General features: G+C 62.5%; 57 protein-coding genes, 5 tRNA genes and 1 pseudogene. 42 read left to right on the plus strand and 21 right to left on the minus strand.

Annotated elements, in window-relative coordinates; genetic code table 11:
- The 3 genes from SB772_RS25610 to fdxA form a co-directional block, all read right to left on the minus strand.
- Positions 1–73 (minus strand) — tRNA-Asn (locus tag SB772_RS25610).
- A gap of 62 nt (positions 74–135) precedes the next feature.
- Positions 136–211: transfer RNA gene (locus SB772_RS25615), tRNA-Asn, on the minus strand.
- A gap of 114 nt (positions 212–325) precedes the next feature.
- On the minus strand, positions 326–649 hold the full coding sequence (gene fdxA, locus SB772_RS25620; RefSeq protein WP_020069367.1) for a ferredoxin FdxA: 324 nt from the start codon (positions 647–649) through the stop codon (positions 326–328).
- 268 nt (positions 650–917) lie between these two features.
- Here fdxA and pncB point away from each other — a divergent pair, with 268 nt between their 5' ends.
- The 5 genes from pncB (at position 918) to SB772_RS25645 (ending at position 6,900) form a co-directional block, all read left to right on the plus strand.
- Complete coding sequence (gene pncB, locus SB772_RS25625) at positions 918–2,114, plus strand: nicotinate phosphoribosyltransferase (RefSeq protein WP_410835996.1); 1,197 nt, start codon at positions 918–920, stop codon at positions 2,112–2,114.
- A 127-nt stretch (positions 2,115–2,241) separates the two neighbouring features.
- Entirely contained in the window at positions 2,242–2,904 is a 663-nt protein-coding gene (locus tag SB772_RS25630; RefSeq protein WP_410835997.1) for a LutC/YkgG family protein, read from the plus strand.
- Between the two features lie 76 nt (positions 2,905–2,980).
- Complete coding sequence (locus SB772_RS25635) at positions 2,981–4,411, plus strand: sodium:proton antiporter (protein ID WP_410835998.1); 1,431 nt, start codon at positions 2,981–2,983, stop codon at positions 4,409–4,411.
- 54 nt (positions 4,412–4,465) lie between these two features.
- The gene (locus SB772_RS25640) at positions 4,466–5,455 is read left to right on the plus strand and encodes a 2-hydroxyacid dehydrogenase (protein ID WP_410835999.1); all 990 of its coding nucleotides are present in this window, start codon (positions 4,466–4,468) and stop codon (positions 5,453–5,455) included.
- A complete protein-coding gene (locus SB772_RS25645; RefSeq protein ID WP_410836000.1) occupies positions 5,452–6,900 on the plus strand; it encodes a DNA recombination protein RmuC in 1,449 nt (482 codons plus the stop codon). Before SB772_RS25640 ends, SB772_RS25645 begins: the two co-directional genes overlap by 4 nt.
- A gap of 43 nt (positions 6,901–6,943) precedes the next feature.
- Here the strand turns inward: SB772_RS25645 and SB772_RS25650 are convergent, their stop codons facing one another.
- From SB772_RS25650 to SB772_RS25675, 6 genes are all read right to left on the minus strand, one after another.
- On the minus strand, positions 6,944–7,453 hold the full coding sequence (locus tag SB772_RS25650; protein ID WP_410836001.1) for a GNAT family N-acetyltransferase: 510 nt from the start codon (positions 7,451–7,453) through the stop codon (positions 6,944–6,946).
- On the minus strand, positions 7,453–7,728 hold the full coding sequence (locus SB772_RS25655) for a hypothetical protein (RefSeq protein WP_341314713.1): 276 nt from the start codon (positions 7,726–7,728) through the stop codon (positions 7,453–7,455). Before SB772_RS25655 ends, SB772_RS25650 begins: the two co-directional genes overlap by 1 nt.
- A gap of 75 nt (positions 7,729–7,803) precedes the next feature.
- Positions 7,804–9,105, minus strand: coding sequence for a gephyrin-like molybdotransferase Glp (gene glp, locus SB772_RS25660; RefSeq protein WP_410836002.1), 1,302 nt, complete (start codon positions 9,103–9,105; stop codon positions 7,804–7,806).
- A 74-nt stretch (positions 9,106–9,179) separates the two neighbouring features.
- Positions 9,180–9,794 carry a molybdenum cofactor guanylyltransferase MobA gene (gene mobA / locus SB772_RS25665; RefSeq protein ID WP_410836003.1) on the minus strand — a complete coding sequence of 205 codons (615 nt, stop codon included), beginning with the start codon at positions 9,792–9,794 and terminating at the stop codon, positions 9,180–9,182.
- Between the two features lie 12 nt (positions 9,795–9,806).
- A complete protein-coding gene (gene moaA / locus SB772_RS25670; RefSeq protein WP_410836004.1) occupies positions 9,807–10,919 on the minus strand; it encodes a GTP 3',8-cyclase MoaA in 1,113 nt (370 codons plus the stop codon).
- A gap of 197 nt (positions 10,920–11,116) precedes the next feature.
- A complete protein-coding gene (locus SB772_RS25675; RefSeq protein ID WP_410836005.1) occupies positions 11,117–14,374 on the minus strand; it encodes an Rne/Rng family ribonuclease in 3,258 nt (1,085 codons plus the stop codon).
- A gap of 729 nt (positions 14,375–15,103) precedes the next feature.
- On the opposite strand from SB772_RS25675, the gene SB772_RS25680 reads away from it, so the two are divergent.
- The 4 genes from SB772_RS25680 to SB772_RS25695 are packed head-to-tail and all read left to right on the plus strand — an operon-like array spanning position 15,104 to position 18,242.
- Positions 15,104–16,129, plus strand: a complete 1,026-nt coding sequence (locus SB772_RS25680) for an RluA family pseudouridine synthase (protein WP_410836006.1) — start codon at positions 15,104–15,106, stop codon at positions 16,127–16,129.
- Complete coding sequence (locus SB772_RS25685; RefSeq protein WP_410836007.1) at positions 16,122–16,781, plus strand: HAD-IIIA family hydrolase; 660 nt, start codon at positions 16,122–16,124, stop codon at positions 16,779–16,781. The genes SB772_RS25680 and SB772_RS25685 overlap by 8 nt, the downstream gene beginning before the upstream one ends.
- Positions 16,782–16,789: 8 nt before the next feature.
- A complete protein-coding gene (locus SB772_RS25690) occupies positions 16,790–17,206 on the plus strand; it encodes a Rieske (2Fe-2S) protein (RefSeq protein WP_410836008.1) in 417 nt (138 codons plus the stop codon).
- A gap of 31 nt (positions 17,207–17,237) precedes the next feature.
- Complete coding sequence (locus SB772_RS25695; RefSeq protein ID WP_410836009.1) at positions 17,238–18,242, plus strand: S49 family peptidase; 1,005 nt, start codon at positions 17,238–17,240, stop codon at positions 18,240–18,242.
- A 69-nt stretch (positions 18,243–18,311) separates the two neighbouring features.
- On the opposite strand, the gene SB772_RS25700 is transcribed toward SB772_RS25695, so the two are convergent.
- Positions 18,312–19,031 (minus strand): SAM-dependent methyltransferase, encoded by a 720-nt coding sequence (locus SB772_RS25700; RefSeq protein WP_410836010.1) that lies wholly within the window; start codon positions 19,029–19,031, stop codon positions 18,312–18,314.
- The gene (locus SB772_RS25705) at positions 19,028–19,645 is read right to left on the minus strand and encodes a Maf-like protein (RefSeq protein WP_410836011.1); all 618 of its coding nucleotides are present in this window, start codon (positions 19,643–19,645) and stop codon (positions 19,028–19,030) included. The genes SB772_RS25700 and SB772_RS25705 overlap by 4 nt, the downstream gene beginning before the upstream one ends.
- A gap of 214 nt (positions 19,646–19,859) precedes the next feature.
- On the opposite strand from SB772_RS25705, the gene SB772_RS25710 reads away from it, so the two are divergent.
- The 22 genes from SB772_RS25710 to nagZ all read left to right on the plus strand — a co-directional run bounded on the left by SB772_RS25710 (position 19,860) and on the right by nagZ (position 40,101).
- A complete protein-coding gene (locus SB772_RS25710) occupies positions 19,860–20,504 on the plus strand; it encodes a DUF177 domain-containing protein (protein ID WP_410836012.1) in 645 nt (214 codons plus the stop codon).
- 101 nt (positions 20,505–20,605) lie between these two features.
- Entirely contained in the window at positions 20,606–20,785 is a 180-nt protein-coding gene (rpmF, locus tag SB772_RS25715; RefSeq protein ID WP_006051932.1) for a 50S ribosomal protein L32, read from the plus strand.
- Positions 20,786–20,957: 172 nt separating this feature from the next.
- Positions 20,958–22,064, plus strand: a complete 1,107-nt coding sequence (gene plsX, locus SB772_RS25720; protein ID WP_410836013.1) for a phosphate acyltransferase PlsX — start codon at positions 20,958–20,960, stop codon at positions 22,062–22,064.
- On the plus strand, positions 22,064–23,053 hold the full coding sequence (locus tag SB772_RS25725) for a beta-ketoacyl-ACP synthase III (protein WP_410836014.1): 990 nt from the start codon (positions 22,064–22,066) through the stop codon (positions 23,051–23,053). Before plsX ends, SB772_RS25725 begins: the two co-directional genes overlap by 1 nt.
- A 132-nt stretch (positions 23,054–23,185) precedes the next feature.
- On the plus strand, positions 23,186–24,121 hold the full coding sequence (fabD, locus tag SB772_RS25730) for an ACP S-malonyltransferase (protein WP_410836015.1): 936 nt from the start codon (positions 23,186–23,188) through the stop codon (positions 24,119–24,121).
- A gap of 109 nt (positions 24,122–24,230) precedes the next feature.
- Positions 24,231–24,980 carry a 3-oxoacyl-ACP reductase FabG gene (fabG, locus tag SB772_RS25735; protein WP_410836016.1) on the plus strand — a complete coding sequence of 250 codons (750 nt, stop codon included), beginning with the start codon at positions 24,231–24,233 and terminating at the stop codon, positions 24,978–24,980.
- A gap of 151 nt (positions 24,981–25,131) precedes the next feature.
- Positions 25,132–25,371, plus strand: coding sequence for an acyl carrier protein (gene acpP / locus SB772_RS25740; RefSeq protein ID WP_004197638.1), 240 nt, complete (start codon positions 25,132–25,134; stop codon positions 25,369–25,371).
- Between the two features lie 219 nt (positions 25,372–25,590).
- A complete protein-coding gene (gene fabF / locus SB772_RS25745) occupies positions 25,591–26,829 on the plus strand; it encodes a beta-ketoacyl-ACP synthase II (protein WP_410836017.1) in 1,239 nt (412 codons plus the stop codon).
- A gap of 15 nt (positions 26,830–26,844) precedes the next feature.
- Complete coding sequence (locus tag SB772_RS25750; protein WP_410836162.1) at positions 26,845–27,330, plus strand: protein YgfX; 486 nt, start codon at positions 26,845–26,847, stop codon at positions 27,328–27,330.
- A 101-nt stretch (positions 27,331–27,431) separates the two neighbouring features.
- Complete coding sequence (gene rpoE / locus SB772_RS25755; protein ID WP_006051939.1) at positions 27,432–28,031, plus strand: RNA polymerase sigma factor RpoE; 600 nt, start codon at positions 27,432–27,434, stop codon at positions 28,029–28,031.
- 84 nt (positions 28,032–28,115) lie between these two features.
- The gene (locus SB772_RS25760) at positions 28,116–28,742 is read left to right on the plus strand and encodes a sigma-E factor negative regulatory protein (RefSeq protein ID WP_410836018.1); all 627 of its coding nucleotides are present in this window, start codon (positions 28,116–28,118) and stop codon (positions 28,740–28,742) included.
- 4 nt (positions 28,743–28,746) lie between these two features.
- Positions 28,747–29,790, plus strand: a complete 1,044-nt coding sequence (locus tag SB772_RS25765) for a MucB/RseB C-terminal domain-containing protein (protein ID WP_410836163.1) — start codon at positions 28,747–28,749, stop codon at positions 29,788–29,790.
- 37 nt (positions 29,791–29,827) lie between these two features.
- Positions 29,828–31,357: a DegQ family serine endoprotease gene (locus tag SB772_RS25770; RefSeq protein ID WP_410836019.1), complete on the plus strand. Its 1,530-nt coding sequence runs from the start codon at positions 29,828–29,830 to the stop codon at positions 31,355–31,357.
- A gap of 2 nt (positions 31,358–31,359) precedes the next feature.
- The gene (locus SB772_RS25775; protein ID WP_410836020.1) at positions 31,360–31,626 is read left to right on the plus strand and encodes a glutaredoxin family protein; all 267 of its coding nucleotides are present in this window, start codon (positions 31,360–31,362) and stop codon (positions 31,624–31,626) included.
- A gap of 193 nt (positions 31,627–31,819) precedes the next feature.
- On the plus strand, positions 31,820–33,613 hold the full coding sequence (gene lepA, locus SB772_RS25780) for a translation elongation factor 4 (RefSeq protein WP_410836021.1): 1,794 nt from the start codon (positions 31,820–31,822) through the stop codon (positions 33,611–33,613).
- An 18-nt stretch (positions 33,614–33,631) separates the two neighbouring features.
- Complete coding sequence (gene lepB / locus SB772_RS25785; RefSeq protein WP_410836022.1) at positions 33,632–34,525, plus strand: signal peptidase I; 894 nt, start codon at positions 33,632–33,634, stop codon at positions 34,523–34,525.
- Between the two features lie 165 nt (positions 34,526–34,690).
- On the plus strand, positions 34,691–35,938 hold the full coding sequence (gene rnc, locus SB772_RS25790; RefSeq protein ID WP_410836023.1) for a ribonuclease III: 1,248 nt from the start codon (positions 34,691–34,693) through the stop codon (positions 35,936–35,938).
- A 54-nt stretch (positions 35,939–35,992) separates the two neighbouring features.
- On the plus strand, positions 35,993–36,892 hold the full coding sequence (gene era / locus SB772_RS25795; RefSeq protein WP_410836024.1) for a GTPase Era: 900 nt from the start codon (positions 35,993–35,995) through the stop codon (positions 36,890–36,892).
- The gene (gene recO, locus SB772_RS25800; protein WP_410836025.1) at positions 36,879–37,790 is read left to right on the plus strand and encodes a DNA repair protein RecO; all 912 of its coding nucleotides are present in this window, start codon (positions 36,879–36,881) and stop codon (positions 37,788–37,790) included. The genes era and recO overlap by 14 nt, the downstream gene beginning before the upstream one ends.
- Complete coding sequence (gene pdxJ, locus SB772_RS25805) at positions 37,787–38,551, plus strand: pyridoxine 5'-phosphate synthase (RefSeq protein WP_410836026.1); 765 nt, start codon at positions 37,787–37,789, stop codon at positions 38,549–38,551. Before recO ends, pdxJ begins: the two co-directional genes overlap by 4 nt.
- Before the next feature lie 16 nt (positions 38,552–38,567).
- Positions 38,568–39,005, plus strand: coding sequence for a holo-ACP synthase (gene acpS, locus SB772_RS25810; RefSeq protein ID WP_410836027.1), 438 nt, complete (start codon positions 38,568–38,570; stop codon positions 39,003–39,005).
- Between the two features lie 67 nt (positions 39,006–39,072).
- Positions 39,073–40,101, plus strand: a complete 1,029-nt coding sequence (gene nagZ, locus SB772_RS25815) for a beta-N-acetylhexosaminidase (RefSeq protein ID WP_410836028.1) — start codon at positions 39,073–39,075, stop codon at positions 40,099–40,101.
- Positions 40,102–40,229: 128 nt separating this feature from the next.
- Here nagZ and SB772_RS25820 read toward each other — a convergent pair whose 3' ends face one another.
- From SB772_RS25820 to earP, 4 genes are all read right to left on the minus strand, one after another.
- Positions 40,230–41,612 (minus strand): sigma-54-dependent transcriptional regulator, encoded by a 1,383-nt coding sequence (locus tag SB772_RS25820; protein WP_410836029.1) that lies wholly within the window; start codon positions 41,610–41,612, stop codon positions 40,230–40,232.
- Between the two features lie 14 nt (positions 41,613–41,626).
- Complete coding sequence (locus SB772_RS25825) at positions 41,627–41,821, minus strand: hypothetical protein (RefSeq protein ID WP_410836030.1); 195 nt, start codon at positions 41,819–41,821, stop codon at positions 41,627–41,629.
- Positions 41,822–42,228: 407 nt separating this feature from the next.
- Complete coding sequence (gene efp / locus SB772_RS25830) at positions 42,229–42,786, minus strand: elongation factor P (RefSeq protein ID WP_074764902.1); 558 nt, start codon at positions 42,784–42,786, stop codon at positions 42,229–42,231.
- A gap of 393 nt (positions 42,787–43,179) precedes the next feature.
- Positions 43,180–44,373, minus strand: coding sequence for an elongation factor P maturation arginine rhamnosyltransferase EarP (gene earP, locus SB772_RS25835; protein ID WP_410836164.1), 1,194 nt, complete (start codon positions 44,371–44,373; stop codon positions 43,180–43,182).
- Between the two features lie 265 nt (positions 44,374–44,638).
- Here earP and uvrC point away from each other — a divergent pair, with 265 nt between their 5' ends.
- From uvrC to SB772_RS25870, 7 genes are all read left to right on the plus strand, one after another.
- Positions 44,639–46,858 carry an excinuclease ABC subunit UvrC gene (gene uvrC, locus SB772_RS25840; protein WP_410836031.1) on the plus strand — a complete coding sequence of 740 codons (2,220 nt, stop codon included), beginning with the start codon at positions 44,639–44,641 and terminating at the stop codon, positions 46,856–46,858.
- Between the two features lie 144 nt (positions 46,859–47,002).
- Positions 47,003–47,593: a CDP-diacylglycerol--glycerol-3-phosphate 3-phosphatidyltransferase gene (pgsA, locus tag SB772_RS25845; protein ID WP_410836032.1), complete on the plus strand. Its 591-nt coding sequence runs from the start codon at positions 47,003–47,005 to the stop codon at positions 47,591–47,593.
- Positions 47,594–47,812: 219 nt separating this feature from the next.
- Positions 47,813–47,888 (plus strand) — tRNA-Gly (locus tag SB772_RS25850).
- A gap of 62 nt (positions 47,889–47,950) precedes the next feature.
- Positions 47,951–48,026: transfer RNA gene (locus SB772_RS25855), tRNA-Gly, on the plus strand.
- A 104-nt stretch (positions 48,027–48,130) separates the two neighbouring features.
- Positions 48,131–48,204 (plus strand) — tRNA-Cys (locus SB772_RS25860).
- A 293-nt stretch (positions 48,205–48,497) separates the two neighbouring features.
- Positions 48,498–49,379 (plus strand): tyrosine-type recombinase/integrase, encoded by an 882-nt coding sequence (locus SB772_RS25865; protein ID WP_410836033.1) that lies wholly within the window; start codon positions 48,498–48,500, stop codon positions 49,377–49,379.
- Complete coding sequence (locus SB772_RS25870) at positions 49,307–49,522, plus strand: tyrosine-type recombinase/integrase (protein ID WP_410836165.1); 216 nt, start codon at positions 49,307–49,309, stop codon at positions 49,520–49,522. The genes SB772_RS25865 and SB772_RS25870 overlap by 73 nt, the downstream gene beginning before the upstream one ends.
- Before the next feature lie 26 nt (positions 49,523–49,548).
- On the opposite strand, the gene SB772_RS25875 is transcribed toward SB772_RS25870, so the two are convergent.
- From SB772_RS25875 to SB772_RS25895, 5 genes are all read right to left on the minus strand, one after another.
- Positions 49,549–50,133 carry a phosphoribosyltransferase gene (locus tag SB772_RS25875; protein ID WP_410836034.1) on the minus strand — a complete coding sequence of 195 codons (585 nt, stop codon included), beginning with the start codon at positions 50,131–50,133 and terminating at the stop codon, positions 49,549–49,551.
- 408 nt (positions 50,134–50,541) lie between these two features.
- Complete coding sequence (locus tag SB772_RS25880; protein WP_410836035.1) at positions 50,542–50,862, minus strand: helix-turn-helix domain-containing protein; 321 nt, start codon at positions 50,860–50,862, stop codon at positions 50,542–50,544.
- 136 nt (positions 50,863–50,998) lie between these two features.
- Positions 50,999–51,265, minus strand: a complete 267-nt coding sequence (locus SB772_RS25885) for a hypothetical protein (protein WP_410836036.1) — start codon at positions 51,263–51,265, stop codon at positions 50,999–51,001.
- A gap of 22 nt (positions 51,266–51,287) precedes the next feature.
- Positions 51,288–51,743 carry a hypothetical protein gene (locus SB772_RS25890; protein WP_410836037.1) on the minus strand — a complete coding sequence of 152 codons (456 nt, stop codon included), beginning with the start codon at positions 51,741–51,743 and terminating at the stop codon, positions 51,288–51,290.
- Entirely contained in the window at positions 51,740–52,147 is a 408-nt protein-coding gene (locus SB772_RS25895; protein ID WP_410836170.1) for a hypothetical protein, read from the minus strand. Before SB772_RS25895 ends, SB772_RS25890 begins: the two co-directional genes overlap by 4 nt.
- Between SB772_RS25895 and SB772_RS25900 the strand changes: the two are divergent.
- The 4 genes and pseudogenes from SB772_RS25900 to SB772_RS25915 all read left to right on the plus strand — a co-directional run.
- Positions 52,085–52,639: pseudogene (locus SB772_RS25900) on the plus strand (phage late control D family protein); the annotation flags it as partial. The gene SB772_RS25895 and the pseudogene SB772_RS25900 sit on opposite strands and share 63 nt — an antisense overlap.
- A gap of 76 nt (positions 52,640–52,715) precedes the next feature.
- The gene (locus SB772_RS25905; protein ID WP_410836038.1) at positions 52,716–53,165 is read left to right on the plus strand and encodes a hypothetical protein; all 450 of its coding nucleotides are present in this window, start codon (positions 52,716–52,718) and stop codon (positions 53,163–53,165) included.
- Entirely contained in the window at positions 53,162–53,728 is a 567-nt protein-coding gene (locus SB772_RS25910; RefSeq protein WP_410836039.1) for a glycoside hydrolase family 108 protein, read from the plus strand. The genes SB772_RS25905 and SB772_RS25910 overlap by 4 nt, the downstream gene beginning before the upstream one ends.
- A gap of 2 nt (positions 53,729–53,730) precedes the next feature.
- Positions 53,731–54,360, plus strand: coding sequence for a hypothetical protein (locus SB772_RS25915; protein WP_410836040.1), 630 nt, complete (start codon positions 53,731–53,733; stop codon positions 54,358–54,360).
- On the opposite strand, the gene SB772_RS25920 is transcribed toward SB772_RS25915, so the two are convergent.
- Positions 54,357–55,043 (minus strand): SOS response-associated peptidase, encoded by a 687-nt coding sequence (locus SB772_RS25920; RefSeq protein WP_410836041.1) that lies wholly within the window; start codon positions 55,041–55,043, stop codon positions 54,357–54,359. The genes SB772_RS25915 and SB772_RS25920 overlap by 4 nt on opposite strands.
- Between the last annotated feature and the right edge of the window lie 90 nt (positions 55,044–55,133).

The following is a 55,133-nucleotide window of genomic DNA, read 5'->3' on the forward strand; positions in this document are numbered from 1 at the left end:
CTCCTCGACCTGGGCTCGAACCAGGGACCTACGGATTAACAGTCCGGCGCTCTACCGACTGAGCTATCGAGGAACAGCAGTACAACTTGGTCTACATAAAAAAGCCCGTCTTGGTTAACGGGCTTTTGCAATTCTTGGCTCCTCGACCTGGGCTCGAACCAGGGACCTACGGATTAACAGTCCGGCGCTCTACCGACTGAGCTATCGAGGAACAGAACAACAACAGCAGAGAAGCGAAATTGTAGGAGCAGCTAAAGCGCCTGTCAATACCCTGCGTTCATCCCGGTTTGATTCGAATGCAACGGCGGGGGACAGGCCGCGCCGCTCAGCGTGCGAGCAGGGCGAGCTTTTCCTTCACGTCCTTGAACTCGTCGGCTTCCGGCAGCGGCGCCTTGGTCTTGGTGATGCTCGGCCAGTTCTTCGCCAGATCGGCATTCAGCTCGATGAAGTTCTGCTGGTCGCCCGGCACGTCTTCTTCGGCATAAATGGCGTTCACCGGGCATTCGGCGACGCACACAGCGCAGTCGATGCATTCATCGGGGTCGATCGCGAGGAAGTTGGGACCTTCGCGAAAGCAGTCCACCGGGCACACATCGACGCAGTCGGTATAGCGGCACTTGATGCAGCTTTCGGTCACAACGTGAGTCATTCAAGCAGCTCCTGCATGCGGAATCAGGGAAGGCGGAAACGCCAAAAGCGTTATTGTAACGTAACGTCAAGAGGCGCATGCGGCATCGGGCAACGGCTTTTATATGTTTTCGTGATTAGTTTATGGCGTCCGGCGCATCGGCCCGCCGGCGCGCTGAATCCGGGCGCATTCGGGTAACATGCATCAGGTCGGTGCGCACGGGGCGCACCGCTCGCGCGTGGGGTTGAGTCAGGCCTTGCGCTTTTTCTGCAGTCCAGTTCGCACCGTCATGATTATTACTTCGCTGCTCGATACCGATCTGTACAAGTTCACGATGATGCAAGTGGTGTTGCATCACTTTCCCGCGGCGAACGTTGAATATCGGTTTCGCTGCCGCACGCCGAACGTCGACCTCGTACCGTACATCGGTGAGATTTGCGATGAAGTGCGCAAGCTCTGCGAACTGCGCTTTACCGACGACGAGCTCGATTATCTGCGGCGCATGCGCTTCATCAAGGGCGACTTCATCGAGTTTCTCGCGCTGTTTCATCTGAACGAGAAATACATTTCGATCGAACCGTCGCCGAAGGGCAATGGCGAAATCGACATCGAGATCAAGGGGCCGTGGCTGCACACGATCCTGTTCGAGATCCCGATGCTCGCGATCGTCAACGAGGTCTATTTCCGCAACACGCAGCAAAAGCCCGACTACAGTGAAGGGCGCGGCCGTCTCGTCGAAAAGATCAAGTTGCTGGGCGCGCGCCCGGAATTCGCCGACTGCAAGATCGCCGATTACGGCACGCGCCGCCGCTTCTCCAAGCAGTGGCACGAAGAAGTGATCCTCACGCTGAAAGACGGCTTGGGCGAGCAATTCGCCGGCACCAGCAACGTCTTCTATGCGATGAAGCACGGCCTCACGCCGCTCGGCACAATGGCGCATGAATACCTGCAGGCGTGCCAGGCACTTGGACCGCGGCTGCGCGATTCGCAGACCTTCGGCTTCGAAATGTGGGCGAAGGAGTATCGCGGCGACCTGGGTATCGCACTGTCCGACGTGTACGGTATGCAGGCCTTTCTGCGTGACTTCGACATGTACTTCTGCAAGCTGTTCGACGGCGCGCGTCACGATTCCGGCGATCCGTTCGACTGGGGCGAGCGCCTGCTCAAGCACTACGAGGCGAACCGGTGCGACCCGCGCACCAAGATTCTCGTGTTCTCCGACGCGCTCGACATTCCGAAGGTGCTGCAACTGTACGAGCGTTTCCGTGGCCGCTGCAAGCTGGCCTTCGGCGTAGGCACCAATCTGACCAACGACCTCGGCTATAACCCTTTGCAGATCGTCATCAAGATGGTTCGTTGCAACGGTCAGCCGGTGGCCAAGCTGTCGGATTCGCCGGGCAAGAACATGTGCGACGACAAGGCGTATCTCGCGTATTTGCGTCAGGTATTCGGCATTGCGCAACCTGACGAAGAGGCTGCGAAGTAACACGGCTAACGGCGTGTCTGATGCATGCGATGCGCAGGGATTGGCCGTTCGGCCAGCGCGTTTGCGTGCAGGGCGGCCGGTATAATCCTCGTCACATCGCACGGCTGTCGACACGAGGATTTCGCATATGGACACATCGATTGCCCGCCGCAACATCCTGGCGCGTATCCGCGCGGCGCAAGGGCGCGAGCCTGAACCGTCTGCTTCCGAGCACGAGGCCGCCGCCGATTATCTGGCGCGGCATCCGCCGGGCCCGCGTCCGGAGATGCCGGCCGATCTGACCGGGCGCTTCATCGAAGAAGCGCAGAAGATGGCGACCACCGTCGATACGGTCGAAACACTGAGCGAGGTGCCCGCCGCCGCGCATCGCTACCTCACGCAACACGTATTGCCCACGCAGGCGATTGCATGGCAAACGCTGCAAGACCTGCAATGGGCCGAAGCCGGCCTCACCGTCGAATTTCGCAAACCGAAAGACGGCGACATGGTCGGCCTCACCGGCTGCTTCTGTGCAACCGCCGAGACCGGCACGCTGGTCCTGTTGTCCGGGCAGCAAACCTATGCTTCGGCAGGTCTGCTGCCCGAAACGCACATTGCGATCGTGCCGGCTTCGCGAATCGTCTCAGGACATGAAGAGGCGTTCGACCTGATTCGCAGCGAGCGCGGCGAACTGCCGCGCGCGGTCAATTTCGTCTCCGGGCCGTCGCGCACCGGCGATATCGAACAGACCATCGTGCTTGGCGCGCATGGGCCTTATCGGGTGCATGTGATCGTCGTACGTGGCGCCTGAGCGGGGCGCGCGTCGGCGTCTCACGCTTCACTGGCGTTGCGCGTGCGGCCGCCATCAATAACAAGGACTTGCTGATATGAAACGACATGCCGTGTGGACGAGCATGGTGCTCGCCGCTGCACTGGCGCTGGCTGGGTGGCCTCAACTGGCGTCGGCGGCTACGCTCGACGGTGCGACGTTGTCGGCCCTGTGGGGTTTGCCATTTGCCGGCGTGCTGCTGTCGATCGCGGTGTTTCCGCTAGTCGCGCCAGCTTTCTGGCATCACCATTTCGGCAAGATCGCGGCGGCGTGGGCGTTGGTGTTTCTGGTGCCGTTTGCGCTGACGTACGGCGCGGGCATCGCATTTGACACGCTGGTGCACGCGCTTCTCGAAGAATACGTGCCGTTCATCGTGCTGCTGGCCGCGCTCTACACGGTGGCGGGCGGTATTTGCGTGCGCAGCAATCTGCATGGCACGCCGCGTTTGAACACGGCGATTCTGGCGCTCGGCACCGCGCTCGCCAGCATCATGGGCACGACCGGCGCGGCGATGCTGCTGATCCGCCCATTGCTGCGCGCCAACGACAACCGCAAGCACGTCGTGCATGTGGTGGTGTTCTTCATCTTTCTGGTGGCGAACACGGGCGGCTCGCTATCGCCGCTCGGCGACCCGCCGCTCTTTCTCGGCTTCCTGCAGGGCGTCGGCTTCTTCTGGACCACCACGCATCTGGCGCTGCCAATGCTGTTCGTTTGCGCCGTGCTGCTTGTGGGTTTTTACGCGCTCGACTCGTACTATTTTCATCGGCGCGAGGAAGAGCGTTCACGCTTTCTCGACCCGACGCCTGATTCGCCGCCTCTCGGCATCGACGGCAAGGTCAATTTCCTGCTTCTTGCCGCGGTGATCGCGCTGGTGCTGATGAGTGGGCTCTGGAAGCCGGGCGTCGAGTTCGACGTGTTCGGCACGCACGTCGCCTTGCAGAATGCCGTGCGCGACGTCGCGCTGATCGGCGTCACTTTGCTCTCGCTGGCGTTGACGCCGCGTGCGGCGCGCGCGGGCAATGACTTCAACTGGGCGCCGATCGAAGAGGTCGCCAAACTGTTCGCCGGCATCTTCGTGACGATCGCGCCGGTCATCACGATCTTGCGCGCCGGCGAGGCGGGCGCGTTCGCGGGCATCGTCCATCTGATCAACGATTCCGCCGGTCAGCCACACGACACGATGTACTTCTGGGCAACCGGCCTGCTATCGTCGTTTCTCGACAATGCGCCGACCTACCTGGTGTTCTTCAACCTGGCGGGCGGCGACGCGCAGACATTGATGACCACCGGCGCCACGACGCTCGCGGCGATTTCGGCTGGAGCGGTATTCATGGGCGCGAACAGCTATATCGGCAACGCGCCGAACTTCATGGTGAAAGCGATTGCGGAATCGCGCGGCGTTCGCATGCCGAGCTTCTTTGCGTATCTTGGCTGGTCCGGCGCGGTGCTGATGCCGCTCTTTCTCGTTACCGGCTGGCTGTTTTTTTGAGGCTGCTTTTGACGCCGAGACAATTGAACTCGACGCGCTATTCGGAGAATTGCAATGCAGAAGATCCTCGTCGCCCGTCCGATCTTTCCCGATGTGATCGAACGGCTCAAACAGTATTTCGACGTCGACTGGAACCAGGGCGACGTGTTGTCCGCCGACGAGTTGACGCGCCGTCTCGCGGATAAAGACGGCGCGCTGACCGCGGGCGATCCGGTCGGCCCGGCGGAACTCGCGGCGGCGCCGCGTCTGCGGGTGGTGGCGAACATGGCGGTGGGCTACAACAACTTCGACATGGCCGCGTTCAACGCGGCCAACGTGCTCGGCACCAACACGCCGGACGTGCTGAACGAATCGACCGCCGATTTCGGCTGGGCGCTGATGATGGCGGCGGCGCGCCGCATCGCTGAATCGGAACACTGGTTGCGCGCGGGCAAATGGCAGAAGTGGGCGTACGACGGCTTTCTCGGCACGGATCTGTACGGCTCGACGCTCGGCGTGGTCGGAATGGGCCGGATCGGCCAGGCGCTGGCCCGTCGCGCAAAAGGTTTCAACATGCAGGTGATCTATCACAACCGTTCGCGTGTCGCGCCGGAGATCGAAGCGGAGTTGAACGCGCAATACGTGTCCAGGCAGGACCTGTTGCGGCGTGCCGATCACGTGGTACTCGTGTTGCCGTACACGAAGGAAAACCATCACACGATCGGCGCGGTCGAACTCGCGCAGATGAAGCCGACTGCAACGCTCACCAACATCGCGCGCGGCGGCATTGTCGACGATGCGGCACTGGTCGAGGCACTGCGCACGAAGCAGATCGCCGCGGCTGGCCTGGATGTCTATGAAGGCGAGCCGAATCTCAATCCCGCTTTGCTGACCGTGCCGAATGTCGTGCTGACGCCGCACATCGCCAGCGCGACCGAAGCGACGCGCCGCGCCATGGCGAACCTCGCCGCCGACAATCTGATCGCGGCGCTGGGTGAGGGCCCGCGCGCCGGACGTCCGCCGAATCCGATCAACCCCGAAGTGATCGGCAAGGCGCGGTCATGACCATGATTCTGGTGGTGGCCGTGGCAGTGCTGGCGGTCGCATTGGTCATCGCGTTGGCGTTGCTGATGCGCGGCAATAGCCACGCTGATAAAAACGAGCAGTTCGAGGCGCTCGGCGAGCGCCTCGACGCCGCGGCAGCAGCGCAGTCGCATGCTTACGAGCGGCTCGAACGGCAATTGCGCAATGACATCGCCGAGACGGCGCGCGTGTCGCGCACCGAGTTGAGCAGCGGTTTCGCGCAGTTTCAACAAACGCTGGCGTCGCAGTTCAGCAGTATGACGACGGTGCAAGGCAGCAAGATCGACGGCTTTGCGCAGCAGCTCGACGCGGTGCGTCACAGCCTGCAACAGCAGGCGCAACAGGCACGCGACGAACAAGGCCGAACGCTCAAGCAGTTCGGCGAGACACTGGCCTTGCAATTGGGGCAACTCACCGAGGCGAACGATCGCCGCTTCGCCGAAGTGCGCGCGACCATCGAGCAGCGGCTGAAAGACATCGAGGCGAACAATTCGACCAAGCTCGAAGAAATGCGCCGCACCGTCGACGAAAAGTTGCACGCGACGCTGGAGCAGCGCCTCGGCGAATCGTTCAAGCAGGTGTCCGACCGGTTGGAGCAGGTGCATCGCGGCCTGGGTGAAATGCAGACGCTGGCTGCAGGCGTCGGCGATCTGAAGAAGGTGCTGACCAACGTCAAGACGCGCGGTACCTGGGGCGAGGTGCAGCTCGAAGCGTTGCTCGAACAACTGCTCACCGCGGACCAATACGCGAAGAATGTCGCGACCGTACCGAAGAGCGCCGATCGCGTCGAATTCGCGATCAAGTTGCCGGGCCGCGCGGAGGCGGGCGGCCCGGCCACGCCGGTCTGGCTGCCGATCGACGCCAAGTTCCCACGCGAAGACTACGAGCGCTTGATCGAAGCGCAGGAGCGCGCCGATCCGGTCGCGGTGGAAGAGGCATCGCGCGCGCTCGAAGCACGGATTCGCGCCGAGGCGCGCACGATCGCGGAGAAGTATGTGTCGCCGCCGCACACCACCGATTTCGCGCTGCTGTTCCTGCCAACCGAAGGCCTGTACGCGGAAATCCTGCGGCGGCCGGGCCTGACCGACCTGCTGCAACGCGACTATCGCGTGACGATTGCCGGCCCGACCACGCTCACCGCGTTGCTCAACAGCTTGCAGATGGGCTTCCGCACGCTCGCGATCGAGAAGCGTTCGAGCGAAGTGTGGCAGGTGCTCGGCGCGGTCAAGACGGAGTTCGGCAAATTCGGCGACGTGCTGGCAAAGACCAAGGCGCAGCTGGAAACTGTCACCCGGTCGATCGAAGCCGCGGAAACGCGTACCCGTGCGATGAACCGCAAGCTGCGCGACGTCGAGGCGTTGCCGGGTGAGGAGGCGAGCGGAGTGCTCGGCGATGCGCTGTCAGGCGTGGATCCCGACGAACAGTAGAGTGGCGTGATTCAGTGATTCAGTGACTCGGTGACTTAGTGACTTAGTTCGGGGTAGTGGCGGTGCCTGCCGCAGCGGTAGCGGCCAATTGTTCGAGCGCATCGCCCGCCAGACGCACGACGCGCCAATCCGGCATCACCGTCGCACCCATCCTCTCGTAGAAACTGATGGCCTGCCGGTTCCAGTCGAGCACGGTCCATTCAAAGCGTCCGCACTGCCGCTCGACTGCCAGCGCTGCCAGCCGGGCAAGCAGCGCGGTGCCGAGGCCGCTGCCGCGTTGGCCCGGTTGAACGTAGAGGTCCTCGAGATACAGGCCACGCTTGCCGACGAAACTCGAGTAATTGTGGAAGAACAGCGCATAGCCGACGATGCGTCCTTCGTCTTCCGCAACCAGCGCTTCGATCGATGGCCGCGCACCGAATAGCGCATCACGCAGGCCGTCTTCCGTCGCGACGAATACGTGCGTGAGGCTTTCGAATTCTGCCAGCTCGTACGTCAGCGCGAAGATCGCGCCTGCGTCTGCGGGCGTCGCGCTGCGAATCGTCGCGGTCATTACGCTTCTTCCGGCGCGTCGGTCAGCTGGATTTCGATGCCGCCGAAGCGAGATGCGACCCAGTTGTATGCGTGGCACGCAATCCACAACAGGATGAAACCGAGGATCGCATTCAGCAGCAGCGCGCTGAACACCGTGCTCAGTTCGACCTTGCCATAGCGCACGAACGCGACCAGCACGCCGAGCAGCACGATCGGCACCGAGAACGTCAGGTACACGAGGATGAGTGCTTTGGCCGTCTGTCCCGGGGCAATGAACGAGATCTGTTTTTTCATGTAAGTCAAACCCGTATGTCGTAGTAGTGGTGGGTAAAGCGGCAGATGCGCGGCAAGTGAGCAGCAAATCAGACGTCAGATAAGACCGTCGAACAGCATGATATCGACGCGTTCGCCCTCGGCAATGTCGACTTCGTCGTGCCCGAGTACGATGAAACAGTTCGCTTCGCTCATCGAACTCAGCACGCCGGAGCTTTGCGAGCCGGTCGGCGTGACGTGCCATTGACCGCTCGCGTCCTGTTGGGCCACGCCGCGCTGGTATTCAGTGCGGCCGGCGCGTTTGCGGATTGCGCGGCGGCTCGCAGCATGAATGACCGGCAGCGCTTGCGGGGTCGCGCCGGACATCCGCAGCAGGGCCTCGCGCACGATTTGATAGAACGTCACCATGACTGCGACCGGATTGCCCGGTAAGCCGAAGAATAGCGCAGGCAGCCCGAGCCCCGGATGCGCGCCGGACCAGACGCGGCCGAAAGCGAGCGGTCGGCCCGGACGCATCGCCAGACTCCAGAAGGCGACATCGCCGAATGTCTGCAGCAACTGCTTGGTGAAATCCGCTTCGCCGACCGAGACGCCGCCGGAGGTCAACACCACGTCCGCGCTGGCGGCGGCGCTGCGCAACGCGGCTTCGAGCGCGGCAGGCTGGTCGCGCACCACGCCCAGATCGAGCGTGTCCACATTCAGGCGCCGGAGCATCGCAAACAGCGTGTAGCGATTGCTGTCGTACACGGAGCCCGGGTCGAGCGGCTCGCCGAGCGAGCGCAATTCGTCGCCGGTCGAGAAAAAGGCGACGCGCAAACGCCGCCGCACGCTGACTTCGCCGATGCCGAGCGACGCGAGCAAGCCGAGATCCGATGCACGCATGATGCGGCCGGCGCGTAGCGCCGCATGACCGCGAGCCAGGTCTTCACCGGTGAGGCGCCGGTTGGCGCCGGCCGACACCGCGTTCGCAGCGAAATGGATGGCAGCGGAATCGCCGCTGCGCTCGACAAGCTCTTGCGGCACGACGGTATCGCAATCGGCCGGCATGCAGGCGCCTGTCATCACGCGCACGCATTGCGCCGCCTCGACGCGGCCCGCGAACGGATGGCCCGCCAGCGCCTTGCCGACGATGGTCAGGCCGACCGTGGACGCACCGTTTGCCAGCGCCGCGTGGTTGAACGCGTAGCCGTCCATTGCCGAGTTGTCGTGCGCGGGGACGTCGATCGGCGACACAATGTCGGCTGCCAGCACGCGTTCGAGTGCGTCGCGCAGCGGCACGCGTTCGATTGCCGCGACCGGCGTGGCCCACTCACGGACGATCGCCTGGGCGGCCGAAACAGGTAGCGCGTGAGGATCGTACTGCGCGACGCAGCGGGAAAATTCGTTGAGCGTGGTCATGAAGAGCTGGACGTCGCGACCGGAGGCGGGACCGGTATTTGCCATGCGGCCGGAGCAGGATTTCAACCAGGGCCTCAACAACGTTCGAGGTCGGCGAGTTCTTGTAACGAATTGATATTGTAAAACGCGCGCTCGTCGGCAAAGGCGACTTCCACCGTCTTGTGGCGCGCGTACCACGCGCGAACCTTCCGTTCACCGGCTTCCAGAAAGGCCGACAGGTCGTCGGCCAGACTCGTGCGCAACAACGCGAACACCGGATGGAGCGAGACGTTGCCCTCGGCGTCGGCGGTGGTGACGGTGGCGAGGTCGGCCTGGTTCGAGTCCAGGGCGTGCGCGAGGCGGGCGGCGAGATCGGTGGGCAGCCCCGGCGTGTCGCACGGTGCGCTCAGAACGTACGCGGTGTCGGCCGCGCGCAGCCCGGCGAGCAAGCCCGCCAGAGGTCCCGGAAAGCCGGGCAGGGTATCGGCAACGACCTTGGCGCCGAACGGTGCACCGAGTGCGGTGTAGGCGTCGGCGTGGCGATTGGCGCTGATGAGCAGGGCGCCGGTCTGCGGCGCGATTCGTTTCAGCACATGAAAAGCGAGCGGCTCGCCGTGCAGCAGTTGCAGCCCCTTGTCGACGCCGCCCATCCGCATGCCGCGTCCGCCCGCGAGGACCAGAGCGGTGATGTGTTCGCGCTCTGGACTCATGCGTGCGGCCGCTCAGCCGCCGATGTACGACATTTCGACACGGCGGCCATCCGGCGCGTGCGCCTCAGCCGTGTTATTGCCGCCGCGCAATTCCGAATAGCGGTCGGTGCGGCCTTGCCAGATTTCGGCAACGGCGGTGGCGATATCCGCATCGCTCGCGCCGCCGCGCAACAGTGTGCGCAGATCATGGCCCGACGACGCGAACAGGCACAGATACAGCTTGCCCTCGGTCGACAGCCGCGCTCGCGTGCAACTGCCGCAAAACGCGCGCGTGACACTCGAAATCACGCCGATTTCGCCGCCGCCGTCCACGTAACTCCAGCGCTGCGCGGTCTCGCCGGCGCTATGCGCTTCGAGCGGTACGAGCGGGAAATGCTCGGCGATGCGCGTCACGACGTCGGCGGACGGCAGCACTTCAGCCATGTTCCAGCCGTTCGAGGTGCCGACGTCCATGTATTCGATAAAGCGCAGCACCGCGCCCGAGCCTTTGAAGTGGCGCGCCATCGGCACGATTTCGCTGTCGTTGGTGCCGCGCTTGACGACCATGTTGACCTTGATCGGCGCGAGCCCGACTGCCTGGGCCGCGGCGATGCCGTCCAGCACGTCGCCGACCGCGAAGTCGGCGTCGTTCATGCGGCGAAACAGGGTGTCGTCCAGTGCGTCGAGGCTGACCGTGACGCGGGTCAAGCCCGCGTCTTTCAGGCTGCGGGCCTTGCGTTCCAGCAGCGAGCCGTTGGTGGTCAGCGTCAGATCGAGCGGGCGGCCTTCCGCCGTGGTGAGTTGCGCGAGGCGCTCGATCAGGAATTCCAGATTCTTGCGCAGCAGAGGCTCACCGCCCGTTAGACGGATTTTCTCGACGCCGTGTGCGACGAAGAGCCGCGCCAGGCGCTCGATTTCCTCGAAGCTCAACAACGCGCTATGTGGCAAAAAGGCATAGTCCTTGTCGAACACCGCGCGCGGCATGCAGTAGACGCAGCGGAAATTGCAGCGATCCGTCACCGAGATGCGCAGGTCACGGAGCGGGCGCGCCAGCGTATCGTGCAGCGCACCGCTGGGCGCTTGCGTCGGGCCGGAGATGACCGGCACCGCGCTGAAATCGGCAACAGGGATGATGCGTCGGGACATGAATTGCTTCGATTGGCGCTTGGTTTGGAACCTGGATCTTCATTCTATAGCGGAAATGCATTGGACCGCTGCCACACCCTGGGCGCCCTCCGGGTATACCGGGGCGGACATAAAGGCGTCCAATGCATGTCTTTCCAGCCCCAATAAACAAAAAGCCCGCCGGTTAGGGCGGGCTTTTTTGCATGGCGACGAGCAGCTTACTGCGAGTGCTTACCTGTTTCCACTTGTTGCATCGGCGCGCTGTCTAGCGGCGGCAACGGTTTGCGCTCGCGCACGGCGCGAGCCGGCTTGGTGGTTTGCGCAGCAGCTTCTTGCGCGGCCCGCAGCTTGTTGGCGTCCGTGTTCACCCAAACGAGACCGGCCTGTTCCAGCACCGGTTGCAGGGACTCCTCGGACACATAGCTCTGGCGCGGCGCTTGCGGCGCCGCGGCAACAGGCACCGGCTCGACGACTGCCGGTTCTACTGCCGGTGCAACCGCTGCAACGACCGGCTGCGGCTCGGCGATCTCCGCTTGCGGCACCGGCTGAACTGCCGGTGCTTCGACTGCTTCCACCACAGCGGCCGGGGGCGGTGCAACGACCGGCGCCGGTTCAGCCTGAGCTTCGACAACCGGAGTCACGACCGGCGCTTCAACGCGAGTTTCGACCGGCGCTGCAACGGGGGCTTCGACATGGGCATGGGCCAACGGTTCGACCAGCGAAACGGTCTCGCTGGCGACCTGAGTGGCTTGCGCGGTTTCGACAGGCGCGACAGCAGCCTGCACCACTGGCTCGACTGCAGCCGATGTCACCGGCGCTTCAGCGACCGGTGCAACCGTTTCCGTCTTCACAGCCGCCTCGACGGCCGGAGCCGGCGTTTCGGTTGCAGCGTGCAGCTCGGCGACCGCAGCGGTTTCAGTCACGACAGCCGCGACCGCCACTTCCGCCGGGGCCACTGCCTTCACTTCACTGACCTCGGCCTTGCGCTCGACCGGTTGATGCGGTGTACGTACTGGCGCTTCATCGGTCACGTTGTCGCTTTCGGCTTCCGCAACGTCCGCAGCCAGATTGCCGTTCACGCCATCTTCCTCACGCTCGCGACGGCCACCGCGACGGCCGCGACGGCGGCGACGGCGCTCTTCACCGTCACGCGCCACCGCTTCCTGATCGACCGGTGCACCGTTTTCGCTCAACGCGGCCTGGTTTTGCGCCAGTTCTTCCGCGGATTGCGCTTCGTTTTGCGTCAGTGCTTCAGCGGCTTCCGGTTGCTGCTTACGGCGCTCGCCGCGTTCACCACGCTCACGGCGTTCACCGCGTTCCTGACGCTCGCCACGCGCTGCGCTTTCCACGGTTTCGGCACGCTCATTGCCGCGATTGTCGCGGCCCTCGCGGCCCTCGCGGCCTTCACGCAGCTCACGGCCCTCGCGCGGTTCGCGGCCTTCACGTGCTTCGCGCGGCTCACGACTACCACGCGGTTCACGTGCTTCACGGCCCTCGCGTGCCTCACGGCCTTCACGCGGTTCGCGTTCTTCGCGACGCTGCGACGGCTGCTGACCTTGAGCCTGACGGCCACCCGTCGCGCCTTCGCCACGGCCCGCCGCATCGCGGCCGCCTGCGCCGCCACGCCGATTGCGGTTGCGATCGCCGCCGCGTTCGCCGGTGCGCTCACCGCGCTCCGTGCGTTCGCCGCGCTGCGGACGCGCCTGCTTTTCGGTTGTAGCCGGTGCGACAGGCGTCGGCGCTGCCGGCTGCATGCCGAACAGATTCTTCAACCAGCCGATGAAGCCGCCGCTAGCCGGCGTGACCGCCACCGGAGCCGGGATTGCTGCCGGACGAACCGGTGCGCTCGGCGCCGGTTTTTCAGGCGTAATGCCCTTGACCGCCGCTTCCTGCTTCGGCTTCACTTCTTCGGTGCGCTTGCTGTAACCGGTTTCCGATTCCAGTTCGCGGGCCGCTTCTTCGGTCATCTTCCACGAAGCACGCGGTTCGTCGAGGCGCGCATCGTCGTGACGCAGGCGCTCGAGCTTGTAATGCGGCGTATCGAGGTGTTTGTTCGGGATCAGAACGACGTTGACCTTGAAACGCGATTCGATCTTGTTGATTTCCGCGCGCTTTTCGTTCAACAGGAAGGCGGTCACTTCGACCGGCACCTGGCAGTGGATTGCCGCGGTGTTTTCCTTCATCGCTTCTTCCTGAATGATCCGCAGCACTTGCAGCGCGGACGATTCGGTATCGCGGATATGGCCCGTGCCGTTGCAACGCGGGCAGGTCACGTGGCTGCCTTCCGACAAAGCCGGACGCAGACGCTGACGCGACAGTTCCATCAGGCCGAAGCGCGAGATCTTGCCCATCTGGACGCGCGCGCGGTCGTGCTTCAAAGCGTCTTTCAGGCGCTGTTCGACTTCGCGCTGGCTCTTGGCCGATTCCATGTCGATGAAGTCGATCACGATCAGGCCGCCCAGGTCGCGCAGACGCAACTGGCGGGCCACTTCATCAGCGGCTTCGAGGTTGGTGCGCGCCGCCGTTTCTTCGATGTCGGCGCCCTTGGTGGCGCGTGCCGAGTTCACGTCGATCGCGACCAGTGCTTCCGTGTGGTCGATCACGATGGCGCCGCCGGACGGCAGCGGAACCGTACGCGAGTACGCGGTTTCGATCTGGTGCTCGATCTGGAAGCGCGAGAACAGCGGCACGTCGTCGTGGTAGCGCTTCACCTTGCCGACGTTGTCCGGCATCACGATATCCATGAAGGCGCGGGCCTGGTCATGGATTTCAGTGGTGTCGATCAGGATTTCGCCGATATCCGGCTGGAAATAGTCGCGAATCGCGCGGATCACCAGGCTCGATTCGAGATAAATCAGCATCGGCTGGCCGGCCGAACCGCTTTGCGACGCGGCTTCGATCGCGCGCCACAGTTGCATCAGGTAGTTCAGATCCCACTGCAGCTCTTCGGCGGAACGGCCGATGCCGGCCGTGCGCGCGATGATACTCATGCCTTCCGGCAATTGCAGCTGCGCCATGGTTTCGCGCAGTTCCTGACGGTCGTCGCCTTCGATCCGGCGCGACACGCCGCCGCCACGTGGGTTGTTCGGCATCAGGACGAGATACCGGCCTGCCAGCGAAATGAAGGTGGTGAGGGCCGCGCCCTTGTTGCCGCGCTCTTCCTTTTCGACCTGAACGATCAGTTCCTGACCTTCTTTCAGGGCGTCCTGGATGCGCGCGGAGCGCATGTCGACGCCGTCACGGAAATACTGGCGGGCGACTTCCTTGAACGGCAGAAAACCGTGGCGGTCTTCGCCGTAGTTGACGAAACAGGCTTCAAGCGACGGCTCGATGCGGGTAATGATGCCCTTGTAAATATTGCCTTTGCGCTGTTCGCGCCCGGCGGTTTCGATGTCGATATCGATGAGTTTTTGCCCATCGACGATGGCGACGCGCAGTTCTTCCTGCTGCGTCGCATTAAACAACATGCGTTTCATTGAACGACTCCAGAGCGGCTTTGCCTGCCTCAGGCTGCGCGGTTGTCAGTCGCGAGAGCGTAGAGGGCAGCGGCATGCCGCGCTTTATTGTGTTTTCACAAGCACGCTGGAGCGGGAAAAATGGCGGGAGAATTGCCTGAGAGGGCCCAGTCCGATCAAAAGGACACGGTGCCGCAGGGCACATGCGAACACGGCTTCAAATAACGGCCCGACACGCCGCGGGTTCTGCCGGCAGACCTTCATACGCCTTCATCCACTCGCGCCGGTGCGCCAACTGGGCGCGTGACCGGAGGGTCGAAGGCTGTGGTCATGCCGCAGCGGGAAGTTCGCGCAGGAGGCGCGTCTTTTCTCGCCGGGGGTGTCTCGCCTCATTTTGACGTCGCCATGTCTTGTACTTTCTACAAGACGCCTCGGGCGCACGCCGTATTTTCGCAACCGGCAGCTTCGGACAACACGGCGTCAGACCGCCCGATACCGAAGCTGAAAGTTAAATTCTTTTTTACCAAAATTCCGTTACCGTCGAAGCCGACCTTGACCGAACGCGCCTGTGGGCGCCGTCCCTGCCGGGCACTGACTTCGTGCGTGCAACTTGTTGCATCTCATTTTCAGGGTGAGCAACCAGACCCCGGCGCAAGTAAAATAACGGTTTATCGCTTGCACCTGCGCAATCCGCCCGAACTCCGGACACTGCGCCGGCCGCCGCAGACTGCTGGGCAAATTATATTCAGAATGAAAGAGTTAGGCAAAATATCCCAGAAATCGGTCGCAAGTGACCAGGTCTCGATCATCGAGATCGACGACAGTGCGGCCGGACAGCGCATTGATAACTTCCTGTTGCGTGTCTGTAAGGGCGTGCCGAAAAGCCATATTTACCGCATCCTGCGCAGCGGGGAAGTGCGGGTAAATAAGGGCCGGGTCGATGCGCAGCATCGTCTCGTGCTCGGCGATCTGGTGCGCGTGCCGCCGATCCGCGTCGCTCAACCGAACGAAACGATCGCTCAGATACCGGTGCCGGCCGCCCATTTCAAGATCATTTTTGAAGATGAGCACCTGCTCGTTATCGACAAACCAGCCGGCGTCGCGGTTCATGGCGGCAGCGGGGTGGCGTTCGGCGTGATCGAGCAGATGCGCGAAGCGCGGCCGCAGGCGAAATTCCTCGAATTGGTGCACCGGCTCGACCGCGAGACCTCCGGCATCCTGATGCTGGCGAAGAAACGCGCCGCGCTGGTCGGCCTGCACGAGCAGATTCGCGAGAACAGGATGGATAAGCGCTACTATGCGTGCGTCCACGGCGAATGGGCAAGCGACTGGGGCCGCCGCCGGGCGGTCAAGGAACCGCTGCACAAGTATCTGACCGCCGATGGCGAGCGGCGTGTGCGTGTGCAGCCGGACGGACTGGCCTCGCATACGGTATTCAATCTGATCGACCGCTGGCCGGAGTACGCGCTGCTCGAGGCGGAACTGAAGACCGGCCGTACGCATCAGATTCGTGTCCATTTGCAGCATCTGGAACTGCCGATCGTCGGCGATGCCAAATACGGCGACTTCGCGCTGAACAAGGCGCTGGCGCGCGCCAACGCGAAGCCGGGCCTCAAGCGCATGTTCCTGCACGCGTACCGGCTCAAGCTGACGCACCCGGCAACCGGAGCGCCGCTGCAGTTCGAGGCGCCGTTGCCGGCCGAATGTCGCAGTTTCATCGCGCAGCTCAACGAATTACGAAATGGGTCACACCCGGAGACGACACCGCATGGCTAGAGAGCAATTTGATCTAATCGTCTTCGATTGGGACGGGACGCTGATGGATTCGACCGCGCACATCACGCGCAGCATCCAGGCGGCGTGCCGCGACCTCGGCCTGCCGGTGCCCGCCGACGAGGCCGCTAGTTATGTCATCGGACTCGGCCTGCGCGACGCCTTGCAAATCGCCGCGCCGACGCTCGATCCGGCTGACTATCCGCGTCTGGCCGAGCGCTATCGCTTCCACTATTTAGTGAAGGATCAAACCACCGAACTGTTCGCCGGCGTGCGCGAAATGCTGCAGGAATTGCGCGATCAGGGTTATCTGCTGGCGGTGGCAACGGGAAAAAGCCGCGTCGGCCTGAACCGTGCGCTCGACCAGTCGCGTCTGACGAGCCTGTTCGACGGCACCCGCTGTGCCGACGAGACGTTCTCGAAGCCCCATCCGGCCATGCTGCACGAACTGACGCGCGAACTGGGGCAGGATCCCGTGCGCACCGTGATGGTCGGCGATACGACGCACGATCTGCAGATGGCGATCAACGCGGGTGTCGCGGGCATTGGCGTGACGTATGGCGCGCATCCGGCGGGCTCGTTGACCGCGCTGTCGCCGAAATTCGTCGCTTCGAGCGTTGGCGCGCTGTCCGGCTGGCTGCGCGAGCACGCATGAGTGGACACATGAACGAGCAAGTGAACGAGCACCCGAGCGGGGCGGCCGTGGACCCGGTGCGGATTTGCGCGGCCGTGGAACTGGTCGACGGCGGCGCCGGTGTGCGGCACGCGGCTACCCTCGGCGGCTCGGAAGTGGTGGTGTTTTTTGTTCGCTACGATGGCCGTGCGTACGGCTATCTGAACCGCTGTGCCCACGTGCCGATGGAGCTGGACTGGGCGGAGGGGCAGTTCTTCGAGTCCTCCGGTTTATACTTGATGTGTGCCACGCACGGCGCGATTTACGCGCCGGATACGGGCAAATGTGTCGGTGGTCCATGCCGTGGCGGCAGGCTGCGCCCCGTTCAGGTGGACGAGCGGGATACGCCCGAAGGCCGCGCCGTATTCTGGCTGCCGGACGGCGAACTGCGCCCGGCGGGTCTCTGACTTTTCCTCTTCGATCTTTCCACTGCAACGCATGTCCGACAACCTGACTCCCGAACCGAAAGAACCGTCCCTGACAGGCCGCTCCCCCACGCCTGCCGATGAGCCGGGCTGGGAGCGCGCAGCGCTCGAGCGCATCGCGCTCGCGGCCATTAGCGAACAGCGCGCGGCGCGGCGGTGGAAAATCTTCTTCCGCCTTCTGTACCTGATCGTATTTCTGCTGGCGGTGTGGGCCGCATTCGATTTCTCCGGCGAGAAGGTCGCGGCCACCGGCCGGCATACGGCGGTGATTACGCTCAATGGCGAGATCTCCGCCGATACGAACGCGAACGCCGAAGATATCAACACGGCGCTGCAAAGCGCGTTCGACGACTCCGGTACCGCCGGTGTGATTCTACGTTGCAATAGCCCGGGCGGCAGCCCGGTGCAGGCTGGCATTATCTATAACGAGATTCACCGTTTGCGGGCCAAATATCCGTCGATTCCGTTGTACGTCGTGGTTGGCGATATGTGCGCGTCAGGCGGCTATTACGCGGCCGCGGCCGCCGACAAGATTTACGTGGACAAGGCGAGCATCGTCGGTTCGATCGGCGTGCTGATGGACAGTTTTGGCTTTACCGGGCTGATGGACAAGCTGGGCGTACAGCGCCGCCTACACACGTCGGGTGAGAATAAGGGCTTTTTCGATCCGTTCTCGCCGGAAACGCCAAAGATGGACGAGTATGCGCAAGACATGCTCGATCAGATCCACGCGCAGTTCATCGACGCGGTTCGCCAGGGCCGTGGCAAACGGCTGCACGAAACGCCGGACATGTTCTCAGGCTTGTTCTGGACTGGCCAGAAGAGCGTCGAACTCGGCCTTGCCGACGGTTTCGGCGATGCGGATTACGTCGCGCGCGACATCATCAAGGCGCCGGATATGGTCGATTACACGGTGAAGGAGAGCATTACGGATCGTGTTGCCCGCAAGTTCGGCGCGGCGGTCGGCAGTGGCGCCGTGCACGCGATGGCGCTTGGCGGGAAGTTGAATTTGCGGTGATTGGTTGCAAAAAGCCCCGCGCGGTCGAGCAACGGCCACGCGGGGCTTTTTCGTTCAACGAGGCGGGGATCAGACGGCGAGTATCAGGAAAATCGCCGGCCGCTTGTGCAGATCGATAGCCGGTTTTTTCTTCCAGTCGGTCACGGTGCAACTCGCGATGGTCTCCGTTTCCAGCGTCAGATCAACCGCGACGCACACCAGCGTCGACGGCGCGCAGGTCGCCAATAACGTGTCGAGCAGCGCGCGATTCCGATAAGGCGTCTCAATAAAAATCTGCGTCTGCCTGGCCTTGCGCGATTGCTGTTCCAGATCCCGCAGGCGCTTGGCCCGTTCGGCGGCGTCGACCGGCAGATAGCCGTGGAAAGCAAAGCTCTGGCCATTCAGGCCGGAAGCCATCAACGCCAGCAATATTGAACTCGGTCCGACAAACGGCACGACCTTGACGCCGCGCTCATGTGCGCGGCGCACCAGCAGCGCGCCCGGATCGGCGACCGCGGGGCAGCCGGCCTCGGATACCAGGCCGGCGTCGGTGCCGGCCAGCAACGGCGCAAGCAGTTTGTCGATCTCGCCCGCCGGTGTGTTGACGTTTAGTTCGCGAATCTCGATTTCCTGGATCGGCCGTTCGGTGCCGACTTTCTTCAGGAATGCACGCGTGGTTTTCGCGTTTTCGCCGATGTAATAGTGCAGCGAGGCCGCGCGGGCGCGCACTGGCGCGGGCAGGACGGCGTCGAGCGCGTCGGCATCGCCTTCGCCTAGCGTGTTCGGGATCAGATACAGCGTGCCGCTCATTGCGCCCCCAATAGAGGATACCCAGCTGCCAACAGCATGCGCGACAGGGCGATCAACGGCAGCCCGACCAGCGCGGTCGGGTCGTCCGAGTGGATGGCCTCGAGCAACGCGATGCCGAGGCCTTCGGATTTGGCGCTACCCGCGACATCGTAGGGCGTTTCGGTGCGCAGATAGGCTTCCAGTGCGGCGTCCGGCAGATTGCGGAACAGTACGCGCGTAATGACGTCGACGGATTGCGCCGTGCCCGAGCGGCTGTCGAACAGGCACAATGCGCTATGAAACAGCACTTCGCGGCCGCGCATCGCCTGCAACTGGGCGAGCGCCTTGTCATGCATGCCGGGCTTGCCGATCTGCAGGCCATCATAGGTGGCGACCTGGTCGGAGCCGATCACGAGCGCAGGCTCGTCGGCGCCGAGGCCTGCGGCCACCGCGCGGGCTTTTGCTTCGGCGAGCCGCAGCGCGGTCACTTCCGGCATTTCGCCGACGAGGGGCGTCTCGTCGATCTCGGGTACGACGACCTCGAACGGCGTGCGCAGGCGCTCGAGCAATTCGCGACGATAAGGCGAACTCGACGCCAGAATCAGGCGTGGTGGGCGATTGGGGGAGTCTGACATGGTCAACCAACGGCTAGAGAGGCGGGGCGTACGGGCTTGCGCGGGCGGCGCGCGTGTACGGGCTTAAGTGTTTGACTCGAAAAGACAAAACGGATATGATTTTGGGCTTTTCATCGGTATGCTAATGCGCAAGCGGATCCCTTAAAGGATTTCGCGGGACGCAAGTGCAGATCGATTTACTCCCGGCGAAATCCTTGCCGACGCAGGAGCGCACATGACTCAACATCCTGGCAACCCTGCTGGTCTTACCGACCCGCATGAGCTCGATCTATTCGAATTTGCGCGGAGTGGGCGTCAGGCCGCGGGTGTCGTGCGCGTCTCGCAACTGCCGCGCATGTTAAACGAAGTCCCGGCAGAAGCGCCAGACCGCGATACCGCGTTCACCTGGCAAGCCGAAGGGGCGACGCAGCCGGAATTGCAGGACGACGGCACCGAGGGTCCGCAGCCTTATCTGAGGCTCGCGATTCATGGCGCTGCATGGCTCGAATGTCAGCGGTGCGTGACGCCGTATTTGCAGGCGTTCAACGTCGACGCAACTTACCGGATCGTCAGCACCGAGGCGGAAGCCGAAGAGTTTCCGCTCGACGAGGATGAAGTCGAGGTGATCGTGGGCTCGCGCCAGTTCGATCTCGTCGACTTGATCGAAGAAGAGTTGCTGCTTTCCTTGCCGCTCGTGCCCAAGCACGAGGTTTGTCCCGAAGTGCACGAGAGTCTCGTCTCTGGTGTGGCAGGTACGGAAGGCGAGGGCGACGAGGGCGTAGCGGATGAGGCTGGTGAGGGCGGTGAGCCCGAGCGGCCCAATCCGTTTGCGGCGCTCGAAAGTCTCAAGCGCGGTGAGCCGGGCGACAAGAAGCGCTGAACAGTTGCATGGGAGCGCGATGCGGGCGCATTGGCCATTCGGCCAGTGGCGGAGACCGGATCGGGCTGTGTTAGAATTCGGAAAATTTTTAGGAGTAAGTCATGGCAGTTCAACAAAATAAGAAGTCGCCGTCGAAACGCGGCATGCACCGTTCGCACGATTTCCTGACGGCTGCGCCGCTGGCCGTGGAACCGAGCACGGGCGAAGTGCATCTGCGTCACCACGTTAGCCCGAACGGCTACTATCGCGGCAAGAAAGTCGTCAAGACGAAGAACGACTAATCGTTTCACTGCGTTGCGCCCCTTGGCGTTTCGCGTGGCGATCGGCTCGCTTGACATTTTCCCGGCTCGGCAAAAAGGCGGCATTCAACTGCCGCTTTTTTGTGTCGATCGCAGTTGGCGCTTTAGCGCTGACTGCGGTCCCATGCAGGGCGTCTGAAATTCGTCGCACTCCATGACAGTAAAGCTCACGATAGATTGCATGGGAGGCGACCACGGCCCGTCCGTGACCGTTCCCGCGGCCGTCAACTTCGTTCGTTCGCATCCCGACGCGCAATTGCTGCTCGTCGGCATTGAAAGTGCGATTCGTGCGCAGCTGAAGAAGTTGAAGGCTCAGGACCTGCCGACGCTGACCGTCGTACCCGCTTCCGAGATCGTTGCCATGGACGATCCGGTCGAAGTCGCGCTGCGCAAGAAAAAAGATTCGTCCATGCGCGTGGCGCTGAATCGCGTCAAGGAAGGCGAGGCGCAAGCCTGCATTTCCGCCGGCAACACCGGCGCGCTGATGGCGGTCTCGCGGTACGTGCTGAAAACGCTGTCGGGCATCGAACGCCCGGCCATTGCGTCAGCACTGCCCAATCCCAATGGCTACACGATGATGCTCGACCTGGGCGCCAACGTCGATTGCGAGCCGCAGCATCTGCTGCAGTTCGCGGAGATGGGGCACGCGCTCGTGTCCGCGCTCGAAGGCCGCGAGCGGCCTACCATCGGCCTGCTCAACATCGGCGAAGAAGTCATCAAGGGTAACGACACCATCAAACGTGCCGGCGAACTGCTGCGCGCGAGTACACTCAACTTTCACGGCAACGTTGAAGGCAACGACATTTTCAAGGGCACGGTCGACGTGATCGTCTGCGACGGTTTTGTCGGTAATGTTGCGCTGAAGACGTCGGAAGGCCTCGCGCAGATGCTCTCCAACATCATCAAGGAAGAGTTCGGCCGTTCGTGGCTCACCAAGGTGATGGCGGTGCTCGCCTTGCCGGTATTGATGCGCTTCAAGAAACGCGTCGATCATCGGCAATATAACGGCGCCGCGCTGCTCGGCCTGCGCGGGCTGGTGATCAAAAGCCACGGTTCGGCGGATGCCTACGCGTTTGAGTGGGCTATCAAACGCGGGTATGATGCCGTCAAAAACGGCGTGCTGGAGCGCCTTGCGCGAGCGATGGAAGAGAACGCGGGTTCTCTTGAACAGGCAGCGCGCGACGCAAGCGGTGCGGGTCACGCAAGCCCGCTCGCAGGCCAGCCGGCCGAGCCCTACGCTGCGCAATCCTCGAAGGCATAATGGCTCAATCGACAATTTATTCCCGCGTGCTGGGCACCGGCAGCTATCTGCCGCCCGGGCGCGTCACCAATCAGGATCTGGCTGATCGTCTCGCCAGCCAGGGCATCGAGACGAGCGACGAATGGATCGTCGCCCGCACGGGCATCCATGCGCGCCACTTCGCCGAGCCTGATGTCACCACCAGCGATCTGGCGTTGTTCGCTTCGCAACGCGCGATCGAAGCAGCCGATATCGATCCGCAATCCATCGATCTGATCATCGTTGCAACCTCCACGCCGGACTTCGTGTTTCCGAGCACCGCGTGCCTGTTGCAGAACAAGCTCGGTATCAAGAACAACGGCGCGGCGTTCGACGTGCAGGCGGTCTGTTCCGGTTTTGCTTACGCGGTGGCGATGGCGGACAGCCTGATTCGCGGCGGCCAGCATCGCACGGCGCTCGTGATCGGCGCGGAAACCTTCTCGCGTATTCTCGATTTCAATGACCGCACCACCTGCGTGCTGTTCGGCGACGGCGCGGGTGCGGTGATCCTGTCGGCGTCCGAAGAACCGGGCGTGCTGGCAAGCGCATTGCATGCCGACGGCAGCCATTCGAACATTTTGTGCACACCGGGCAATGTGAACGGCGGCGTGGTCGCCGGCAGCGCATTCCTGCATATGGACGGGCCGGCCGTGTTCAAGCTCGCCGTCAACGTGCTCGAAAAGGTTGCGGTCGAAGCACTCGCGAAGGCCGATCTGTCGGCCGGGCAGATCGACTGGCTGATTCCGCACCAGGCCAATATCCGCATCATGCAGAGCACCTGCCGCAAGCTCGGCTTGCCGCAGGAGCGCATGGTCGTCACAGTGGGCGAGCACGGCAATACGTCGGCTGCGTCCATTCCGCTCGCATTTGACCTCGCGGTGCGCGACGGCCGCATCAAGCGCGGCCAGAACGTACTGATCGAAGGCGTCGGCGGCGGCTTTACGTGGGGCGCCTCGGTTATCCGCTACTGATAGCGCATGGCCGCCAATCGCTGCCAACGGCGGTGAAGGTGCAACGGGCGCTGCTTGCGGCGCTCGAACGCGCTGGAGAGTAGTCGAAAGCGTGCGCCACCCACATCTGACTACATCGAATTTGGGGACGATATGAAATTTGCGTTCGTTTTTCCTGGGCAAGGCTCGCAGTCGGTCGGCATGCTCAACGCATTCGCCGATCATGCTGTCGTGCGTGAGACGGTTCAGGAAGCGTCCGACGCGCTCAATCAGGACCTCGGCAAGCTGATCGCCGAAGGCCCTGTCGAAGATCTGAACCTCACCACCAACACCCAGCCTGTCATGCTGAGCGCCGCGTACGCGATCTATCGCGCGTGGCAGGCGGCCGGCGGCCCAAAGCCGACGGTCGTCGCCGGTCATAGCCTCGGCGAATACACCGCGCTGGTCGCGGCCGGCGCGCTCGCGTTTCGCGATGCCGTGCCGCTTGTGCGTTTTCGCGCGCAGGCGATGCAAACGGCGGTGCCGGTAGGCGTTGGCGGCATGGCTGCGATTCTCGGCCTGGACGACGACACGGTGCGCGCGGTTTGCGCGGAAGCGTCGGTGGCGGGTGTCGTCGAAGCGGTGAATTTCAATGCGCCCGCGCAAGTCGTGATCGCCGGCCATAAGGCCGCGGTCGAAAAGGCTTGCGAAGTCGCGAAGGCGAAGGGTGCGAAGCGCGCGTTGCCGCTGCCGGTGTCGGCGCCGTTCCACTCGTCGCTGCTCAAGCCCGCGTCGGATCAATTGCGCGAATACCTGGCTAGCGTCGACGTGCAGGTGCCTTTTATTCCGGTGATCAACAACGTCGATGTTGCCGTGTTCAACGAACCCGCGCAGATCAAGGATGCGCTGGTGCGTCAGGCGGCCGGCGCGGTGCGCTGGGTCGAAAGCGTGCAGGCGATGACTGGGCAGGGCGTCACGCACGTGATCGAATGTGGGCCGGGCAAGGTCCTCGCGGGTTTGACCAGGCGTATCGACGGCAATCTGATCGGCGCCGCGGTGTTCGATCCGGCTTCGCTCGAAGAAACGCTCAAGCTCGTGACGGCGGCCTGAACGCCGCGTGAAAGGCATCAAGGCGTGGCATCAGGACGCGGCACCAGGCGTCGTTTCAAAATCCGTTTCAGGAATCAATCAGCCCTTCGAAGGGCATCCGGACTGACAGATGGAAAAGACTCTCGATAAGCAGATCGCAATCGTGACGGGCGCGTCGCGCGGCATCGGCCGTGCGATCGCGCTGGAATTGGCGCGCCAGGGCGCGACGGTGATCGGCACGGCGACCGGCGAAAGCGGTGCAGCCGCGATCACTGAAGCGTTTAGCGCGGCAGGCGTGGCCGGTCGTGGCGCGGTGCTCAACGTCAACGACGCTGCCGCTGCGGAAGCGCTGATCGACGGCACGGTGAAGGAATTCGGCGCGCTGCATGTGCTCGTGAACAACGCCGGCATCACGCAAGACCAACTGGCGATGCGCATGAAGGACGACGACTGGGACGCGGTGATCGACACCAACCTCAAGTCGGTGTTCCGGCTGTCGCGCGCCGTGCTTCGTCCGATGATGAAGGCGAAGGGTGGCCGCATCATCAATATCACGTCGGTGGTCGGCTCGGCCGGCAACCCGGGGCAGGTCAACTACGCCGCCGCGAAAGCGGGCGTGGCGGGTATGACGCGGGCGCTCGCGCGTGAGATCGGCAGCCGCGGCATCACCGTCAATTGCGTCGCGCCGGGCTTCATCGATACGGACATGACCAGGACCCTGCCGGAAGAGCAGCAGACCGCGTTGAAGACGCAGATTCCGCTCGGCCGCCTCGGCAGCCCGGAAGATATCGCGCACGCCGTGGCGTTCCTCGCATCGCCGCACGCGGGTTATATCACCGGCACGACACTGCATGTGAACGGCGGAATGTACATGTCGTAACCAAATTCGGTTACTATCCGCGCCTTGATGCGTTTGCAAAAGCGTAAGGCGCATGCCTTGACAGCAACCCGATGCGCTGCTTTTTTGCCGGGTCAAACCTGATAAAATGCGCGCACCTGTATTTTTGAACTTCTTTTCCCTTGGAGGGGTAATGGACAATATCGAACAGCGCGTCAAGAAGATCGTCGCAGAACAACTGGGCGTTGCCGAAGCGGAAATCAAGAACGAAGCTTCGTTCGTGAACGACCTCGGCGCTGACTCGCTCGACACCGTCGAACTCGTGATGGCCCTCGAAGACGAATTCGGCATGGAAATTCCGGATGAAGAAGCCGAGAAGATCACGACCGTTCAGCAAGCGATCGACTACGCTCGCGCGAACGTCAAGGCCTAAAGTCATTCGCGCCCGCGTTTCTGCGTTGGCGGCGTATGACGCCCTGCCGTGTCGATTGCCGACGCCAGCGGGGCTGGCGCTTTTTGCCGTGCAGGAGCCAGCGATGTTGACAGCGCAGTTGTCCGCGCGATTGCCGACTTAACAGCCACAGGGCACACAGGGCAAGTTCCTGTGGCCGCTGTGGCTTTTGTTTTTGTCATCTATGAAAAAGGGGTTACCGTGAGCCGCCGTCGTGTTGTTGTTACAGGCCTGGGGCTGATTTCGCCTGTTGGCAATAATGTTGCCGACGGCTGGGCCAATCTGGTCGCCGGCAAGTCGGGTATTGCCAATATCACGAAGTTCGACGCATCGAGCTTCTCGACTCGCTTCGCCGGCGAGGTGAAGGGCTTCAATATCGAGGACTACATCCCCGGTAAGGAAGCGCGCCACATGGATACGTTCATCCATTACGGCGTCGCGGCCGGCATCCAGGCGATGCAGGACAGCGGCCTCGAAGTCACCGATGAGAATTCGGAGCGCATCGGCGTGGTGGTCGGTTCGGGCATCGGCGGCTTGCCGATGATCGAAGCGACGCAAACCGAGCTTCTCAATCGCGGCCCGCGCCGTATTTCGCCGTTCTTCGTGCCGGCATCGATCATCAACATGATCGCCGGCCATCTGTCGATCAAGTTCGGCATCAAGGGGCCGAATCTCGCCATCGTTACCGCGTGTACGACGGGTTTGCATTGTATCGGCGAGGCTTCACGCCTGATCGAATACGGCGACGCCGACGTGATGATCGCAGGCGGCTCCGAATCGACCGTGTCGCCGCTCGGTGTCGGCGGCTTTGCGGCGGCGCGCGCGCTGTCGCAACGCAATGACGATCCGGCAACGGCGAGCCGTCCGTGGGACAAGGATCGCGATGGTTTCGTGCTGGGCGAGGGCGCCGGTGTGATGGTGCTCGAAGAATACGAACACGCGAAGGCGCGCGGCGCAAAGATTTACGCCGAAGTCGCGGGCTATGGGATGAGCGGGGACGCCTATCACATGACCGCTCCGCTGGAAGATGGCGACGGCGCGCGCCGCTGCATGCTGGCCGCGATGAAGAACGCGGGCATCAATTCGGATCAGGTGAACTACCTGAACGCGCATGGCACGTCCACGCCGCTCGGCGACCTGGCCGAAACCACCGGCATCAAGCGTGCTTTTGGCGACCACGCCAAAGACATGGTCGTGAATTCGACCAAGTCGATGACGGGTCACCTGTTGGGCGGCGCCGGCGGTCTGGAGTCCGTATTTACGGTGCTGGCCGTGCATCATCAGGTGTCGCCGCCGACGATCAACATCTTCAATCAGGATCCGGCCTGCGATCTCGATTACTGCGCGAACACGGCGCGGGAGATGAAGATCGACATCGCGCTAAAGAACTCGTTCGGGTTCGGCGGCACGAACGGCACACTGGTTTTCAAGCGTGCCTGAGCGCTTGTTCGCTTGGTGACGCGCCAGTCGACGACGCCGGCTCAGCCGGCGGCTTCCCTCGAATCGGCAACGCCCGGCGGAGCGTCGCAACGGATTACGTTGCGGCGCTCCGCCGCCATGCGCGCCGCGTCGGGTTTACTCGTCCTGACCGCCACGTTGGCTGTCCATACCTGCCTCGCGTCGTATCTGGGTGCCTGGCAGGCTCTTCCGTTGACGTTCGCCGTATTGGCATTGCTGGCGCTGTGCGCAGCGAAGCACGAGCGTGCGCAGCCTGTCGCGCTCAAACTCGGGCCGGACGGGTTGTCGGCGTGGGGGCGTGCAGGGAATCTGCTGGCGCAGGGCCGCATTGCCGGCTGTTCGCAATGGAGCGGCCGCCTGCTTGTTCTGGCCCTCGCGCCGGATCATGGGCGCTCCCGTACGCTATTGGTCGCCGCCGACGCGCTCCCTGAGCCGGTCTTCCGGGAACTGGCGGTGCTGGGCCGGCGCGGCGCAGGTGCGTGACTGTAACGACTGTAACCGCTGTTACCGTAGTAGCGTGCCGCCATGATGGGGACGCTACAATGGTGCCCCGCCATGCGCCCTATAGTTAACGGATTTATCAGGTGAGCGAAAAAGAAATTGATCAGGTGCTGGTCGAGCGCGTCCAGAAGGGCGACAAGGCCGCGTTCGAGCTTCTGGTCTCCAAATACCACCGCAAGATTCTCCGACTGATCTCGCGCCTCGTGCGCGATCCCGCCGAAGTCGAAGACGTCGCCCAGGACGCCTTTATCAAGGCGTACCGGGCATTGCCGCAATTTCGCGGGGAATCGGCGTTTTATACGTGGTTGTACCGGATTGCGGTCAATACGGCAAAGAACTACCTTGCGACTCAAGGGCGGCGGGCACCGACTTCGACCGAAGCAGATGCTGAAGAAGCTGAAACTTTCTCCGACGCCGACCAACTAAGAGATATCAACACGCCTGAGTCGATGTTGATGAGTAAGCAGATCGCTGAAACGGTCAATGCTGCGATGGCAGTTTTACCGGAAGAGTTGCGCACTGCCATTACTCTTCGTGAAATTGAGGGTTTGAGCTACGAGGAAATCGCTGAGATGATGGGTTGCCCAATTGGCACAGTCAGATCGCGAATTTTCCGCGCTCGCGAAGCCATTGCGGCAAAATTACGTCCGTTGCTTGACACTCCTGAAGGCAAGCGCTGGTAATCGACCAGCCGGCAGGACGGGAGCAGGGGTGCAATATCTGGGTTAGTGGTGTCACTACGGGGTGTTTGTAAGATGGGGAGCATCATGGGGTCGGTCTCGATGCAATTGCAAGCCAGCTCGCGCAGCGAGCGTCTGTCCGCTTTTGTCGACGGTGAACTGTTCGGCGAAGAGCATCTGAACGAGTTTCTTTCCGCACTGGACGGCGAAGATCGTGCCGCCTGGTCGAGCTATCACCTGATCGGCGACGCGCTGCGTTCCGACGATCTGGCAGTCAGCCCGGCGGCGAGCAGCGCGTTCCTGAGCGGTTTCGCCGCGCGCTTCGAAAATGAGCCGCATGTGCTCGCGCCGGCCGCGATGCCAGTCGTGCGCCGTCTGCTGGCGTTGCGCCGCCGTGTCGTGCCGGCATTTGCCGTCGCAGCCGCTGCTGCCACGCTCACCTGGATCGTCGTGCCGCAACTACAAGGCGTGCCGGGCGGTCCGGGCATGACGCAGGTCGCGTCGGTCCAGTCGCATAGCGATCCACTGCAGCGCGTGGCAATGGCTTCAATGCCTGCCACTACCGTTGTGCCGGTTGCGCAAGACGCCAACATCATCCGTGACGCGAATCTCGATCAATATCTGGAAGCCCATCAGCAATTCGCGCAACAACCGGTCATGCCGGGTTCGATGCCGCTGATTCGCGCTGCCGCCGTCTCTACGCAAGGCCAATAGTTTGATGCAGACTCCGCGGTTGAATAAAACGACTATCTGGGGGCGGCTGCCGGCTTTTCTGTTCTGCGCAGCTGTGTTGTTGTCCGCCACACCGCGGGTCTTTGCACAAACCGACGATCCGCTCGCCGCCCGTCGCACGGCCGCGAATCTGCTCGACCGGATCCATCAGGCCGCGCAGCAGCAGAATTACGAGGGCGCTTTCGTCTATCAGCGCGGCAATTACGTTCAGACGTCGCGGATCGTGCACTACGCGACCCGCACGGACGGCGAATACGAGCAACTCGAAAGCCTCGACGGCAAGCCGCGCAAAATGCTGCGCCATAACGAAGATCTCTACACATTCGTGCCGGAGCGGCATCTGTGCGTGGTCGAGAAACGGCAAAACAAAGACTCGTTCCCGGCGTTGCTGGCAGTCAGCGGCGAGCAGGTGCTGGCGGTGTACGAGCCGAAGCTGCTCGGCGATGATCGCGTCGCGGGCGTCGACAGCCAGGTGATCGAACTCGATCCGAAAGACGCCTATCGTTTCGCGTACAAACTGTGGGCCGACAAGAAGACCGGCTTGCTGTTGCGTGCGCAGACGCTCGACCCGAACGGCCAGGTGCTCGAGCAATTGTCGTTTTCTCAGGTTCGCATCGGTGTGCCGGTCGACAAGTCCGCCATCGTCAACGGTATTCGTAATACGGCAGGTTGGACCGTCGTGCGTCCGCCGGTCGAGCCGGTCGATATGCAAGCGCAAGGTTGGCAGATCACGCCGACGGTGCCCGGCTTCCGCAAGATCCGCGAACTGCGCCGCCCGATGGCTGCGCGCGAGGCCGGCCAGCCCACCATTCCGGTCGATCAGGCGGTGTTCTCAGACGGTCTCGCGGCCATTTCGGTGTTCGTCGAGCCGGTCGAAAATAATACCCGCAAGGAAGGCGCAGGCAGCAGTGGCGCGACGCACGTGCTGGTCAAGCGGCGCGGCGACTTCTGGATTACTCTGCTTGGTGAAGTGCCCCAGACCACATTGCAGCAATTTGCGTCTGCCATAGAATACAAAGCTCCGAAGTAATCTTCCGAATCCCTCGAATCCCTCGGCTTGCTACGATATGACGACTTTCTCGGTGCGCAAATTCCTCGCGGCCGCGGTGGTAGTGGCGTGTTTGCCGCTTTTGCCGCATACGGCGTCGGCGGCTCCCGCCGCCAATCTGCCCGACTTCACCGATCTGGTCGACAAGGTCGGCCCGGCCGTCGTCAACATCCGCACTACCACGCGCGTGTCGAACAGCGGCGCGCGCGGCGGTCTGCCTCCGGGCATGGACGAAGGCGACATGTCGGAGTTTTTCCGCCGCTTCTTCGGCATCCCGTTGCCGCAATCGCCGCAATCCCCGGGTTCACCTGGTTCGCCGCGCGGCGGCGATAACGGCGGTAGCGGGGGCAGCGGCGGCAGCCAGGACTCGCCGGATAACAACGATGCCGAACAGAACAGCGGCGTCGGCTCGGGTTTCATTCTGTCAGCCGACGGCTACGTGATGACCAACGCGCACGTCATCGACGACGCGGACACCATTTACGTCACGCTCACCGACAAGCGCGAATTCAAGGCGAAGCTGATCGGCGTCGATGATCGGACCGACGTTGCCGTCGTCAAGATCAGCGCGGCCAATCTGCCGACGATTACGATCGGCGACTCCAACAAGGTGCGCGTAGGCGAGTGGGTGGTCGCAATCGGCTCGCCGTTCGGTCTGGAGAACACCGTGACCGCCGGCATCGTCAGCGCCAAGGGGCGCGACACGGGTGATTATCTGCCGTTCATCCAGACCGACGTGGCCGTCAATCCGGGCAACTCGGGTGGTCCGCTGATCAATATGCAAGGCGAAGTGATCGGCATCAATTCGCAGATCTACAGCCGCACCGGCGGGTTCATGGGCATTTCGTTCGCGATTCCGATCGACGAAGCGATGCGCGTGGCCGACCAGTTGAAGGCCTCGGGCAAGGTCGTGCGTGGCCGCATTGCGGTGGCGATCGGCGAGGTGACCAAAGATGTGGCCGATTCGCTCGGTTTGCCGAAGGCGCAGGGCGCGCTCGTGAGTAGCGTCGAACCGGGCGGTCCGGCCGATAAGGCTGGCGTGCAGCCGGGCGACATCATCCTGAAGTTCAACGGTCACTCGGTCGACACGGCAACGGACTTGCCGCGCATGGTCGGCGACACGAAGCCGGGCACCAAATCGACGATTACGATCTGGCGCAAAGGTCAGACGCGCGATCTGCCGGTCACGATTGCAGAGATGCAACCGGACAAGGTCGCCAAGGTGGATCAGAAGAAACCGCCGGTGCCGAAACAGCGTGCGACGAACATGCTGGGCCTCGCGGTCAGCGATATCCCCGCCGATCAACTGAAGGCGCTGAAACTGCGCAACGGCGTGCAGATTGATGCCGTTGACGGTCCGGCGGTGCGCGTGGGACTGCAAAAGGGCGACATCGTACTGCGCGTTGGCGACACGGATATCACGGGTGCGAAGCAGTTCGACGATGTGGTCTCGCACCTCGATCCGCAGAAAATGGTTGCGCTGCTAGTTCGCCGCGGCGAGAACACCCAGTTCGTGCCGATTCGCCCGCGCAGCAGCGGCGGGAAATAGCAATGGTGTTACCGCTCACGCTCTACGGGCGCGCGTGGTGCCACTTGTGCGACGATATGCGCGCCGCGCTCGAGCCGCTGCTGGCGGAATTCGGCGCGCAGGTGGAGGTGGTCGACGTCGACGCCGATCCCTTGCTGGAAGCGCGTTACAACGAGTTGGTGCCGGTTTTGGTCTGCGACGGCGTTGAACTGTGTCACTATCACCTGGACGCGGCGCGGGTTCGTACCGCGCTCGCCGCACGCGCCGCACGTATTGCGGCGGCGCCTTAGGCGCCCTGGATGCATAAACGCGCGCGCTTTTCACATCGAGTTTTACGCCTCTCCTGAGCCGTCTGTTCCGCCCGGACCTCGCAAGATGCGCCGGGCGATAGCCTTTTCGGCTAAAATAGATAAGTTTTTCACCTACTTACAAGGCGTGCTCCGCTATTGTCCGAGCGCGCCTTTTTCGCTTGATCGGCACTGAATGGATCATATTCGTAACTTCTCGATCATTGCGCACATCGACCATGGCAAGTCGACGCTCGCTGATCGCATCATCCAGATCTGCGGTGGCTTGTCCGATCGCGAGATGGAAGCCCAGGTGCTCGACTCGATGGATCTCGAGCGCGAGCGCGGCATCACCATCAAGGCACAAACTGCCGCACTGACGTATAAGGCCCGTGACGGCCAGATTTACAACCTGAACATGATCGACACGCCGGGCCACGTCGACTTCTCGTACGAAGTCAGCCGCTCGCTGTCCGCGTGTGAAGGCGCATTGCTGGTCGTCGACGCAAGCCAGGGCGTGGAAGCGCAAACCGTCGCCAACTGCTACACGGCGATCGAGCTCGGCGTCGACGTGATTCCGGTGCTCAACAAGATCGACCTGCCGGCCGCGAACCCGGAAAATGCGATTTCCGAAATCGAAGATGTGATCGGCATCGACGCAACCGACGCCACGCATTGCAGCGCGAAGACCGGCCTGGGCGTGGAAGACGTGCTCGAAGCGCTGATCGCCAGGGTACCGCCGCCCAAGGGCGACCCGGAAGCACCGCTGCAGGCGCTGATCATCGATTCGTGGTTCGACAACTACGTGGGCGTCGTGATGCTGGTGCGTATCGTCAATGGCACGCTGCGTCCGAAAGACAAGATCCGCATGATGGCGACCGGTGCGCAGTACCCGGTCGAGCATATCGGCGTATTCACGCCGAAGTCGAAGGACCTCGAATCGCTGTCCGCTGGGCAGGTGGGCTTCATCATCGCGGGCATCAAGGAATTGGCTGCGGCGAAGGTGGGTGACACCGTCACGCTAGTGAACCGTCCGGCCGCCGAGCCGCTGCCGGGTTTCAAGGAAGTGAAGCCGCAGGTGTTCGCCGGTCTCTATCCGGTCGAAGCAAACCAGTACGACGCGCTGCGTGACTCGCTGGAAAAGCTGAAGCTGAACGACGCCTCGCTGCAGTACGAGCCGGAAGTGTCGCAGGCGCTCGGCTTTGGTTTCCGTTGCGGCTTCCTCGGCCTGCTGCACATGGAGATCGTGCAGGAACGTCTTGAGCGCGAATTCGACATGGACCTGATCACCACGGCGCCGACCGTGGTGTACGAAGTCCTGCAGCGCGACGGCACGACCATCATGGTCGAAAATCCGGCCAAGATGCCGGAGCCGTCGAAGATCGAAGAAGTGCGCGAGCCGATCGTCACCGTCAATCTGTATATGCCGCAAGACTACGTCGGCGCGGTGATCACGCTGTGCACGCAAAAGCGCGGCACGCAGATCAATATGCAGTATCACGGCCGTCAGGTGCAGTTGACCTACGAAATCCCGATGGGTGAAGTCGTGCTCGATTTCTTCGATCGTCTGAAGTCGATCTCGCGCGGCTACGCGTCGATGGATTACGAGTTCAAGGAATATCGCGCGGCGGATGTCGTGAAGGTCGACATGCTGATCAACGGCGACAAGGTGGATGCATTGTCCGTGATCGTGCACCGTTCGCAAAGCCAGTATCGCGGCCGCGAAGTGGCGGCGAAAATGCGTGAGCTGATTCCGCGTCAAATGTACGACGTCGCGATTCAGGCCACCATCGGCTCGAACATTATTGCGCGCGAAAACATTAAAGCGTTGCGTAAGAACGTGCTGGCAAAATGCTACGGCGGCGATATTAGCCGTAAGAAGAAACTGCTCGAGAAACAAAAGGCAGGCAAGAAGCGAATGAAGCAGGTGGGATCGGTCGAGATTCCGCAAGAGGCTTTCCTCGCGATCCTGCGTGTCGAAGACAAATAAGACGAACAACGGAACCCTATGAATTTTGCGCTGATTCTTTTTGTGCTCGTCATTTTGACGGGCGTCGCATGGGTCGCGGACAAACTGGTTTTTATGCCGCAACGGCGGCTCGCAGCGGAATCTGCGGTCGCCGAGTTCGACCGTCAGCAAGCACGTGTCGGTGAACGCTTCGCCGACGAAAACGCGGCGCAAACGCGCGCCCGTCTGCGCGACGACAAGCTCCGTCAACCGTGGTGGCTCGAGTACTCGGCGAGCTTCTTCCCGGTGATTCTGGTGGTGTTCGTGGTGCGTTCGTTCGTGGTCGAGCCGTTCAAGATTCCGTCGGGTTCGATGGTGCCGACGCTGCTGGTGGGCGACTTCATCCTTGTCAATAAATTCGACTACGGCATCCGTCTGCCGATCAGCAATACGAAGATCACTGAAGGTCGTCCGCTCGAACGCGGCGACGTGGTGGTGTTCCGCTATCCGAAAGACGAATCGGTCGACTACATCAAGCGCGTGATCGGTCTGCCGGGCGACATCGTCGCCTATCAGGACAAGCAACTGACGATCAACGGCAAGCCGGTACCGGAAACGCCGCTGCCTGATTACCTCGACGAAGAGCGCCTCGGTTACGCGAAGCAGTTCGAAGAAGATCTCGGCGGCCGCAAGAACGCGATTCTGAACAATCCGGCCGTGCCGCCGTTCATCGTCGGCGCGGAAGATTATCCGTATCGCGATAACTGCACGTACAACGCACGCGGCGTGATCTGCAAAGTGCCGCCGGGCAATTACTTCATGATGGGCGACAACCGCGATAACAGCGCCGATAGCCGTTACTGGGGTTTTGCGCCGGACAAGAATATCGTCGGCCGCGCGTTTTTCATCTGGATGAACTTCAGCAATCTGAAGCGCATCGGCTCATTCAACTGAGCGCGTATGCATTGATTGCCCGACACGCCGCGCAGATGCCACGCATCGGCCGCGGCATGTTAGCACGCTACTTTAAGAACCTGCGGTAACGTCGCTTCACTACGCTTTTTTCCGCTGGCCGCCCCGCGTTTTCGCCGGGGCAGGCGCCCGCGTTATACTCTGCCCATGCCCCTATCTCCGTTGGAAAGCCGTTTGCGCTACGAATTTCGCAATGCGGAATTGTTGCGCCAGGCTTTAACGCACCGCAGTCATAGTGCCACGCATAACGAACGGCTCGAGTTTCTCGGCGATTCCGTTCTGAATTGCGCGGTGGCTGCGCTTTTGTTCCAACGTTTCGGCAAACTGGACGAAGGCGACCTGTCGCGCGTCCGCGCCAATCTGGTCAAACAGCAGTCGCTTTACGAAATTGCCCAGGCCCTGAATATTTCAGAAGGGCTGCGCCTCGGCGAGGGCGAACTGCGCAGCGGCGGCTTCCGCCGGCCGTCAATCCTTGCTGACACGCTCGAAGCGGTGTTGGGTGCAGTGTTCCTCGACGGTGGCTTCGATGCCGCCCAAACGGTCATTAAACGCCTTTACGTGCCGATTCTGGATCACATCGATCCGCGCACGCTCGGCAAAGATGCGAAGACCCTTCTGCAGGAATATTTGCAGGGTCACAAGATCGCGCTGCCTACCTACACAGTCGTTGCGACTCATGGTGCGGCGCACAATCAGCAGTTCGAAGTCGAATGCACGGTGCCGAAACTGGACGTGAAAGTGTCCGGTTCGGGTGCAAGCCGCCGCGCGGCCGAGCAGGCCGCGGCCAAGAAGGCGCTCGACGAAGTGATGGCCGCGGCGCCCGCCGTGGTTGCCAAGTCGAAGCGGTCGAAGGGTGCCCGTACGGCGAAGAATGCCGAGCCGGAGATCGTGCCCGGCGTGACCGGTGTGCAGACCGCGCTCGATTTGCGCAGCCCGGATCGCAAGAATGAACGTGGAGCGGGGCGTGGTGAGAGCCGCGCCGCTGCAGCAGCGGCATCGGAATCTACGGCTGAGCGGTCCACGCTGACGCCTGCGCCCGCACCCGCGCCGCTAGCGGTGATTCGCGCTGCGCACGTCGAGTACAGCGGGCAGGATAGATCCGAGCGCGCCGAGAGGGCGGAAAAGGCGGATAAAGCGGTCGCCCACGCGAGCGAAAAGCCCGCTGACAAGGCCGCGGCGGACAAACCCACCGAGAAGTCAGACGCAAAACCGGCGGATGCAAAACCCGCCGACACCAAGCCTGAAAGCGCCACCGTCCACAGCGTCGACAAACACCGCAGCCGCGAAACCACGCCCGGCGCAGCCGTGCCCACGCCCAACGCGCCGGCACAAACCGAACCCGAACCCGGTGTAGCCGACGCGGTGCAAACGCGCGTCGCCGACGCGGGCCATTGATTGCCATCGGCGCGCGACTCCCGCGCGTCGATCCGAACTTGCCGTAGCCCGAATATGAACGCTCCCACTCCCACTGGTTTTCGCTGCGGCATGGTCGCGATCGTCGGCCGCCCGAACGTCGGCAAGTCCACGCTGATGAACGCGCTGGTCGGCCAGAAAGTCAGTATCACGTCGCGCAAAGCACAGACTACGCGCCACCGTATCACCGGCATTCACACGCTCGAAGACGCGCAGTACATCTTCGTCGATACGCCGGGGTTCCAGACCAAGCACAGCGGCGCGCTGAACCGTTCACTCAACCGCGCGGTCACGTCCACGCTGACTTCGGTCGACGCGATCCTGTTCGTGATCGAGGCCGGCCGCTTCGGCGCGGACGATCAGCAGGTGCTCGACCTGATCCCGCCGTCGGTGCCCACGCTGCTGATCGCGAACAAGCTCGATCGCGTGTCGGATAAGGATTCGCTGTTCCCGTTCATGCAGCAGGTGAGCGCGCTGCGCCAGTTCAACGAGATCGTGCCGCTGTCGGCGAAAAGTCCGGACGACATCAAGCGTCTGATGGCGACCGTCAAGCCGTTCCTGCCGGAAGGCGCGCCGATCTACGGCGAAGATGATCTGACCGATCGCAGCGAGCGCTTCCTTGCCGCCGAAATCCTGCGCGAAAAAGTGTTTCGCTGGACCGGCGACGAACTGCCGTACACGAGCACCGTACTGATCGACAAGTTCGAAACCGAAGGGCGTCTGCGCCGTATTTTTGCGACCATCATGGTCGAGCGCGATACACACAAGGCGATGATCATCGGCCAGAAGGGCGCGAAGCTGAAGCAGATCAGCACCGAAGCGCGCCTCGACATGGAAAAGCTGTTCGACGGCCCGGTGTATCTGGAAACCTTTATCAAGGTGAAAAGTGGCTGGGCCGACAATGAAGCCGGACTCCGTGCGTATGGGTACGAATGACGCATGGATGACGCTGAATTCCGACGCTGACCCGGATGACTCGGAGCCGGCCGCGCCGGCGCGCGAGCCGTCCAAACCCGCCCGCACCGCCAAAAAATCCTCATCGAGCGCCAAAAGTGCACAGGGCGCCGAAGGCGAGCCGCGCAAAGCGCCGGCACGCCGCGCCCCACGCATGTCCGCGTCCGAGTACCGGATCGCGGAGCAACCCGCTTTTGTCCTGCACAGCTATCCGTACCGCGAGACCAGCCTGATCGTCGATGTGCTCTCGCGCGATCACGGCCGTCTCGCGCTCGTCGCGAAGGGCGCGAAGCGTCCGCACTCCGCACTGCGGGGCGTGTTGCAGACCTTCCAGCCGCTCGCGCTATCGTGGTCGGGCAAATCCGAAGTGCGCACGCTGACCGGCGCCGAATGGGTCGGCGGCATGTTGCCGTTGGCCGGCGACGCGCTGCTCTGCGGCTTCTACGTCAACGAACTGCTGGTCAAATTCTGCGCGCGCGAAGATCCGCATCCGCAACTGTTCCATCACTACGTCGTCACCATGACGCGTCTTGCGCATGGTGAGCCGCCCGTGCAGGTGCTGCGTTCATTCGAGCGCGTGCTGTTGCGCGAAACCGGTTACGCGATGGCGCTCGACCGCACCGTCGCGCGTCAAGCCGTGCAAGCGGACGGCCGCTATGTGTTCGATCCGGAGCGTGGCGTGCGCGAGGCCTCCGACGATCTGCCCGCGCAATGGCCGGTGGTTTCCGGACAAACCTTGCTCGATATGGAACAGGACGATTACCATCGAGCGCAGACCGTGGCACAAAGCAAAACGCTGATGCGCTTTCTGCTCAACACCTACCTTGGCGGCACGCCGCTCGCGACGCGCCAGATCCTGATCGACTTGCAGAACTTATGAGCTTCTTTCTTACGTCGCCGAATGTGATTGACCTGGGCGTGAATATCGATCACGTCGCCACGCTGCGCAACGCGCGCGGCACGACTTATCCCGATCCGATCCGCGCCGCGTTGCAGGCCGAAGAGGCCGGCGCCGATGTGATCACGCTGCACTTGCGTGAAGACCGCCGCCATATCGTCGACGCCGACGTGCGCGCGCTGCGGCCACTGCTGAAGACGCGGATGAATCTGGAATGCGCGGTGACACAGGAAATGCTCGACATCGCGTGCGAAGTGCAGCCGCACGACGTTTGCCTCGTGCCGGAAAAGCGCCAGGAACTGACGACCGAAGGCGGCCTCGACGTCGCCGGCCAGCTCGAAGCCGTGCGTGCCGCATGCAAGCAGCTCGCCGCCGTGAACGCGCGTGTGTCGCTGTTCATCGATCCGGACGAAACGCAGATCCGCGCCGCGCACGAAGCCGGCGCGCCGGTGATCGAGTTGCACACGGGCCGTTACGCCGAAGCGCACGATCCCGCCGAACAGCAACGCGAATACGAGCGGGTGGTGCGCGCCGTCGAATTCGGCACAACGCTCGGCATCAAGGTGAATGCGGGCCACGGTCTGCACTACACCAACGTCCAGCAGATCGCCGCGATCGAAGGCATTGTCGAGCTGAATATCGGCCACGCGATCGTCGCGCATGCGATCTTTGCCGGCTGGGATAACGCAGTGCGCGAGATGAAGGCGATCATGGTCGCCGCGCGTCTCGCCGCACGCGCGTAACGCCGCGGCGCCGCGCATGGCGATCTACGGCATCGGCACGGACATCGTTCAGGTCAGCCGCGTGGCCGCGGTGATGACGCGCACCAACGGCCGCTTCGCCGAGAAGGTGCTCGGCCCGGACGAACTGCGTATCTATCACGCCCGCGAGGCCCGTTCGGCGGCGCGCGGTCTGGCGTTTCTCGCCACGCGCTTCTCCGCCAAAGAAGCATTCTCGAAAGCGATCGGCCTCGGCATGCACTGGCCCATGACCTGGCGCGCGCTGCAAACGCTCAACAAGCCGAGCGGCGAGCCGATGGTGGTGGCCTCGGGCGAACTGGCCGAATGGCTCGACGCGCGCGGCATCACGGCACGCGTGACGATCAGCGACGAACGCGACTACGCGGTGTCGTTCGTGATCGCGGAAACGGCGCAAGCAGTGCACGCAGTGAGCGCGCCGGACGCCGACGTCAATTGAATACTTTGAACGCGGCGCACGCCGGCCGCGTCTCTCTTTGTCCTGGCTTCTTTTGTAGCGGAATTCGATGAAAACCATTCCCGGACCGGTGATGCTCGACGTGGTCGGCACCACGCTGAACGACGACGACAAGCGCCGCCTTGCCCATCCGATGACCGGCGGCGTGATCCTGTTCGCGCGCCACTACGAGAGCCGCGCCCAATTGATCGCGCTGACCGATTCGATCCGCGCGATCCGCGAGGATCTGCTGATCGCCGTCGATCACGAAGGCGGCCGCGTGCAGCGCTTTCGCACCGACGGCTTCACGGTGCTGCCGGCAATGGGCAAGCTCGGCGCGCTGTGGGACAGCGATGTGCTGCACGCCACCAAAGTGACGACAGCGGTCGGTTATATCCTCGCCACGGAGTTGCGCGCGTGCGGCATCGATATGAGTTTCACGCCTGTGCTCGATCTGAACTATGGCCAGTCGCAGGTGATCGGCGATCGCTCGTTTCACCGCGATCCGCGCGTCGTGACCTTGCTGGCGAAAAGCCTCAACCATGGTCTCGCGCTGGCGGGCATGAGCAATTGCGGCAAACACTTCCCTGGGCACGGCTTCGCGCATGCAGACTCGCACGTCGCCATGCCGGTCGACGATCGAACGCTTGACGAGATCCTGCGCGACGACGTGGCGCCGTATGACTGGCTCGATCTGGCGCTCGGTTCGGTGCTTCCGGCGCACGTCGTCTACCCGCAAGTCGACTCGAAGCCAGCGGGTTTCTCGCGTGTCTGGCTACAGGACATTTTGCGTAAGAAGCTGCGCTTCGAAGGCGCGATTTTCAGCGACGATCTGTCGATGGAAGCCGCGCGTCAAGGCGGTACGTTGACCGAAGGCGCGAGCGCCGCCTTGCAGGCCGGTTGCGACATGGTGCTGATCTGCAATCAGCCGGACGAAGCGGAGAAGGTGCTCGACGCGCTGCGCTTCACGCCGTCGAAGGAGTCGCAGCGGCGTCTCGCGCGCATGCGACCGCGCGGCAAGGCGCTCAAGTGGAGCAAGCTGGTGGCCGATCCGCAATATCTGCAAGCGCAGGCATTGCTGCGTAGCGCATTTGCGTAAGTTTGCCAAAGTTTGCCCAAATTTGCCTAACGCGCTGAGCAGGACATCGAGTCAGACTAAAAAACGGCGCCTTGAAGGCGCCGTTTTCCATCCAGGCTTTTCAAGCTCTCCGGCGAGAGCAGCAGAACTCAGTTCAACCGCATCCGTTGCAGCTTGTTGTAAAGCGTCTTCGGACTGATCCCCAGCAGCGACGCCGCGCGATGCCGCGTACCGCCGACCGCATCGAGCGTCGCGCGAATCAGCATTTCCTCGACGTCGGCGAGCGGCGTGCCGACCGTCACCTGCACGCGGCTGCCGCTCAGATCGCGGCCGTTGACCGAACCCGCTTCGTCGGCGCGCAACGATTCCAGCACATCGCCCGACGCATGATAAGCGCGCCGCACGCGGTCCTGCAATTCGCGCACGTTGCCCGGCCATTCATAGGCGAGGCATTCGCGCAGGAAATTCGGTCCGACCTGCTTGGCGGCTTCCACGGTGCCGCGCGCGGTTGCCTCCTGATTCAACTCGTCGACGACAGCTTGCGCGATCAGCGCCGCGTCGTCGGCGCGTTCGCGCAGCGGCGGCAGCGTCACCGCGGCGGCTTCGAGGCGCAACGCGAGGTCTGCGTGCAGGCTGCCGTCGGCGACTGCCGCACGCGGCATCTTGCGCGTCGACGCGATCAGCCGGAAGTCCGTCACGACCTGGTGCGTACCGCCGACCCGCATGAAGGTTTGCGAATCGAGCGCGCGCAGCAGCGCTTCCTGTTGCGCACGCGGCAGTTCGGCGATTTCGTCGATGAACAGCGTGCCGCCGCTCGCCAGCTCGAACAGACCCGGCTCGCGCTGCTCGGCGCCGCTGAACGCACCACGCTCGTGGCCGAACATCAGGCTGTCGAGCGAACGCTGCGCGGCGACGCTGGTCGCGGCACGGCAATCGAACGTCACGAACGGGCCTTTGCGGCGCCGGCTCATGTCGTGCAGCGTGCGCGCGGCGACCTGCTTGCCGGTGCCGGTTTCGCCGGCAATCAGCACGGCGGCTTCAGTCGGCGCGATACGTTCGATCGTGTCGTACACGTGCTGAATCGCACCGCTTCTGCCGAGCATCGCGCCGAAACGCCCAAGCTGGCGCAGCGACGCGCGCAGCGTCTGTACTTCCTCGGTCAGTTCGTACGGACGCGGAATCCGCGCGAGCAGGCTGCGCAGGCGCGGAATGTTGACCGGCTTGAGCAGGTAGTCCCAGATACCGTGCCGCAAGCCCTCGATCGCGCTCTCGACCGTCGCATTGCCGGTCATCACGATCACGGGCAAGGCGCCACCGGGTGGATGGGCGGGCAGGTGCTGCAGCAGATCGAGCCCGCTGCCGTCCGGCAGATTCAGGTCGACCAGCACGACGTCGGGAATGAAGCGCGTCAGCGCGGCCCGGGCCTCGGCGATCGTAGTCGCGGTGTCGACGGAGAAGCCGTCGGCAGCGAGGATGGCGGACAGGCCTGACAGGCTATTGGGATCGTCTTCAACAATCAGGGCATGTGGCATAGCGAGCGCAATTTTTAGATGGACGGAATACCCGCTTCGCACAGCCGGTACTCCGGCGTGCGGCATAGGCGCGATGGCTGGCCGGTACTGTCGGTCGAACGGTCGGTCGAACGCCGCGCCGCGCGAGCAGTGTCTGCCAGGGCGGCGCAATTGCGGCCGACCGGCGGGCATGAACGCGGCGTGATACGTGCGACGGCGATTCGACTCATGTTGTTTTGGTCCTTTGTAATTCGGTCAGGTGTCTGGCTCTCGAGAACCCATGGACAGGGCGCCTGTACTTCCTTCATTCAGCCGGTCAGGTATCCCGGCTTTTGTCGTTATTCATACCGCATCCCCGGATTTGAGGAAAATAAATCCGGGTAGGTCTATGACTCCGAGATAGCAGGGACTGTGCCACAGCCATTTACTTAAGCTTATCAATGGTTTGAGGGATACGAGGCGGAAGGCGAGATCGGCGAATTGGCATTTTCGGGAAGGTTGCCGGTAAAGTTTTCCTCAACCATACACGGCGGCGCAAAAAAGAAAAAGCGCCCAAAGTGGGCGCTTTTTTTTGTCGCATTTTTTTATCGCCACGCCGGCGTGGCGCCGGCGCAGGATTCAGCAGTCTGGTCAGCGTTCAGGCGCGGCTGCGGTACTCGTGCGTACGCGTGTCGATTTCGATCTTGTCGCCGATGTTGCAGAAGAGCGGCACCTGCAGTTCGAAACCGGTGGTCAGCTTGGCGTTCTTCAACACCTTGCCCGACGACGTATCGCCCTTGACAGCCGGTTCCGTGTAGATGATTTCGCGGACCAGCGTGGTCGGCAGTTCGACCGAGATGGCTTTCTCGTTGTAGAACACGACTTCGCAAGCCATGCCGTCTTCGAGGTAATGAAGGGCGTCACCCATCATTTCGCCTTCGACTTCGAACTGGTTGTAGTCAGCGTCCATGAACACGTACATCGGGTCAGCGAAGTACGAGTACGTCACTTCCTTGCGTTCCAGCACGACGACGTCGAACTTGTCGTCTGCCTTGTACACGCTTTCCATGCCTGCGCCGGTCAGCAGGTTCTTGAACTTCATCTTCACGACGGCGGAGTTGCGGCCCGATTTGTTGTATTCGGCCTTTTGCACGACCATCGCGTCTGCGCCGATCATCACTACGTTGCCAGTGCGGAGTTCCTGTGCGGTCTTCATAAAACAGTCCTGTACGAAATAAGTAGCTTCAACTTTTGCTCAACGGCATACGGCGCAAGCGGCTTCGGCGCTTCTCGCACTTCGGCGCCGCGCCGGTCAGGAGCGGCTGGGCCGGGAATAGTGCGTGAAGCGTGGCCGGCTTGCCGCGGTTGCCCGCGGCGGTTCTTCTATCCTGCAATCCCGTTACCTGCTTTTACCCTGTGCGGGCGTGCACGCGAGTGGCGCCGATACGCAGCATGCGTCCCTTTTTGACATTTCTACAGCGTCTCTGTCACTCGTCTGCCACCCAATTAGCCAGCCAGGTGCAGATGATGCATCGTCCGATGCCGGAGTTCGCCGGGTTTTGCTGCTGCGATCGAGCCGCGCTTGCGTCGTCGGCCGTTGGATAACCGCTTATTTTAACTGACTTTTTGCGAACAAGGCCAGATTTCCGGCGAGGTCGCCCACTTGCGCCAATTCGTGCCCCCATTCGGCCGCGCGTTGCTTCAGGACGGCACGGTGGCGCTGAAAATCCGCCCAGTCCGGCTGACCGGCGCCGTTCCATGCGTGCCAGAAGCGCGCGAGTGCGTCGCGCGCGTCGGCGGGCAGGGTGCGGGCGTAATGGGCGAGCGCGGCGTCGAGCTTCGGCAGATGGGCGTCGTCGGCTTGCGGGTAGATGTGCCAAACGAAAGGCTTCGCGGCCCATTGTGCGCGGACGAACGAATCCTCGCCGCGCACGAAATTGACGTCGCTGGCCCATAGCAGCGCGTCGTAGCCGGGTTGGTCGGTAAAAGCGAGCGCGTGGGCGGTGAGGCTGCCACGCTCGGCGTGCGCGCCGGCGGCAAACGACGGCAGCCCGAAAAAATGCGCGACCGCGCCCGAGATACGGCCTTCCGGCACCAGCAGCACGACCGGTTCGGCGCTATCGCGCCATTGTTCGAGCAAACCGCCGACGGCGGGGTTCTCGTAGGCGAATAGGGAAACGACTGTGGCCTGGGCGGGTGGCGGCGTACGGCCGGTAGCCGTCAGCCACCAGGCTTCGCGGGCAGGCTGCGATGCTCCGAAGGCCGCCCGCGTGGCGTCGAGATGCCGTTCCTTCAGCACGCCGCCGGTGCCGGGGCCCAGTCCCGGAAAGAAGAACGTTTTCGTCAGTGGGTAGCGCGGATGTGGCGATGGCCGCAGATGAAAATCCGCGACCCAGTCTTCCGCGCTCAGATATTCGAGGTTGAGCCACACCGGCGTGTTCTCGCGTCGCGCCATCGCGGCGACATAGATCGGCGGCAGCTCGCATGCGAACGCCTCGATTACGACATCGGCCACTTCGAGCGTTTCGCCCGCGTGCGTCGGCGCGTGCCAATGTTCGATGACAATGCCGCCGATCGCCTGGCGCGCGCGATCGACCGAAAGCGACGGGCAAAGCGTGTGAAACGCGTGCAGGTCGTCGACGAACACGCGCACTTGCCAGCCGTGCTCGCTCGCCAGTTGACGCGCGAGGCGCCAGCACACGCCGATGTCGCCGAAATTGTCGATCACCGCGCAAAAGATATCGCAGGCGATCGCAGTCGGCGCGGTGGTCGATTGTTCGGGAAGGGGCGTAACGGAGGACATGGTGGCTTGGGTCGCGGGTTCGAACGGGCGCGCGGTTCGCGATTTAGTCATGCGGCCGAGCAGTGCGGCTGGCTTCGGTCATCGGCTTATGCCGACGCGTTGCGCCATTCGATGCCGCGGGGTTCGAACGCACGCGGAATGTTCTAAACTGGCGATTCTAAAGCACTCGTCCGCGGTTGCGCGCCGAAGTGATCACTCAGTGATCCCTAAGCACGCCGCACTCGGGCCTAGGCGACGCGACACTGTCCCATCCAACCGATTCTGCATGACCGAACCCGAAGCCACCGACGCTTTCGAGCCGAAAAAAGTGCTCGCCCAATTGCCGCATCTGCCCGGCGTCTATCGCTATTACGATACGCACGGCGCGGTGCTCTACGTGGGCAAGGCACGCGACCTCAAGAAGCGCGTCTCGAGCTACTTCACGAAGACGCAACTGTCGCCGCGCATCGCGATGATGGTGACGCGCATTGTGCGCATCGAGACCACCGTGACGCGCTCCGAGGCCGAAGCGCTGCTGCTCGAAAACAATCTGATCAAGGCGCTGACGCCGCGCTACAACATTCTGTTTCGCGACGACAAGTCGTATCCGTACCTGAAGCTGACCGGCCATCGGTTTCCGCGCATGGCGTATTACCGCGGCTCGGTGGATCGCAAGAATCAGTACTTCGGGCCCTTCCCGAGCGCGTGGGCGGTGCGCGAGAGCATCCAGATCCTGCAGCGCGTATTCCAGCTGCGCACGTGTGAAGACTCTGTGTTCAACAACCGCACGCGGCCCTGTCTGCTGCATCAGATCGGCCGTTGCACGGCGCCGTGCGTCGGAGCGATCAGCGAAGAGGATTACGCGCGCGACGTCGCCAATGCGTCGCGCTTCCTGCTCGGCCGGCAGGGCGAGGTGATGAACGAGCTCGAGCAGAAAATGCACGCGTTCGCGAGCGAGTTGAAGTTCGAGCAGGCGGCGGCAGTGCGCAACCAGATGAGTTCGCTGTCGACAGTGCTGCATCAGCAGGCGATCGAAGTCGGCAGCGATAGCGACGTCGATATTCTCGCGGTGGTCGCGCTCGGCGGACGCGTGTGCGTGAATCTCGCGATGGTGCGCGGTGGACGGCACCTGGGCGACAAGGCGTACTTTCCGGCCCATGTGGAAAGCGCGCTGACTGCGGACGAGGGCGGTCTCGAAACAGGCGCCGAAGTACTGGCCGATGCCGCCGGCGGCGCGGGCTCGACGTCGAACGAAGCGCAAGCCGGCGCTGAAACCCGCGCGGCTGATGCTTCAGACACCGCCGACGCCCTCGCTATCGCGCAAGAGATGCCGTCGGAAGATGACGAAGAAGATGCAGCCGTGCAAGCCGACCTCGACACGGACGACGCAGTCGTTCCCTCGAAGCCACGCAAAGGCCACGCCGCCGGCGGCATCGAATCCGAAGTTCTCGAAGCGTTCATCGCGCAGCATTACCTCGGCAATCGCGTGCCGCCGGTGCTGGTGGTCAGCCACGCGCCGGCCACGCGCGAGCTGGTCGATGTGCTGATCGAACAGGCCGGCCACAAGGTGACGGTGCTGCGCCAGCCGCAAGGTCAACGGCGTGCGTGGCTTGCGATGGCCGAGCAGAACGCGCGGCTCGCGCTCGCACGCCTGCTGTCGGAACAAGGTTCGCAGCAGGCGCGCACGCGCGCGCTCACCGACACGCTCGGCATGGAGTGCGACGATCTCGCGCATCTGCGTATCGAATGCTTCGACATCAGCCACACGATGGGCGAGGCGACGCAGGCGTCGTGCGTGGTGTATCACCACCACAAGATGCAGTCCTCCGAGTACCGGCGCTACAACATCACCGGCATCACACCCGGCGACGACTACGCAGCGATGCGTCAGGTGCTCACGCGGCGCTACGAGAAGATGGTCGCGCAAGCCGCCGCGAATGCCGCCGACGAAACGGCCGAGTTGCAAACCGGCGCGACAGGTGATCCGGCGGCCGGCGCTCCGGGGACCAGCGACCCCGCGCTCATGCCCGACGTTGCCGAGCCGGTCGCGGTGGGCGGTATCTTGCCGACCATCGTGCTGATCGACGGCGGCAAGGGCCAGGTCGAAATCGCGCGCCAGGTGTTCACGGAACTGGGTCTCGATACGGGCATGCTGGTCGGCGTCGCGAAAGGCGAGGGGCGCAAGGTCGGTCTCGAGACACTGATTTTCGCGGACGGCCGCGCGCCGCTCGAACTCGGTAAGGAGAGCGCGGCGCTGATGCTGGTCGCGCAAATCCGCGACGAGGCGCATCGCTTTGCCATCACCGGCATGCGCGCGAAGCGCGCCAGGACGCGGCAGACCTCGCGGCTCGAGGAACTCGAAGGCGTGGGCGCGAAGCGCCGTCAGCGGCTGCTCGCGCGCTTCGGCGGATTACGAGGCGTGGTCGCGGCAAGCGTCGAAGATCTTGCGAGCGTCGAGGGGATTTCGCAGGCGCTCGCCGAACAAATCTATCGGCAATTGCACTGATCCTGTGGCGCCCGGCTGCCTATAGAGCCGCCGCGAAGCAGCACGATGGCGGCGCGCGTGCCAGACCCCACGCGCCGCTTTGCTTGTGGCAGGCCTTATGACACGGCACAATTGCATCTCCCTTGTCAGACGCTGCGCCTGCCCATGCCGTTTAACTTTCCGATTTTCCTGACCTGGCTGCGAATCGTCCTGATTCCGCTCGTCGTCGGGGTGTTTTATCTGCCCGACATGATGATGAGCCCCGCGCACCGCAATATGGCGGCCGCGGCGATCTTCATTCTGGCGGCCCTGACTGACTGGTTCGACGGCTTCCTGGCGCGCAAATGGAATCAGACCTCGGCATTCGGCGCTTTTCTCGATCCGGTTGCCGACAAGCTGATGGTGACCGCCGCGCTGCTCGTGCTGGTGCAACTCGCGCGGATCGATTCGGCGATTGCGCTGGTGATCGTCGGACGAGAAATCGCAATCTCGGCGCTGCGCGAATGGATGGCGCAGATCGGCGCGTCGAAGAGCGTCGCGGTGAATTCGCTCGGCAAGTTCAAGACCGTGTGCCAGATGGTCGCGATTCCGATGCTGCTGTTCTACGGTCAGCTGCCGTTCGGCGGCGTCTTTGTCGACACGCGTGTGTGGGGGCTGTGGCTGATCTATCTGGCCGCCTTCCTGACGATCTGGTCGATGCTCTACTACATGAAGCTCGCGTGGCCGCAGATCCGCGAGCGGGGCGGCGTTGCCTGAGTGAATGGCGACGGATCAGAAATCGAACGGCAACCGAAGCGTGAGTGAAATCTGTTCAGTTAAAGACATCCGCAAAAGGGGTTGACACGTTTCGGTCGTTTCTCCATAATCTCGTTTCTCCGATGCGAGCAGTTCGAAACGTCGCGAAACATCGGTAGCAGTAAGGCAGTAGTTGCAGCTAATTGATGGCAATTAGAGGCAGCAGTTAAGTAGCAATACGCGGGAGTAGCTCAGTTGGTAGAGCGCAACCTTGCCAAGGTTGAGGTCGCGAGTTCGAGCCTCGTCTCCCGCTCCAGTTTTCGAAGCAGCGCGTTGTTTTGCGAAGTAAAAATGCAAGGCGTTGCGAAGCAGTACCATGCGGGAGTAGCTCAGTTGGTAGAGCGCAACCTTGCCAAGGTTGAGGTCGCGAGTTCGAGCCTCGTCTCCCGCTCCACACATTAGGGGAAGCAACGCTTCCCTTTTTGTTTGGTGGCCCGGTTGTCCCGGTCGGCCGCCAGACAAACCTGAGAATCTGTAGCTAGGTTCCAGTCCGCTTGCGGCGCGATAGCAAAGCGGTTATGCAGCGGCCTGCAAAGCCGTTTAGGCCGGTTCGACTCCGGCTCGCGCCTCCACCTTAAAGCCCTGATTCGTCAGGGCTTTTCTTTTTGCTGCGCCAATTCCAAATATGTCCTCTAAAGTGGTAGAAAGCTGTTTGTAACCACTCAAGAAAAGCGCAAAACCACTCGCGTATCGGCTCATTGGCCGTTCGCGTGAGTTTCGCTTCGGGGCTATGTCCACAAAAAGAATGCGTCCGTCCGGGACGTGGGAATACATCATCCGGCGCAAAGGCATTCTGCCAAAGCCACTTTCCCTGACCTTCGACACGGAGGAGGAGGGCGACACATACGTCAGGCGTCTGGAGCAGATGCTCGATGCCGGCATACTTCCGGAAGATCTCGTCGCACGCCGTAGCGATTTGGTGACCGTTGACGATGCGATTCGCTCTTACATGACCAAGGTGTCGCTGCCCGATTCGGATGTTTCGTTGCTCAACGCGCTTATCGGCCGATGGACTGGGCAAGCGCTGACGGTCATCGATTATCAATGGGCTGAAGGCTGGGTCAAAAGCATGAAGCGCAAAGACGTGATGGCGCCGTCGACGATCCGCCATTACGTCGGTGCACTGGCGCGATGTTTTGATTGGGTCGTGCGGTCCGGTACACCATCCCTGGCGACCAATCCATTGCGCCTACTGCCGAAGCGCTACGCGACCTATACCGACGAAGACTCGGCGGCCGTGCGTGCACAGGATAAGGAGCCAAAGGAAGACGAATACCGCGATCGCCGCTTGTTCGCGAATGAAGAGAAGGTCGTGAGGCGGATCCTTGCCGGTGAGAAACCAGAAAACCGGCAGCGTGGCCCCGACCTGAATTATCGGCCGGCGATGGTTTTCCTGTTCGAGCTTGGCATCGAGTCAGCTATGCGGATGCGCGAAATGTACACGCTCGATTTCGCCCAGGTGGACGTCAACCGCAGGACCGTGTTTCTCGACAAGACGAAAAACGGCAGCAAGCGGCAAGTGCCGCTGACAACCGTCGCCTTGCAGGCGTTTGAGGATTACGTCGAGCTGGTGAAGGATCGTGACGCTGAAATGGATGGATTCAGATTCGACGGTGGCCGGATTTTTCCTGGTGGGACGGGTCGCGCGATCGGAAGGTGCTGGCCGGCGTGTCGGTGCGGTTATCGGGCCAGTTCGGGCGCATCTTTGATGCGGCGGGGTGTGGCGACTTCAAGTTTCATGACCTAAGACATGAGGCTACGTCTCGACTTTATGAGCGCACTTCGCTGTCCGATGTCCAGATCGCGAAGATTACCGGGCACTCGAACACGAAAGTGCTCATGCGCTACTCCAATCTACGTGGCAGCGACTTGGCCGTGCGACTCTGGTAAAACAAAGGCCGCCTTGCGGCGGCCTGTTACTTCTTACGTTTCCTGCTCCAGTGCGCATAGGTTATTGCGCTCGCACCGGGGAAAGGTACTTTGCGGGATATTGTCACTTGCCCTTGCCTGAATCCGTGGTGGGGGATTTCAGCGACGAAAATGCCTTCCGCGCGGAGTCGGAGATCCGTCGTTTGCTTTGCTTTAGCACCGCGACCTCGGATTTCCTCAATGGTACGGAAGCCGACGAGGTACTGAGCTTCGTCGGCCGTGAGCGCAACCGGCTCGATGCCGAAAGTTTCGCGTATGACATGGCCGAACTCCTTTTCTAAACGTTGCACAATCTTCGGTGCTGCAGACAGTCTACCAGACCGACTTGCGTTGACTAAAACGACCGCGCCGACCACATTGCCGCCGCACCGTCGGATGTAATCCGACAAGTCGCACAAGGTGCCACCGAGCGTAGTTACGTCATCAACAAGAACGTAATTCGCGCCCCGTCGAACAGTACCTTGAAACGAAGCGCGGGCGATCAGGCGTTCCATCGCGTCGGCGCCGGTGTGATAGACCTTGGTTGTTTGCACGATCTTCTCGTCCAGCTCACCGGCCAAGATGGAGAGCATGGTCGCCAGAACCTGCGGGATCGCGTTGTCGCCTTTCGCCTCGCGAGCATGAGGCGCGACGAAGATCAGATCGGCGGGCCACTGAAGGGCAATTCATCTTCTGCATTACCGCGCTGTGCAGGGGTAACGCGAGATCCTGAATGACGCGAATCGCAGCACCAACGTCGCCGGACTTTGCTTCCTTGTACGCCTCGTGTCTTTTCAGTTCGCCGTCGTCCCTGAAAAGAAAGAGCGGCTCATTCAGGTCTGCAGGGAATCCAAATGTCCGCATGGGCGCACTGCTGGGTGCAAGTTTGCCCAGCAATGACTTCCATTGAGATGTTGACCACGTCCCGTCAGAGATGAATGTTTTTGTGCGTTTCGCCATGCGGAAATTATATCGTGACCCGATGGTTCGCTTTTGGGACGTCACGTGGGGCAGGCGAGCTCGGGCAATGTCGGCAACGTGCGCGCCCGTCGACCGGGCCTGCGTCGATCCGGCGTACCGATTTGCCTGGCGATAGCTTGGGCAATGCGATCGTCGGTCTCCGGCTCATGTGCGCCCTGAAGTCGAGCCAGAGACTGCTCCTGCGTTTTTTTTCTGAGAAAGGCGACGACGTCGTCTTCGAGGAACACCCACGCCCGACCGACTTTGGCGCCGGGCAGTTCGCCTGTGCCGGCAAGTTTCATCGCTGTATTGCGGTCGACCTTCAAAAACTCCGCGCACTCAATCAGATCAAAAGTTCTCATGCGCCTTCGCCTCCCGCGTGCTGCGCTGCGGCCCTTTGAAACGCGGCCAAAATTTCCATCGCTCGAAAATTCGCACCGCAGACTGCCGGCGCATGCCCTGCTAGGCACCAATGCTGATCCATCCGCCGGCGCACGCTCATGGCGTGATATCGCTCGATGAGGCCTGCCTCGAGCTCAGCGCAGTTTCTATCGTGACCTGGGCGGCGGCTAAAGCCATGATGATGCGTTTCTTCGGCAGGGCGCCTTCTCGCGTCAGCAAGGCTAGAATTTCGTCCCGCAAAGCAACCTGGTCACGAACCCATTGGCGTTTTCCGTTTATGACTTTCTCAGCGTACCTGCCGTTGGTAGTGTCGAGCGGCCGTCGACCGCGGCATGGGTGTGGTGTCTGAATCGTGATCTTCATTTCGTGTGCTCGGGTCGGAGTTTCACGTCGACGCAAGCCGCGTAGCGCGGTCGAGCATCATCAGTCCCGTTTCGAGCTGAACGCCGGCGGCGTTAGCCCATGTGCGCGCTTCCTGTGCCGCTTTGTGCCGGCTGTAGCTGCCTACCTCGTCGCGCATGAGGTCGAGCAGCTCGATGTCAGCGCCAAGTGCGATCTCGTCGACTAGCTTCCGGATCTCATTGCGGACTGCCTCGATTCGCGCTCGGTTTGCGAGTCGGGAATCCGACTCGTTTTCCTTCGTCTGGATAGCTTTTCGCCGCGCGAGCGGCGCTTCGCTCGTCTGGATCGCTTTGGCGGGCGCGAGCCCGCTGCTGTTGACGTCGTCGTTCGATGCGTGCGCCGGAACGGCGCCAGCGAGGGAAAGCCGTGGGCGTTTGTCCGCCGCTTCCCGCTTACGCGGCAGCGGACGTGGGGTGGAAATAGCCGGGCGAACCGTCATTCGGCCTCCCGCTCGATGCTGTCCAATGCCTGCTGAACCGCAGGTGACGACGGAAACGGCCATGCGGTCGCCGGATGCAGGGGCGTAGCCTTGGTCTTGACCTGCTTTGCCAAGGGAGCAAGGCTGGCCATCCGCTGTTGTGTGCGGGCGTAGTCGACCAGCTTTTGCCGTTCGGACTTCACCAGATCGCCGAGCCAGAGCAAAGCTGCGACGGTCTTTTTGTCCCGCTTCAAATCGGGCTTGCCCAGCTCGGCAACCAGCTCGTCGCGTGCCGCGTAGAGAGCCTTAAAGCGGCTCGGAAACGTGACGACGAATTTGTCGAGTGCCGGGTGTCCTGATTGGCCGCCTGCGACGTCGACGTCGTCGTGCCGCGTGTCGACCAGTTCGCCGAAAGCGACCTGCACTTCGTCACGCGCCTCGCCCGCCAGTACGGAGCGACAGCGACGGTCAAGGCCGGCAAGCTGCTTGTCCTGCCGCGTGGGGCAGGGAAGAGCGCGAGCGGCAATCCGTTGCCGATCGTGACGCTCACGCCGGACGACCTGCTCGACTACGACATTACATTCCCCGATCGGGCGAGCTTCGCCGCCGTGCGCACGAAGGTGCACGACCGCAAGACTGGCAAGAAAATCGATCTAACGATCCCGAACCCGGACGCGCCACCTGGCGCGTCTGCCGTCCATACCGAGCGGCACGCGTTCCCGAGTCAGACGGCGGCCAAATCTGCGGCGACGTCGCGGCTTGCCACGCTTAACCGGCACACGGCCGTCAGTCGGCTGACGTCGCGCGGATGGATCACGACGGTGACGTTGAACGCGGGCAACAAGGGCAAGGCGAAGGTCGGTCACGCGAAGAAGCCGAAAAAGAAGATCAATCTGGTCGTGCCGGCGCCGGGGTAGCCGGAGCATCACGGACATCGAGCAGCCGCTCACGGGCAACCGGAGCGGCTTTTTTTATTTCTTCAACGGGGAGGCGATGAACGAAACGCAAAACGAAGCGCTCGGGGTTCAGTTGGCACGTGTCGCCAGCCAGCTCTCTGCGCTCGCGTCGAACGTCGACGACATCAAGCAGGCGGTGCAGGCGATCCCGGCGCTTGACCGATCGATTGCCGAAATGACGATCCACTCGTCGAACGCGCGGCGCGACATTGATCTGCTGTGGGCGCGAGTGGAAGCAGAGCGCAGCGGGCGCGACGAGTTGGAGGCAGCGGTGGACGCCGTCGACGACAAGGTCGACGAGATGAAGCACACGGCGCGGGGCGCGATCTGGGTGCTCGGGATCGTGTTCGGCGTGGTGCAGGTGTGCTTTGCCGGCTCGATCGCATGGGTTTTTACGCACATCAACGAAGGGGACGCGCTGAACCGCTTGCAGCAGCAGCGTCTTGAGATTCTGGAGCAGGCGGTCAACAGGGGGCTGAAGGGATGAAGCTGAAAGAGCAGATTGATGCATTGATTGGGCGTGAGGGCGGATTCTCGACCGACCCGGCCGACCGGGGTAACTGGTATCAGGGCAAGCTCGAAGGGACCATGTGGGGCGTCACGGTCGCCGAGGCACGCGCGTATGGCTACATTGGACCGATGAAGGACATGCCCCGAGAGACGGCCGTCGTGATCTACGAGGCGCGTTACTGGACGCGGCCGAAGTTCGACCACGTCGACGCGGTGTCGCCGGCGCTGGCCGAGAAGCTGTTCGACATCGGCGTCAACGCCGGCCCGGCGACGGGTGTGAAGTTCATGCAGCGGGCGCTCAACGTGCTGAATCAGAACGGTAAGGCGTTCCCGGACATTGCCGCTGACGGCGGCATCGGGCCGATAACGGTTGCTGCCCTGAAGGCGTTTCTGGCGATGCGCGGTGCCGAAGGGCATCGGGTGCTGTACGGGATGATCGTCTCCCAGCAGTCGGTGTTCTACATCGAGGCGGCCGAGCGTCGCCCCGAGAACGAGAAGTTCGAGTACGGCTGGCAGCTCAATCGCGCGTTGGGGGTGTGAACATGCTGGATATTCTGAAAACCGTCGCGCCGTGGCTGGTCACGGCGCTCACGGGTGGCGTGCCGGGCGTGGCCGTGATGGCGGCGTCGACGATCGCGGACAAGCTCGGTATCGGCGACGGGACGGTGGAGTCGGTGAAGGCCGCGTTGACCGGTCAGTCGATGACGCCCGAGCAGCTGCTCGCGTTGAAGCAGGCCGACGAGGATTTCGCGCTGAAGATGCGGCAGGCCGGCTTTACGCACGCGGAAAACATGGCCGGCATCCAGGTGCAGGCCGACAGGCTCGCGGCCGACGATCGTGCCAGCGCACGCAACTTTGCGACGGCGGAGCACGACCATACGGCGCGCAATCTGGCGTATATGTACACGCTCGCGCTCTTTGCGGTGATCGGGCTGGAGTTCCTGCTTGCGGTCAGGCAGGTCCGGCTCGACGACAGCGTGATGCGCGCGCTCGATACGCTGTTCGGGATCCTGATCGCGATGGTGCTGGGCTCGAAGGAATATTTTTTCGGGTCTTCGTCGCGCGCTGACAGGCAGGCCGCGGCGATCACGCAGTTTGCTGTATCGCCGGACACGGTGGTGTCGCGCTCTGGTGCGATCGATGAAGAGCCGCCCGTGCGGGACCGCAACTAGAGCGGATTCAACAGGTCCGGCCCGTCAGTGCCGGGTCGGTTGACGGCGCGGCCGACCTTGAAGAAATCGAACGCCTCGGGGGGCAGTGCGGCAGTGCGTGCGAGTTCGGCCGCGACTTCGGGTGATGTGGCCAGGTCGAGCCACTGGCGGGCTGTGTCCGCATCGAACACCACCGGCCGCCGGTCGTGCACATCGACGAGCCCCGTGTCGGTTGCGGCCGTAACCAGTACGAAACCGTCGCCCGGCTTTTGTTCGGCATCTGGAGCAACGTTGGTCAACGCGGCCATCCACAGCGGTGCGTGGCTTTTCGTACCGATGGCGTAGGGTTGTTTGCCGCCGTCATCGGCCTTGATCCACTCATACCACTGGTCGGCCGGCGCGAGGATGCGACCGTTTTTGAGCATGGGTTTCCACGCCGACGTCAGGAGTTTTTCAACGCGGGCGTTGATGATCTGCGGCAGGCCCTTGGCCTGTGCCCAGGCAGGGCGGTAACCCCAGTGAACGCGCCTGACGACGCCATTCGGATAGATGACAGGCTGCAGGGTGCCCGGCGATGCATTCCAGCTTGGCGTGTCCGCTGGAGGGCTGTCGCTGCTCAACAGCGGCCAGCGCGTGTCGTGGTCGTTGGCGAGTGGGTTGACATAGTCAATACCGTAGCGGGCGCGGGCGAAACGACCACACATGGCGTGCTCCTCGTCGGGCGGACGGTCGGCGGTGAACCTGACCGGATGATCGCACCCTCTGCGAGGCGCCGTCCATTGCGGACGGCACCA

The organism is Paraburkholderia sp. SIMBA_030 (assembly GCF_046535245.1).
In the GTDB taxonomy this organism is placed as follows: domain Bacteria; phylum Pseudomonadota; class Gammaproteobacteria; order Burkholderiales; family Burkholderiaceae; genus Paraburkholderia.

Coding starts and splice junctions, on each gene's coding strand:
- lepA (WP_410836021.1), top strand. CDS start 31,820: ATGGATCATATTCGTAACTTCTCGATCATTGCGCACATCGACCATGGC.
- acpS (WP_410836027.1), top strand. CDS start 38,568: ATGGCGATCTACGGCATCGGCACGGACATCGTTCAGGTCAGCCGCGTG.
- SB772_RS25725 (WP_410836014.1), top strand. CDS start 22,064: ATGGCTCAATCGACAATTTATTCCCGCGTGCTGGGCACCGGCAGCTAT.
- era (WP_410836024.1), top strand. CDS start 35,993: ATGAACGCTCCCACTCCCACTGGTTTTCGCTGCGGCATGGTCGCGATC.
- glp (WP_410836002.1), bottom strand. CDS start 9,105: ATGACCACGCTCAACGAATTTTCCCGCTGCGTCGCGCAGTACGATCCT.
- fabG (WP_410836016.1), top strand. CDS start 24,231: ATGGAAAAGACTCTCGATAAGCAGATCGCAATCGTGACGGGCGCGTCG.
- SB772_RS25635 (WP_410835998.1), top strand. CDS start 2,981: ATGAAACGACATGCCGTGTGGACGAGCATGGTGCTCGCCGCTGCACTG.
- acpP (WP_004197638.1), top strand. CDS start 25,132: ATGGACAATATCGAACAGCGCGTCAAGAAGATCGTCGCAGAACAACTG.
- SB772_RS25890 (WP_410836037.1), bottom strand. CDS start 51,743: ATGACGGTTCGCCCGGCTATTTCCACCCCACGTCCGCTGCCGCGTAAG.
- SB772_RS25760 (WP_410836018.1), top strand. CDS start 28,116: ATGGGGTCGGTCTCGATGCAATTGCAAGCCAGCTCGCGCAGCGAGCGT.
- SB772_RS25765 (WP_410836163.1), top strand. CDS start 28,747: ATGCAGACTCCGCGGTTGAATAAAACGACTATCTGGGGGCGGCTGCCG.
- SB772_RS25630 (WP_410835997.1), top strand. CDS start 2,242: ATGGACACATCGATTGCCCGCCGCAACATCCTGGCGCGTATCCGCGCG.
- SB772_RS25825 (WP_410836030.1), bottom strand. CDS start 41,821: ATGAGTCGAATCGCCGTCGCACGTATCACGCCGCGTTCATGCCCGCCG.
- earP (WP_410836164.1), bottom strand. CDS start 44,373: ATGTCCTCCGTTACGCCCCTTCCCGAACAATCGACCACCGCGCCGACT.
- moaA (WP_410836004.1), bottom strand. CDS start 10,919: ATGTCCCGACGCATCATCCCTGTTGCCGATTTCAGCGCGGTGCCGGTC.
- rpmF (WP_006051932.1), top strand. CDS start 20,606: ATGGCAGTTCAACAAAATAAGAAGTCGCCGTCGAAACGCGGCATGCAC.
- SB772_RS25885 (WP_410836036.1), bottom strand. CDS start 51,265: ATGAAGATCACGATTCAGACACCACACCCATGCCGCGGTCGACGGCCG.
- nagZ (WP_410836028.1), top strand. CDS start 39,073: ATGAAAACCATTCCCGGACCGGTGATGCTCGACGTGGTCGGCACCACG.
- SB772_RS25680 (WP_410836006.1), top strand. CDS start 15,104: ATGAAAGAGTTAGGCAAAATATCCCAGAAATCGGTCGCAAGTGACCAG.
- efp (WP_074764902.1), bottom strand. CDS start 42,786: ATGAAGACCGCACAGGAACTCCGCACTGGCAACGTAGTGATGATCGGC.
- SB772_RS25775 (WP_410836020.1), top strand. CDS start 31,360: ATGGTGTTACCGCTCACGCTCTACGGGCGCGCGTGGTGCCACTTGTGC.
- pgsA (WP_410836032.1), top strand. CDS start 47,003: ATGCCGTTTAACTTTCCGATTTTCCTGACCTGGCTGCGAATCGTCCTG.
- SB772_RS25700 (WP_410836010.1), bottom strand. CDS start 19,031: ATGAGCGGCACGCTGTATCTGATCCCGAACACGCTAGGCGAAGGCGAT.
- mobA (WP_410836003.1), bottom strand. CDS start 9,794: ATGAGTCCAGAGCGCGAACACATCACCGCTCTGGTCCTCGCGGGCGGA.
- SB772_RS25920 (WP_410836041.1), bottom strand. CDS start 55,043: ATGTGTGGTCGTTTCGCCCGCGCCCGCTACGGTATTGACTATGTCAAC.
- recO (WP_410836025.1), top strand. CDS start 36,879: ATGGGTACGAATGACGCATGGATGACGCTGAATTCCGACGCTGACCCG.
- SB772_RS25705 (WP_410836011.1), bottom strand. CDS start 19,645: ATGTCAGACTCCCCCAATCGCCCACCACGCCTGATTCTGGCGTCGAGT.
- SB772_RS25655 (WP_341314713.1), bottom strand. CDS start 7,728: ATGAAAAAACAGATCTCGTTCATTGCCCCGGGACAGACGGCCAAAGCA.
- SB772_RS25875 (WP_410836034.1), bottom strand. CDS start 50,133: ATGCTCTCCATCTTGGCCGGTGAGCTGGACGAGAAGATCGTGCAAACA.
- SB772_RS25770 (WP_410836019.1), top strand. CDS start 29,828: ATGACGACTTTCTCGGTGCGCAAATTCCTCGCGGCCGCGGTGGTAGTG.
- rnc (WP_410836023.1), top strand. CDS start 34,691: ATGCCCCTATCTCCGTTGGAAAGCCGTTTGCGCTACGAATTTCGCAAT.
- SB772_RS25880 (WP_410836035.1), bottom strand. CDS start 50,862: ATGAGAACTTTTGATCTGATTGAGTGCGCGGAGTTTTTGAAGGTCGAC.
- SB772_RS25650 (WP_410836001.1), bottom strand. CDS start 7,453: ATGACCGCGACGATTCGCAGCGCGACGCCCGCAGACGCAGGCGCGATC.
- lepB (WP_410836022.1), top strand. CDS start 33,632: ATGAATTTTGCGCTGATTCTTTTTGTGCTCGTCATTTTGACGGGCGTC.
- SB772_RS25710 (WP_410836012.1), top strand. CDS start 19,860: ATGACTCAACATCCTGGCAACCCTGCTGGTCTTACCGACCCGCATGAG.
- SB772_RS25640 (WP_410835999.1), top strand. CDS start 4,466: ATGCAGAAGATCCTCGTCGCCCGTCCGATCTTTCCCGATGTGATCGAA.
- SB772_RS25820 (WP_410836029.1), bottom strand. CDS start 41,612: ATGCCACATGCCCTGATTGTTGAAGACGATCCCAATAGCCTGTCAGGC.
- plsX (WP_410836013.1), top strand. CDS start 20,958: ATGACAGTAAAGCTCACGATAGATTGCATGGGAGGCGACCACGGCCCG.
- pncB (WP_410835996.1), top strand. CDS start 918: ATGATTATTACTTCGCTGCTCGATACCGATCTGTACAAGTTCACGATG.
- uvrC (WP_410836031.1), top strand. CDS start 44,639: ATGACCGAACCCGAAGCCACCGACGCTTTCGAGCCGAAAAAAGTGCTC.
- SB772_RS25905 (WP_410836038.1), top strand. CDS start 52,716: ATGAACGAAACGCAAAACGAAGCGCTCGGGGTTCAGTTGGCACGTGTC.
- SB772_RS25675 (WP_410836005.1), bottom strand. CDS start 14,374: ATGAAACGCATGTTGTTTAATGCGACGCAGCAGGAAGAACTGCGCGTC.
- fdxA (WP_020069367.1), bottom strand. CDS start 649: ATGACTCACGTTGTGACCGAAAGCTGCATCAAGTGCCGCTATACCGAC.
- SB772_RS25685 (WP_410836007.1), top strand. CDS start 16,122: ATGGCTAGAGAGCAATTTGATCTAATCGTCTTCGATTGGGACGGGACG.
- SB772_RS25865 (WP_410836033.1), top strand. CDS start 48,498: ATGCTCGATGCCGGCATACTTCCGGAAGATCTCGTCGCACGCCGTAGC.
- SB772_RS25690 (WP_410836008.1), top strand. CDS start 16,790: ATGAACGAGCAAGTGAACGAGCACCCGAGCGGGGCGGCCGTGGACCCG.
- SB772_RS25645 (WP_410836000.1), top strand. CDS start 5,452: ATGACCATGATTCTGGTGGTGGCCGTGGCAGTGCTGGCGGTCGCATTG.
- SB772_RS25910 (WP_410836039.1), top strand. CDS start 53,162: ATGAAGCTGAAAGAGCAGATTGATGCATTGATTGGGCGTGAGGGCGGA.
- pdxJ (WP_410836026.1), top strand. CDS start 37,787: ATGAGCTTCTTTCTTACGTCGCCGAATGTGATTGACCTGGGCGTGAAT.
- SB772_RS25915 (WP_410836040.1), top strand. CDS start 53,731: ATGCTGGATATTCTGAAAACCGTCGCGCCGTGGCTGGTCACGGCGCTC.
- fabD (WP_410836015.1), top strand. CDS start 23,186: ATGAAATTTGCGTTCGTTTTTCCTGGGCAAGGCTCGCAGTCGGTCGGC.
- SB772_RS25695 (WP_410836009.1), top strand. CDS start 17,238: ATGTCCGACAACCTGACTCCCGAACCGAAAGAACCGTCCCTGACAGGC.